37 protein-coding genes (2 of these 37 only partly in view) are annotated in these 57,671 nt (G+C 72.6%); 23 read left to right on the top strand and 14 right to left on the bottom strand.

From position 1 onward, the window contains the following. Both fxsT and ACIQU3_RS05335 read left to right on the top strand, forming a co-directional pair. A protein-coding gene (gene fxsT / locus ACIQU3_RS05340) for an FxSxx-COOH system tetratricopeptide repeat protein (protein ID WP_403923434.1) crosses the window boundary here: on the top strand, positions 1-2,090 show its 3' portion. It extends 1,537 nt beyond the left edge of the window; 2,090 of the gene's 3,627 nt are visible here — the last part of the coding sequence; its start codon lies off the left edge, out of view; its stop codon occupies positions 2,088-2,090. Positions 2,091-2,260: 170 nt separating this feature from the next. Further along, a complete protein-coding gene (locus tag ACIQU3_RS05335) occupies positions 2,261-3,133 on the top strand; it encodes a hypothetical protein (RefSeq protein ID WP_403727389.1) in 873 nt (290 codons plus the stop codon). Here ACIQU3_RS05335 and ACIQU3_RS05330 read toward each other — a convergent pair. The 5 genes from ACIQU3_RS05330 to ACIQU3_RS05310 form a co-directional block, all read right to left on the bottom strand. Then, entirely contained in the window at positions 3,111-5,390 is a 2,280-nt protein-coding gene (locus ACIQU3_RS05330; protein WP_403923432.1) for a hypothetical protein, read from the bottom strand. The genes ACIQU3_RS05335 and ACIQU3_RS05330 overlap by 23 nt on opposite strands. Before the next feature lie 47 nt (positions 5,391-5,437). Then, positions 5,438-6,523, bottom strand: a complete 1,086-nt coding sequence (locus tag ACIQU3_RS05325) for an ATP-binding protein (RefSeq protein WP_403923431.1) — start codon at positions 6,521-6,523, stop codon at positions 5,438-5,440. Continuing rightward, positions 6,520-7,461 (bottom strand): hypothetical protein, encoded by a 942-nt coding sequence (locus ACIQU3_RS05320; RefSeq protein ID WP_403923429.1) that lies wholly within the window; start codon positions 7,459-7,461, stop codon positions 6,520-6,522. Before ACIQU3_RS05320 ends, ACIQU3_RS05325 begins: the two co-directional genes overlap by 4 nt. A 54-nt stretch (positions 7,462-7,515) precedes the next feature. After that, on the bottom strand, positions 7,516-8,769 hold the full coding sequence (locus ACIQU3_RS05315) for a cation:proton antiporter (RefSeq protein WP_403727400.1): 1,254 nt from the start codon (positions 8,767-8,769) through the stop codon (positions 7,516-7,518). Between the two features lie 555 nt (positions 8,770-9,324). Next, on the bottom strand, positions 9,325-10,410 hold the full coding sequence (locus ACIQU3_RS05310; protein WP_403923427.1) for a M12 family metallopeptidase: 1,086 nt from the start codon (positions 10,408-10,410) through the stop codon (positions 9,325-9,327). 99 nt (positions 10,411-10,509) lie between these two features. Here ACIQU3_RS05310 and ACIQU3_RS05305 point away from each other — a divergent pair, with 99 nt between their 5' ends. Then, the gene (locus ACIQU3_RS05305) at positions 10,510-12,237 is read left to right on the top strand and encodes a LuxR C-terminal-related transcriptional regulator (protein ID WP_403923426.1); all 1,728 of its coding nucleotides are present in this window, start codon (positions 10,510-10,512) and stop codon (positions 12,235-12,237) included. A 237-nt stretch (positions 12,238-12,474) separates the two neighbouring features. Here ACIQU3_RS05305 and ACIQU3_RS05300 read toward each other — a convergent pair whose 3' ends face one another. Continuing rightward, positions 12,475-15,081, bottom strand: coding sequence for a CHAT domain-containing protein (locus ACIQU3_RS05300; RefSeq protein ID WP_403923424.1), 2,607 nt, complete (start codon positions 15,079-15,081; stop codon positions 12,475-12,477). 131 nt (positions 15,082-15,212) lie between these two features. On the opposite strand from ACIQU3_RS05300, the gene ACIQU3_RS05295 reads away from it, so the two are divergent. The 3 genes from ACIQU3_RS05295 (at position 15,213) to ACIQU3_RS05285 (ending at position 17,775) form a co-directional block, all read left to right on the top strand. Then, positions 15,213-16,643, top strand: coding sequence for a S8/S53 family peptidase (locus tag ACIQU3_RS05295; protein WP_403923422.1), 1,431 nt, complete (start codon positions 15,213-15,215; stop codon positions 16,641-16,643). Between the two features lie 62 nt (positions 16,644-16,705). Then, positions 16,706-17,281: an RNA polymerase sigma factor gene (locus ACIQU3_RS05290; protein ID WP_403727412.1), complete on the top strand. Its 576-nt coding sequence runs from the start codon at positions 16,706-16,708 to the stop codon at positions 17,279-17,281. Between the two features lie 5 nt (positions 17,282-17,286). Further along, positions 17,287-17,775, top strand: coding sequence for a hypothetical protein (locus ACIQU3_RS05285; RefSeq protein WP_403727416.1), 489 nt, complete (start codon positions 17,287-17,289; stop codon positions 17,773-17,775). Between the two features lie 83 nt (positions 17,776-17,858). Here the strand turns inward: ACIQU3_RS05285 and ACIQU3_RS05280 are convergent, their stop codons facing one another. Continuing rightward, complete coding sequence (locus ACIQU3_RS05280; protein ID WP_403923420.1) at positions 17,859-18,647, bottom strand: N-formylglutamate amidohydrolase; 789 nt, start codon at positions 18,645-18,647, stop codon at positions 17,859-17,861. 188 nt (positions 18,648-18,835) lie between these two features. Continuing rightward, positions 18,836-21,055, bottom strand: coding sequence for an NADP-dependent isocitrate dehydrogenase (locus ACIQU3_RS05275; protein WP_403727420.1), 2,220 nt, complete (start codon positions 21,053-21,055; stop codon positions 18,836-18,838). 187 nt (positions 21,056-21,242) lie between these two features. Here ACIQU3_RS05275 and ACIQU3_RS05270 point away from each other — a divergent pair, with 187 nt between their 5' ends. After that, a complete protein-coding gene (locus ACIQU3_RS05270; RefSeq protein ID WP_403923418.1) occupies positions 21,243-22,787 on the top strand; it encodes a M1 family metallopeptidase in 1,545 nt (514 codons plus the stop codon). 215 nt (positions 22,788-23,002) lie between these two features. Here the strand turns inward: ACIQU3_RS05270 and ACIQU3_RS05265 are convergent, their stop codons facing one another. Both ACIQU3_RS05265 and ACIQU3_RS05260 read right to left on the bottom strand, forming a co-directional pair. Then, positions 23,003-24,100, bottom strand: a complete 1,098-nt coding sequence (locus ACIQU3_RS05265) for a mechanosensitive ion channel family protein (RefSeq protein WP_403727425.1) — start codon at positions 24,098-24,100, stop codon at positions 23,003-23,005. Between the two features lie 240 nt (positions 24,101-24,340). After that, complete coding sequence (locus ACIQU3_RS05260; RefSeq protein WP_403923416.1) at positions 24,341-25,324, bottom strand: YbhN family protein; 984 nt, start codon at positions 25,322-25,324, stop codon at positions 24,341-24,343. Positions 25,325-25,540: 216 nt separating this feature from the next. On the opposite strand from ACIQU3_RS05260, the gene ACIQU3_RS05255 reads away from it, so the two are divergent. The 4 genes from ACIQU3_RS05255 to ACIQU3_RS05240 all read left to right on the top strand — a co-directional run bounded on the left by ACIQU3_RS05255 (position 25,541) and on the right by ACIQU3_RS05240 (position 30,505). Continuing rightward, positions 25,541-27,436, top strand: a complete 1,896-nt coding sequence (locus ACIQU3_RS05255) for an ABC transporter ATP-binding protein (protein ID WP_403923563.1) — start codon at positions 25,541-25,543, stop codon at positions 27,434-27,436. A gap of 74 nt (positions 27,437-27,510) precedes the next feature. Next, on the top strand, positions 27,511-28,083 hold the full coding sequence (locus ACIQU3_RS05250) for a hypothetical protein (protein ID WP_403923414.1): 573 nt from the start codon (positions 27,511-27,513) through the stop codon (positions 28,081-28,083). 95 nt (positions 28,084-28,178) lie between these two features. Continuing rightward, complete coding sequence (locus tag ACIQU3_RS05245) at positions 28,179-29,807, top strand: ATP-binding protein (protein WP_403727431.1); 1,629 nt, start codon at positions 28,179-28,181, stop codon at positions 29,805-29,807. After that, the gene (locus tag ACIQU3_RS05240; protein WP_403727434.1) at positions 29,804-30,505 is read left to right on the top strand and encodes a response regulator; all 702 of its coding nucleotides are present in this window, start codon (positions 29,804-29,806) and stop codon (positions 30,503-30,505) included. The genes ACIQU3_RS05245 and ACIQU3_RS05240 overlap by 4 nt, the downstream gene beginning before the upstream one ends. A 143-nt stretch (positions 30,506-30,648) precedes the next feature. On the opposite strand, the gene ACIQU3_RS05235 is transcribed toward ACIQU3_RS05240, so the two are convergent. Continuing rightward, positions 30,649-31,596 carry a methionyl-tRNA formyltransferase gene (locus tag ACIQU3_RS05235; RefSeq protein WP_403923412.1) on the bottom strand — a complete coding sequence of 316 codons (948 nt, stop codon included), beginning with the start codon at positions 31,594-31,596 and terminating at the stop codon, positions 30,649-30,651. A gap of 260 nt (positions 31,597-31,856) precedes the next feature. Here ACIQU3_RS05235 and ACIQU3_RS05230 point away from each other — a divergent pair, with 260 nt between their 5' ends. From ACIQU3_RS05230 to ACIQU3_RS05195, 8 genes are all read left to right on the top strand, one after another. Continuing rightward, a complete protein-coding gene (locus ACIQU3_RS05230) occupies positions 31,857-33,212 on the top strand; it encodes a lysine N(6)-hydroxylase/L-ornithine N(5)-oxygenase family protein (RefSeq protein ID WP_403923411.1) in 1,356 nt (451 codons plus the stop codon). Positions 33,213-33,384: 172 nt separating this feature from the next. Then, the gene (locus ACIQU3_RS05225) at positions 33,385-34,446 is read left to right on the top strand and encodes a FecCD family ABC transporter permease (protein WP_403923409.1); all 1,062 of its coding nucleotides are present in this window, start codon (positions 33,385-33,387) and stop codon (positions 34,444-34,446) included. Next, positions 34,443-35,504: a FecCD family ABC transporter permease gene (locus ACIQU3_RS05220; protein ID WP_403923407.1), complete on the top strand. Its 1,062-nt coding sequence runs from the start codon at positions 34,443-34,445 to the stop codon at positions 35,502-35,504. The genes ACIQU3_RS05225 and ACIQU3_RS05220 overlap by 4 nt, the downstream gene beginning before the upstream one ends. Before the next feature lie 40 nt (positions 35,505-35,544). Continuing rightward, on the top strand, positions 35,545-36,399 hold the full coding sequence (locus ACIQU3_RS05215) for an ABC transporter ATP-binding protein (protein WP_403727445.1): 855 nt from the start codon (positions 35,545-35,547) through the stop codon (positions 36,397-36,399). A gap of 91 nt (positions 36,400-36,490) precedes the next feature. Continuing rightward, positions 36,491-37,549, top strand: coding sequence for an iron-siderophore ABC transporter substrate-binding protein (locus ACIQU3_RS05210; protein WP_403727447.1), 1,059 nt, complete (start codon positions 36,491-36,493; stop codon positions 37,547-37,549). A gap of 3 nt (positions 37,550-37,552) precedes the next feature. Then, positions 37,553-39,340 (top strand): ABC transporter ATP-binding protein, encoded by a 1,788-nt coding sequence (locus ACIQU3_RS05205; RefSeq protein ID WP_403923405.1) that lies wholly within the window; start codon positions 37,553-37,555, stop codon positions 39,338-39,340. 53 nt (positions 39,341-39,393) lie between these two features. Then, entirely contained in the window at positions 39,394-50,298 is a 10,905-nt protein-coding gene (locus ACIQU3_RS05200; protein ID WP_403923403.1) for an amino acid adenylation domain-containing protein, read from the top strand. Continuing rightward, positions 50,288-51,988: an ABC transporter ATP-binding protein gene (locus ACIQU3_RS05195; RefSeq protein ID WP_403923401.1), complete on the top strand. Its 1,701-nt coding sequence runs from the start codon at positions 50,288-50,290 to the stop codon at positions 51,986-51,988. The genes ACIQU3_RS05200 and ACIQU3_RS05195 overlap by 11 nt, the downstream gene beginning before the upstream one ends. A gap of 199 nt (positions 51,989-52,187) precedes the next feature. On the opposite strand, the gene ACIQU3_RS05190 is transcribed toward ACIQU3_RS05195, so the two are convergent. Further along, positions 52,188-53,294 (bottom strand): alpha/beta hydrolase-fold protein, encoded by a 1,107-nt coding sequence (locus ACIQU3_RS05190; protein WP_403923400.1) that lies wholly within the window; start codon positions 53,292-53,294, stop codon positions 52,188-52,190. Between the two features lie 93 nt (positions 53,295-53,387). Here ACIQU3_RS05190 and ACIQU3_RS05185 point away from each other — a divergent pair, with 93 nt between their 5' ends. The 3 genes from ACIQU3_RS05185 to ACIQU3_RS05175 are packed head-to-tail and all read left to right on the top strand — an operon-like array spanning position 53,388 to position 55,739. Then, on the top strand, positions 53,388-53,600 hold the full coding sequence (locus ACIQU3_RS05185) for an MbtH family protein (protein ID WP_403727459.1): 213 nt from the start codon (positions 53,388-53,390) through the stop codon (positions 53,598-53,600). Positions 53,601-53,607: 7 nt separating this feature from the next. Beyond that, positions 53,608-55,182, top strand: a complete 1,575-nt coding sequence (locus ACIQU3_RS05180) for an amidohydrolase (RefSeq protein WP_403923398.1) — start codon at positions 53,608-53,610, stop codon at positions 55,180-55,182. A gap of 32 nt (positions 55,183-55,214) precedes the next feature. Then, entirely contained in the window at positions 55,215-55,739 is a 525-nt protein-coding gene (locus ACIQU3_RS05175) for a GNAT family N-acetyltransferase (protein ID WP_403727464.1), read from the top strand. Here the strand turns inward: ACIQU3_RS05175 and argB are convergent. Both argB and ACIQU3_RS05165 read right to left on the bottom strand, forming a co-directional pair. After that, positions 55,726-56,508 carry an acetylglutamate kinase gene (argB, locus tag ACIQU3_RS05170; RefSeq protein ID WP_403728258.1) on the bottom strand — a complete coding sequence of 261 codons (783 nt, stop codon included), beginning with the start codon at positions 56,506-56,508 and terminating at the stop codon, positions 55,726-55,728. The two genes, ACIQU3_RS05175 and argB, sit on opposite strands and share 14 nt — an antisense overlap. Before the next feature lie 330 nt (positions 56,509-56,838). Next, positions 56,839-57,411, bottom strand: a complete 573-nt coding sequence (locus ACIQU3_RS05165) for a CGNR zinc finger domain-containing protein (protein WP_403727466.1) — start codon at positions 57,409-57,411, stop codon at positions 56,839-56,841. A gap of 101 nt (positions 57,412-57,512) precedes the next feature. On the opposite strand from ACIQU3_RS05165, the gene ACIQU3_RS05160 reads away from it, so the two are divergent. Beyond that, positions 57,513-57,671 carry the 5' portion of an epoxide hydrolase family protein gene (locus ACIQU3_RS05160; RefSeq protein ID WP_403923396.1) on the top strand. It continues 1,005 nt past the right edge of the window, so 159 of the gene's 1,164 nt are visible here — the first part of the coding sequence; the start codon lies at positions 57,513-57,515; its stop codon lies off the right edge, out of view.

Raw genomic sequence — 57,671 nt, 5'->3', positions numbered from 1 at the left:
CCACGGCAGGCATGGCGGCCTTCTCCCTGCCTCCCATGTCGCCGGCCGAGTGCCGGGCCGTCCTCGGTGAACGGCTCGCGGAGATCGACGAGGAGCAGGCCCAGCGGGTCGGCCAGGTCCTGGGTTTCGTCCCGCTCGCCCTGCGCATCGCCGCCCTGTGCCTCGCCGAACGCGCGGCGGCCCACCGGCGCGACGACAACATGGGCGACCAGGCCGCGGCCCGGGCGGCCGTCGCCCACCTCCTCGCCGAGTACCGCACGGCCCAGCAGGCCCTCCTCGAACAGGACGGCGCCGCCCCGCCGGTGCCGGTCATGGTGCGGGTGGCGCGGCAGACCGTGCTGCACACCCCGGGCGCCGCCGCCTGGCGCGCGGAAAGCCGTACGAGCGACGCCCTGGGCTGGCTGCTGAACGCCGCCTCCCTGCTCACCGGCCGCGGCATGGGCCTGGAACTGCTCCGCTCCCGGCGCATCCTCTCCGAACTCGCCCGTGACGACACCCCCGACGCCGCGCCGGTGCGCCGGATCCCGGTCGACGCGCGGATGCCCGACGAGCACATGGTGAGCGTCGCCCTGTGGGCCCTGTCCCGGGTCGGACTCCTGGAGGTCGACTTCGACCGGCCCGACCAGCCCCTCGGACAGCACCACGCCGTACGCGACGCCGTCCGCACCGCCATGGACCCGGCCGAGCGCGCCCACATCGAGCAGGTGCTGCGCGGCACCCTCGCCGAGTTCACCCCGGACGAGGACCGCGGCCTGAGCGCCGACTGGGCCCGCGAGGTGTACTCCCTGCGTCTGTGGGAGGACCACCGCCCCCGTGTGAAGCGCTCCCTGCTGCGCCACCTCAACGCCCTCAGCCAGCGCGGCGAGACCGCCGACCTCGCCCGTCTGCTCGACATCTCAGAGCGGGCCCAGGCGTCCTGGGCCCCGGCGGACGACGGCGATCCGTCACCTGAGTACCTGCGCCTGCTCAACTTCACCGCACGCGCCCACCGCCTCACCGGCGCCTACGAACCGGCCCGCCGGCTGTCCGAACAGGCCCTGCGCGGCCACCGCCGGCTGCTCGGCCCCCTGCACCCGAGAACGCTGCTGTCCGCCGACTCCTACGGCGCCAACCTGCGTTCCCTCGGCAGGTTCTCCGACGCGCTGTTCCAGGCCCGCCCCGTCCTGGAGGGCCTGACGCTGCTGCTCGGACCGCAGCACGCCGCGACCGTGCAGGTCGAGCACAACCTCGCCTTCACCGAGGCCCTGAGCGGACGGGCCCCCGACGCGCTGGCCCGGCTCCTCGCCCGGTTCCGCAGCCGTCAGGCCGTCGGCGGCGAGGACGATCCGGCCGTCTGGCACGCCGCCGACCTGCTGGCCTGGGTCTACCGCACCCTGGGCCGCGACGCGGAGTCCCAGGACCTGCTGCGGCAGTGGCTGCACCGCCACGGCGACGTCACCACCGGCACCCGCCTGATCATCGAACTGGGGCTGGCCGTCAGCGAACGCCGCATCACCTACAACTCCGCCCGTTCCCACGAGCGGGTCTACGGCTATGAGAAGGCCCTCGAACGGGACCGGCGGGTGCTCGCCGAGACGACCAGCCGGTTCGGTGCCGACGATCTGATCACCCTGCGCTGCCGCTTCAGCCTCGCCGCCGACCTGCACGCCCTGGGCAAGCACGACGAGGCAGAACACGAGGCCCGGCTGTGCGGCAGGGCCGTGGAGAACAGCCTCGGCGCCGGGCACCCCTATGCCGCGCTGGCCGGCGTCCGGCACGCGGTGTACCTGCGGGCCACCGGCGCCGTCGAGGAGGCGGAGGCCACCGGCCGGGCCGCGCTGCACCTCCTGACCGACCGGCTCGGCGACAGCCACGCCTGGGTGTCCGCCGCGGAGAACTCCCTCGCGGCCACCCTCGCCGCGGCCGGGCGGACCGAGGAGGCGACCGGGCTCGCCGAGAGCGCCCTGCGCCGTTTGCGGGACCTGGACATGGGGCATCGCCCCGACGGGCGGCGCGTGGGGGCGCACCACGCCTGGCTCACCTCCCGGGCCTCCGGATCCACCGCACCGGCCCGGGACTTCGACATCGATCTGGAACTGCCCGGCATCTAGGGCCGGCGCCGTCGCCCCGGCGGTTCCCCGACAGAAGGTGGGCGTACGTGGCAGCAGCCCCGCAACCGGAGACCGAGCTCTTCACGGAGTCCCATTGGTCCCCGGAGGGCCACGGCCGAATAACAGCGCTGTGCCAAGGGGCCTTCGCCGGTGTCCACGCGCTGAGGTCCGTGGCCCACTACAGCAACGGCATCATCGACTTCGTGGTCCGCCGGGGTGGCAGCCCGCCGCTGAGCAGCCTGGTCACCGTGGGCGGCGAGGACATCGCGAACGAGGCGCTGCCCGGCAGCCGGCTGCTGCTGTGCACCCAGGACCTGGGCGCGCTGATGCGGCCGCTGGGCACCGGTGAGCTGATGCGTGTCGTGGTGGCCAACGCGCACGGCGGCCTGTGGGGCGGGCGTGTCAAGGCGGGGGAGTACCTGTCCGCGCACACCGACACGCCCGGCGGGATGCCCACCGTGGACGACGCCATGAACTCCCTCGTCTCCGCGATCCGTACCCAGGTGCACCACCTGCCCGACGAACTGCCCGGCGGCGTCACCGACTCCATGGAGCCGCTGCCGGAGGACAAGGGCCGGCTGCGGATCGACTTCGGGACGGCGGCGGCCGGGCACGACGACCCCTCCGAGATGCGGCTGCGGGCCCTGTGGGGCGCCCACGTCAACACCCTCGACCTGCAGTACGCCGCCTACTACCGGGACTGGAAACTCGTCTGCTCGGGCGACGTCTTCGAAAGTCCCGATCTCGGCCCGCGCTTCCTGGAGACCAGCGTGCGCTCACGCCGCACCTCCTACCGCGACCTCGCCCAGAGTCTGCGCGGCCATCTCGCCCGGCTCACCGACGCGTTGCGGCTGGTGGTGGCGCCGCCCGCCGACCGCCTCGTCCTGGACGTCCAGGAGGGCGCCGTGTACGTGGTGTGGCTGTCACCGCGCGACTACGTCCTCGGAGTGACCCTGGACCAGCGGCAGGTCGCCCATGCCGAAACCCGGCTGCGCCTGCTGGCGGACGCCCTGTGCGAGGTCACGGCGCCCGGACGGCGCTGACCAGGTCGCCCCACACCTCGTCGGCGAGTGCCTCCACCGCCCGCGCCACGGTCGGGCGGTGCACCGGGCCCACCCCGCCGAGGGCCTGCACGGGCAGCACCTCGACCGCCGTCTCGTACTGCCGGCAGACCCCGCGCAGCCGCGCCCACTGCTCCTCGCTCGGCACACCGGCCGAGACGGCACGGAACCAGGCGTCGGCTCCCGTACGGAACGTCTCCGTCAACTGCCGCACCAGCGTGGCGCAGCCCAGCGCCGCCAGCTCCGCCGGCCCCGCCCGAAGAGCCGGACCGCCGTCGGCGTCACCGTCCGCCGGGTGTCCGGACAGCCGTTCCACGGACGCGTCCAGCAACGTGAACACCTCCTCGAAGCGTCCCTCGACGGGCTCGGGCAGCGCCGTACGCGCCGGGCCGGACGCCGCCGCGACCAGATCACGCCGGGCCAGATCGCTCACCGTCCGCCGCAACTGCCCCAGCTGGGCACCGTGTTCACCGAGGGCACTGCGCAACTCGGTGGTCAGATCGGCGAGATCGGCCTCCTGACGCAGTTGGGTGAGGCGGGCACGCAGCCGGTCCAGGGCCTGGTTCACGTCCTGCGCGAAGTCACCCGGGCGGTACACCAGGGGCTGTGACCCCAAGGAGCGCGCCAGCCGGTCCCGCATGGTGCGCGACACATGGCCGTTGACCACCAGCAGCACCTCGGCCTGCGCCGGATCGAGGGCGTAGCGCAGGGCCCGGACCCGCGCGGTGATGCGCTCCTCGTCGTCCGCGACGAGCACCGACGGGGTGACCACGATCGCGATGTAGGCGTTGCGGACCGGCTCCAGCCAGTACGCCACCGGCAACGGACCGCCGGCGTCGGAGCTGCGTGCCGGGACCGGGTCGGGCGAGGCGATGCGCCACTGACCCAGCGCCAGCGCGTCGTGGATGGTGGACAGCACCTGGTCGTCGGAGACGTTGTCGTGCAGCTCGCGCACGGCCCGCAGCACGGTCGCGGCACTCACCTCCCGGACCGCGCCGCCGCCGTCCTCGCTCAACTGCCAGGCGTGACGGCAGGTCTTGAGGATCTCCCGCGGCACCCCGCCGGTGAGTTCCTGGAGGACGCCGACCGACTCGGAGCCGAACGGCGCCGGCCACCGCTCGATCGCGTCCGACCCCTCGGACGCCCCCGGCCGGGTGCCCGAACCGACGTACTCGGCGACCAGCCGTCCGGTGAGCTCCGCGCCGAACCGGGTCGGCCACAGCTGCACCACCCGCTCGTGCAGGCTCGGCCGGAACGCGTTCAGGCCACGCGGCGACGTGCAGAACACCAGCAGACCGCCCCGGCTGACATACACGTTCACCAGCCGCTCGAAGGCGTCCACGAACGTACGCCGGGGCTCCTCGGGCCAGTCCAGCACCTTCTCCAGCGAGTCGATCAGCAGGACGTACGGTTTGCCCACCCGGCCGTGCAGGAATCCCTGGACGGCCAGCGCGTCGAAGACCGGGTCGATGCCCGAGACGGCGTCCTTGATGCCGCGTTCCTTCAACTGCTGCGCGGGCTCGTCGCCGCTCAGCCACGCCCACACCATCGAGGTGAACCGCGGGTCCTGGAGCAGGGCGAGCGCGGTGGCGAAGCGCCGGTGCTCCGTCACCTCGCCGAGGGTGACGCGCAGGTCGGCGTGCATCACCTCGGGGTCGTAGCGCAGGGCGGACACCACCTTGTCCGGGTCGAGGACCCGGTCGCGCAGCCCGGTGGCGATGTCGTCGAGGGCGATGTCGCCCAGCGGGATGTCGTCCGGCCGGCCCGGGCGCGTGTCGGAGCTCTGCTCGCCGACCCGCACCGCCGTCACATAGGCGTAGTAGTCCCGGACGAGTTCCTCGAACGCGGCCCGCCCCTCCGGGCTGTCGGCGGGGCCCCGCAGCCGGTCGCGGTACATCCGGCCGAAGTCCTGCGCAGGCTCGTCGACGATCCACAGGGCGGGGCCGTCCGGGCGGGCCAGCGCGTTGCAGACCTCCCGGGCCGCATGGGACTTGCCCAGGCCGAACTCGCCGACCACGGCGATCGCCCGGCCGCGCCGGCCGCCCCGGGGTCGGTCCCGGAGGTAGTCGCGCACCAGGCCCTGGAGATCCTCCAGGATCTGGGTCGGGACATGGGCGTTGCCCGAGTCCGCGGCCTCGACCGGGGCCTCGCCGAGGTCCGCCGACGGGCCGAGACGCACGACCGGCACCAGGGGGAAGGGGTTGCTGTACCAGGTGTCTGCATTGCCTGCTGCGGCCACGATGGCACTCCTTGCGGATCCTGTGAGGGCGCGGTCGGGGGTGGGCGTCAGCCGCCGGAGCGGGGCGGGATCGGGTCACGGAGCAGGGAGGCGCGGCCTGCCCGCCGCCGCTCCCAGTGGGGTCTGAGCGCGTCGGCGTCGATCGGCCAGGGGTGTGGCGCGCTGCGCAGCGCGTCCGCCGCCGAGTGGAACACCGTCCGCAGCTCGCGTACGTCGGACGGTCTCCATTCGGAGTGTGCCGCCACCAGGGAACTCCTGTCCGGTTCGACCAGTCCGCCCGGGCCGCCGTTCGCCGCCCGGGCGCTGTGACTGAACCGCCAGATGTCCTCGGCGTCCAGCTCGCGCAGCGCGAGATGGGTGACCGCCGCCGACCCGTTGAGGGTGGCGGCCACTTCCCTCGCCGTCTCAGCCGCACCGTGACTCACTTCGACGAACAGTACGATCCTGGGGTGCGCGGCGCTCAGGCAGGAGCGCAGAAAGTCGGTTCGGAGGCCGGCGTCGTTCCACCGTATGTGCGGGATCACGGCGAAGAGCAGGGCGTTGTGCTGGTCCAGCAGATCCCTCATGTCGCCGTAGGCCTGGTACGGATCCTCTTCCTCGACGATCGAACGGACGCGCTCCTCGGGGAACGCGTGCCGCAACAGCCTCTTCGCGATCTCCTTGCGTATGCGGGTGTTGATCAGTTCGACCGGTGCGAACGACCCGTCGGGTCCGACGCTGATGCGGTGGCCGTCGTTCATCAGGCCCGCGGTCGGCACGAACACGGCGAGCGGGTCGCCCGCTTCGGCCGCCCCCTTCGCCACGCGTTGCCGTGCTTCGTGGAAGCACCGGTGGATGAGGCTGGTCTTGCCCATGCCGGGGAGTCCGCTGACGATCACCACACGGCCGTCTCCGGAGCCCCCGTCGAGGAGTTCGTCGAGCGTGGGCCAGCGCGCGAGGAAGCGTTTGAGCTGCTCGCCCGAGTGATCCACGTCCACCCATTGGTCCATGTGGTCGGGCTGTTTCCACGGCACCAGGGGATGGTCGGCGCTGAACGTCGCGTGGGCGCCGGCTTCCGGATCACCGTTCGTCGGGCCGTTCGAGCCGTACGGTTTGCGCACTCCGTAGGGGTTGGCCCAGTCGGAGCTGGTCATGCGTGAGGTCCTCCGGCGCCGGTGGGACGGTCGCTGCCGCGTGTTCCGGGCAGCCACCACAGGGGCGCCGGGCGTCGTAGATCCGCCACCTCGCGGGTCCGCAGGTCCAGGGTCGTGCGCACGGCGTCCGCCTCGCTCTTTCTCTGGCGCGGCAGCAGGAGTTGACCCTCCCGGCTGCTCGGCAGTCGGTCCGTCAAGGGCAGGGAATCGGCCAGCCGCCGGGCCGCCTCGCGGCGCTGAGCGGGGCCGGGCACCTGGGCGAGGAGAGCGGTGAGCGTCTCCCGGGCCCGTAACGCCTCGGCGTGGTCCGTCTCGGGATCCTGCTCGTATGCCGAGAGATACAGCCATGCGATCCTCCGGAATTCCTGTACGGCCGCCGCCAGTTGCCGGTCGCGCGTGCGCCGCTCCGCCGAGATCCGTTCCGTCGCCTGTCCGATCAGAGTGAGGGCCGCGCCGGCCGCCAGCAGGTACACCCCGTCGAGGAAACCGCTCAGGCCGCCGGAGCCGCCCTTGTCCGCGGACGCCCCCGGCGGGTCGCCCGCCGCGGCCATGACCGCGTCGCAGACTCGCTCGAAGTCACTCTTGTGCTTGTCGGCCCAGTCGTCGAGCGACATCACGCCGCCTTCGGAACCGGGCACCCGGACGGCGGCCGGACCGGCCGGGCCCGACGGGCGCCGCACCACGCCCAGTCGTAACGCGGCCTGCCTGAGCTCGTCACGGTGGTCGTCGGCCAGGCAGTACACGAGACGCACGTCGCTGCTGCCGCCGTCGGCCACGGCCTGACCGGCGCCGGCGGGGAGGAGCAGCAGGGCGCCGAGCAGGACGGGCCGCCAGCGACGGGCGGGGGAGGGACGCAGGACACCGTACCCGCGCCCGCCGCGGTGGACACGTCCGCGGCGGCGGGGGCGCCCCCCGTCGCTTCCTCCCCGCTCAGCCATCCGGCCTCCCGTTCTCCTGGCCGCGACCCGTCCGGACGCCGCACACCCCTGCGGCTATGCGGAGGACCGCAGTCCGTCGGTCGTGGCCGGTGCCCCGCCCGGCGTGCCGTCGGCGGGGTCCGGATGCCGGGGGAGACGCTGGTTCCCGGCCGCGGGTTGCCGCTTCTTTCCGGCCCGGTGGCGCGACCAGCAACCGAACCCGATCCGGGCCCCGTAGTGCAGCAGATTGACCGTCACCACGGCCGGTGCGACCACACCGACCGTCTTCGGGAAGTCGCGTTCGAGGGTGAGGGCGAGCAGCACGGCCGTGAGTCCGTTCTGCTGACCGATTCCCAGCAGGATGCGGTCCCTCGCGGACAGGCCGCGGACGAAGAGCGGCATCAGCAGCACGGCCACCACCGCCTGTGCGAGGAATGCCGAACCCCCCAGCAGCAGACCGGGCTTGAACGCCACCCCCTGGGCGACGAACAGCCCCAGCAGGGCGGTGGCGAGCAGGAAGGCACTGGTGACCGCCCGTGCGAGCGGGCGGGCGAACACCGGTGTGCGCAGGAACAGTCCGGCCACCGCGACGGCCAGCATGAGCATGTTCGCGGCGGCGAGCCCCAGCATGACCACGACCACAAGGACGGCGAGCGGCGTCACCGGGCGCCTGGGACGCACGGGCTCCCGGTCCGTCCGGCGGTCCGGCCGCAGCCTGGCGCACGCCCACCACGCCAGCAGGGCTCCGACCACCAGCAGCCCGTTCAGCACCAGTCCGAGGGCGTATCCCTGTGCCCCGCCCCCCACCACCGCGGGCGTGCCCGTGTGGCCCGAGGCCGTGTAGGCGTACCCGGCGGCGTACAGCGTCAGCAGCACTGTCATCGGATCGTCGAAGGCCGCCCATGCCGTGAGCAGGGAGCGGGCGCGTTGTGACATGTGCCCGTCCTCGTTGAGGGCGGCCACCGACAACGGGTCGATCTGTGCGACGACGATGCCGAGGACCAGGTACTGCGGGCGGTCGAAGGCCCAGACCATCACGGCCGAGATCATCGCCGCCTTGAGGACGACCCCCAGCGTGACGGCCGCCACCACGCCCCGCAGGTCGCGCCGGAGATCGGCGAGATCGATGCCGTACGTGCTGCCGTACAGCCCCACGGCGAGCAGCAGCCCCGTGGCGACGACGTACCCGGTGGTGCCGACGAGGCGTGTCGGGTCCGCCGCCAGGCCGACCGACGTCCCCAGGACCAGCGCGCCCAGCGCTCCGAGCAGTACGGCCGGAACCGCCGGCAGCCTCCGCGGCCGGCCTCGGTCGGGTCGTGACCTCTCCACCTGCTCCCCCCATCCCCCGGTGGTACGCCGTGAGCGTAGTCGGGCCGTAGGCACCTCGTGCGCTTATCGATACGGACGTGCAACCGCGAGAGCAATCAAGCTTAGATGTGAGCACCCGGACGGCGTAACACCATTGCCAGCCGTTCCCTTCCACGATGCCCGGTGGCGACGGCTGCTGAACGCTCTTCACCCCTGGGGTGGATCCACGGCGCCCCGGCCGGTGCGCCCCGCGTCCGCCCGGCCGCCCTCGGCGGGTCCCCGGAGGGCACCGCGTCCGTCGGGCGTGCGCCCCCGGACCCGGCCGGACATCGGCGTGCGGGTGCGGACGTCGGCGCACGCGCCCGGCAAACCGCACCCGGCGTGCGCGAGCTTCCCCCGGCACCTGGCGCGCGAGCCGGCCCCCCGGCACAGGCGTGCGAGCCGGTCCCCCCGGCACACGGTCCCCCCGTGCACATGGCGTGGTCGAGGACGTCACCCACCCCCATGGGCGACGTCCTCGACCGCTCCCCCGGTGCCGGACTGTGGTTCAGGTGCCCGCGTCGTGGATCCGTGCCGTCACCAGCACATCACCGCCGTCCCGCCGCAACCCCAGGCGGAGTACAGACGTACGCGGACGACGTAGCGGCGGCCCTTGACGAGCCGGGCGCGGATCGTGGCGTTGTGCGGCGTCCCCCCGTCGTCCCGGCCGGCGAGATAGCGGGGCTCCCCGTCCCGCTCCTCGAAGACCACGACGACGGCGTCGCAGTCGCCGAAGGTGCCCAGCGTGTAGGTGCGGCTCTCCGGCGGGTCGAGCACGAAGTCCGCCTGCTCGCCCGGGCCGAGCCCGAGCGGCGCGGAACGGAACGGCACCAGCGCGGGCGAACCCTGCGGATGCGCCGGCGGATACCAGCGGAGCACGGCCTCCTTGTCGGCGGCGGACAGGGTGCCGGGCGGGTTCAAGCCACCGCGGTACTGCTCCGGTTCCAGGATCAGCCCCGAGGGGAAGGGGAACCCCATGATCGACTGAGGGTCCCAGACCGGGGTGTCGACCTCGTCGGGTCCGAGCTTGCGCAGGATGTTGTAGTGGGTCCGCTCCCGGCTCCAGTGGTGGGGCGGGCCCGCCAGTTCGGCGTACACCGCCTCGTCGTCCCAGTGGATGCCGGCGAACGGGCTCTGGTGCGCGTGCAGCAGGCCGAGCGCGTGCCCGATCTGGTGCAGGGCCGTCGCGCGCTCCCCGGACGCGGTCAGGTCCCAGCCGAAGTTCATGGTGCGCTCGTGCCGCCCGGCCCGCAGCGCCTCCCGGCCCACCGCCGACCAGGAGCCGTCACCGGCCTGGAAGCCGATGCGCAGTTCGGCCTCCGAGCGGTCGGCGACCTCGGCGAAGGAGATCCCGATGCCGAGGTCCTGCCACTCCCGGAAGCAGTCACGCACCACGTCCCGCTGCTCCTCGGCACCGGCCCACGACACCCGTCGCGTCATCCCCCTCCCCGGCACGGGGATGACGGACGCGTCGGAGTCGCCGCCGAAGAACCAGTAGTGCAGGACGGTGCCGTTGACCCACTTCCGCCGCCCGCCCGCGAGCGCGCCCAGCCGCTCGGCCGCCGGCCCCGGTGCGAAGGCGGGCGCCGGCGCCTGTGCCAGCGAGCAGTAGCGTGCGGTCATGGGCCACAGCCTGCCGTGCGGCCCGTCCCCGGCGCCTGAGTCGGAGGCTACTCAAGTCGCCCTGTATCAAAGGTGAGTAGTGGCGCTCATGTCTGTGTGATGACTTACGAGAGGGACGCGACGACGCTGGAGCTGCCCTGGCCGTTCACCGGCCGGGAGGACGAACTGGAGCTGGTCCGCCGGTCCCTGACCGGCGCACGGCACGGCATCGTGGTGACGGGCCCGGCGGGCAGCGGCAAGACCCGCCTGGTCACCGAGGCGATCCGCGGCACCGACTGCGCCCGGGCGGCCGGCACCCCTGAGAGCCGGACCACTCCCTTCGCGGCGTTCGCCCATCTGCTGCCCGAGCCGATCACGCTGCACCGCGCGGTCCGGTCGCTGTCGGGCGTGCGCACCCTGCTGGTGGACGACGCGCACCTCCTCGACGACGCCTCCGCCTCCCTGGTCCACCAGCTCGCCGTGCACGGGCGCACCCGGCTGCTGGTCGTCACCACGGACGGCCACCGCGTGCCCGGCGCGATCTCCCGGCTGTGGACCGGTGAACTCCTGCCGCGCCTCGCACTGGAGCCGCTGCCCGAGGAGGAGACCGGCTCCCTGCTCACGACGGGTGCCGGCCCCCTCGACGCGCTCACCGCGAACCGGCTGCGCCGTCTGAGCCAGGGCGACCTGCGACTGCTGCGTGACCTGCTGGTGGCGGTGCGCGGGCTGCTGACCCCCGTCCCCGGCTCCGGAGAACGGGCGTGGCGGGGCCCGGTCCCGCTGACCCCGGCCGTCCGCGAGCGTGCCGTTCCCGTCCTCGGCCGGACCTGCCCTCTGGAGCGCGAGACCCTCGACCGGCTCGCCTTTGCCGAACCCCTGCCGCCGGACCAGGACGACCTGGATCTCGGGGTCCTCGAAACCCTGGAGTCCGACGGCCTGATCGAGGTCGACGACCGGGGCGCCGTCCGTCTCGCCCATCCCCTGTACGGGCCGGTGCTGCGGGCCGCCGCGGGCCGGCTGCGGGCACGTCGGCTGGCGAGGACGCCGGACGCCTGCGCCGTCGCCCTCGACGCCGAGTCGGCCGCCCTGGCCCGCCGCATCGCCCGGGCCGACGTTCGGGATACGGCCACGCCGGTGGGGGAGTGGCTGGTGGCCGAGGGCGGCCCGGTGCCGGCCCCGTACGCCGCGGTGCGCGCCCGGTTCGCCCGGCTGCGCGGGGAGGTACGGGAGGCGGCGGCCTGGGCGCGGGAAGGCTTGCGGGACGATCCCGCCGACGCGTCCTGCCGGGCGGAACTCGGCCTGGCCGTCGCGGCGGTGGACAGCCCCGGCGGCCCCGGCCTGGATCCGGAAGTCCTCACCGACCCCTACGACGCCGTACGCCTCGGTGCCCCCGGGAAGGCAGGCGACCGGCTCGGCGGCGTCTTCGCCCGCCACGCCGACGCGCTCAGCCGCGCCGACGGACCGCAACTCGATGAGGTGGCCGGGGAACTGGAGCGGCGGGGCTTCCTGCTGTTCGCCGCCGAGGCCCACGCCCAGGCCGTGCGCGCCCACCGCGATCCGCGCGCCGCCCGGCACTCGCGTACCCGGGCCGTCGCGCTGGCCCGGCGCTGCCAGGGCGCCCGGACGCCCGCACTGTCCGGACTGGTCCTCGGCGAACTCACCGCCAGACAGCGGCAGATCGTCACCCTGGCGGCATCCGGCCTGACCAACCGGCAGATCGCCGAGCGTCTCACCCTGTCCGTCCGCACCGTCGGCAACCACCTGTACAGCGCCTACACCCGGCTCGGAGCCAGCGACCGCGGCGCCCTGCCGCGGCTGGACCGGACACCGGAGGCCCAGCCGGCCTGAGCCGGAACCGGACAGCCGATGTGCTCGGGCACCAGGACACGGCCGGCTGAACCGGCGCCGCGGTGCCTGAGCCGGCGTCGCGACAGCCGATGCGCCCCGACGCCAGGGCAACCGGCCTGAACCGGCGCCAGGGCAACCGGCCTGAACCGGCGCCAGGGCAACCGGCCCGGCCCGGCGCCAGGGCAACCGGCCCGGACCGGCAGCAGGACAGGCGGCCTGACCCGCACAGGGGACGGGTCAGGCCGCCCCGAACGCGGCGAACGCCCAGCCCGTGGCCTGGTGCAGCGCATCGCCCGGCAGCGCGGCCCGGGCGTCGCGCAGCGCCTCCGCCAGGGACAGACCTGCGTCGAGGCCCTTGTGCAGCGCGAGCATCAGCGGCACCACCGCCGCGTCGTTCACGGGCGCGCTGCACGCCACCACCCCGGCCGTGCCCAGCGGCAGCAACGCCGTGACCAGGCCCAGCAGTTCGTCGGCGCCGACAGAGGCGAGCCGGGCGGTGTCGCAGCAGGACAGGATGATCCGGTAGGGACTGCGGTCCAGCCGCTCGAAGTCGTGCACGACGATCGGCCCGTCCGCCATCCGCAGGGACGAGAACAGCGGGCTGTCCGCACGGAACGTGCCGTGCGCCGCGATGTGCGCCAGCGCCGCCCCGTCCAGCTCCTCCAGCACCCGGTGCACCCGCGCCCGGTCCTCCTCCAAAACCGTCGCACAGCTGTACCGGCCGGCCAGTTCGGGCACCTCGGCACCGCCCGTCGCCAGGCCGGGGCCGCGCACCAGCACATGGCAGCCGTCCGGCGGCGGCGCGGTCTCCCGGGCCCGCAGCCAGCTGCCCGCCGACGGCGACACGCTGAGCACCCGCTCCCGCAGCGACGGCAGCAGCGCCCACGGCACCCGGTGCAGCCGTCCCGGCGGCACGATCACCACCGGCCCGCGGCCCAGCTGCGCCGCGGCCGGTCCGAGCAGCAGTTCCTCCAGCCGGCGCCCCGCCGCCTCCACGACCGGAAGCCGTGCCTCGGCCCCGGGGTGCGCCAGCCGCCGCAGGCCCGCCTGCACGTGCTCGGCCTCGGTCTCCGCCTCTTCGAGCAGCCCGGCCCCGAACCGACGCACCCGCCCCCGCCCGCACAGCAGCACCTGCACCCGACCGTCGACGACGGCGAGCTCCACCAGCGTGATCTCGTCGCCCAGTCGTTCCAGCAACCGGCCGACGTCGAACCGGTCCCCACCCCCGGGCGCCTCGCCCCGCATGTGCAGCGTCCGGGAGCGGATCTCCCGCTCCAGGCGCCGTTGTTCGCGCTCCAGCGCCACGACCGGCCGGCCGTCCATCCGGGCCGCCTCCGCGCGCGAGGCGATCTCCCGGAAGGCCGTCATGCCGCTGAGCAGCTCCGGGTCCGCGGGCGGCCGAGTCGGCGGCGCGGACAGCACGGTGGCCCGCCAGCGCTCGCTCCACACCAGCAGCCGCCGCGGTCCGCCGGAGACCAGACTGACCCGTTGCGCCAACGCCGCCAACTCCGCGCCCTGTTCGGTGGCACGCGCCCGGAGTTCGGAGGCGCCCAGGGTCATCCGGTGGTCGTCCAGCACGTCCAGGCCCCGCCGGCACGCCTCCAGCACACCCCGGGACGATCCGGCGGCCCGGGCCCGCAACGCCTGCGCCGCCCAGCCCGTCAACCGCGCCAGCGGCGGACCGCTGCGCCGGCTGCGCGCCGCCACGGCCAAGTGCCGCTCCGCGTCCGCGGTCCAGCCCAGGTCCAGCGCGATCCGGCCCGCCAGCAGCGACGCCTCCGGCGCGGCCGGGGATCCGAAGGACGCCAGCTTCCCCGCCACCGCCGCCGCGTCGGCGACCAGCCGGCCCGAGCCGCGCCCGGCCGCGTGCCGTGCCTCGGTCAGCACCAGCCGGGCGTGCGTCTCCCACCAGGTGCGCCGCTGCCCGGCGAACAGCCGCACCGCGAGGGCCGCGCGGACTATGGCCGTGTGCGGATCGCCCGCGAGCCGGGCCGCCCGCGCCGCGGCCAGCAGCAGCTCCGCCTTTCGGGTGGACTGCCCGCCGATCCCGTCCAGCCTCCCGGTCGCCGCGTCCGCCTCGGCCAGCGCCTCCGGCGCCAGACCGGCCGCCATCAGCACCTCGCAGCGCCGGATGTCCAGCATGAACGTCGGCGTGCCGAGCCGGGCGTACCGCTCCTCCGCCTCGTCCAGCAGCCGCAGCGCCGCCGGCACGTCACCCGACCGGAAGGCGGCCAGGCCCCGGCTCTCCACCGCGTCGGCCTTGTCGTGCTCCTGGCCGGTGGTGTCCCACAGCGCCTCGGCCGCGCTGAAGTCCGCCTCCGCCCGCTCCACCGCACCCAGCGCCAGATGCACGGTGGCCCGCAGGGTCAGCGCCCGCGCCGTCCAGATCACGTCGTCCGCCTGCCGCAGCACGGGCACCGCCCGGCGCACGTCCTCCAGCGCCTCGCGATGGTGACCGAGCACCCACCACACGTATGCCCGCCGGTACAGCACCCGCGCCCTGGTGTGCCCGCCGCCCCGTGCCACCCCCCGCTCGAACGCGGCCAGGCCGTCCCGGGTGCGGCCCGCGTGCACCAGCGCCACACCCAGCGTGGCCAGCACGTCCGCCTCCCGGTCGGCCGAGTCGGCCCGCGCCGCGTATTCCCGGGCCCGCCGCAGATGGTGCAGCGCGAGCCGCAGGTCGCCGAAGTCCCGCTGCCAGATTCCGATCACCTGATGGGCCACGGAGGCGTCCAGCGGGGAAGGACCGGCGTCGAGCAGCGCCCGGGCCCTCGCGAGAGCCTCGCCCGGGTCGGCGAACACCATCGGCAGCAGTTCGGTCACCGAGTCGCTTCCCGCTGTCACTCCTCGGATGGTAGTGGTCCCGGAGCACGCCCCACAGGTGTGGAGCTGTATCAAGGGACGGCTCGGCGGCTCTTGTTGACGACCGCTCAGCGCCACCGGACGACGCCGTCGCACCAACGGGAGGACCCGCCATGGCACCTCAGCGATTCCACGAGCAGTTCGACCACATCCAGCGCTCGATGCCGGACGTCCCCCTGGCGATGGGCCCGGACGACTCTGCGGAGTTCATGTACGAGAAGGGCGTGGTCCTCGTCCGTGACGGCGAGGAGGCCCGGGTCGTCGAGGACACGGTGCGGGCCCACTTCACGGCGGCACCCGACCTCGACCAGGAGCAGGTCCGGCGCGCGGGCCCGCAGACCAACCGCAGCGGCATCACCCGCATCCGGGTCGGCGACCCGGGCGAGGGCGGCCGGGACGGCGACCGTGCCGTCGCCCACGCCCTGCGCTCGGTACGGGAACACGAGTCCCGGACCGGCCGCCGGATGGTCGCCCGCAACCACGTGGTGCACATCGCCGTCAACGCCTGCCCCGGTGACGAACCCGTCCCCGCTCCGCTCAGCGAGCCGCCCAATCCGGCAGCGGCCGACACCCCCCACGACCCGGACACCGCCGTCGCCGTCCTCGTCGTCGACACCGGCCTCACGCACGACTACCGCTCCTGCGGCCTGCTGGCCCACACGGGCGGCGACGCCCAGGTGCGGGAGTGCGACGACCAGGGGGTCCTCCAGCAGTACGTCGGCCACGGCACGTTCATCGCCGGGCTCGTGGCGGCCGTGGCGCCCAACACCGACATCACCGTGCGCGGCACCCTCAACGACGCGGGTGCCATCCTGGAGTCGGAGTTCGGCGAGAGGCTCTTCGAGGCCGTGGACGCGGGCGGCTGGCCCGACGTTCTCAGCCTCTCCGCCGGCACTGCCAACGGCCGCACCGACGGCCTGCTGGGCGTCGAGAACTTCATGCGGGAACTGCGCGAGCAGCGCACCCTGCTGGTCGCCGCCGCCGGCAACAACGCCGGCGCCATGCCCTTCTGGCCCGCCGCCTACGCCGATCTGCCCGGCTGGGAGGACTCCGTGCTGTCGGTCGGCGCCCTGCGCAGCGACGGCGAGTTCGGCGCCTGCTTCACCAACCACGGCCCCTGGGTGAAGGTCTACGCCCCCGGCGAGCGCCTCACCAGCGCCCTCACCGGCTTCGACTCCCCGGTCCCGTACATCTACCAGCACTCCACCTACGACGCCTGCCGCTACGGCTTCTCCTACGGCTGCACGTGCAGCCACCCCCGTCACAGCGGCGTGCTGAGCGACGAGGGTGTCGCCGCCAAGCCGGACCAGGTGATGTTCGAGGGGTACGCGCAGTGGAGCGGCACCTCCTTCGCCACCCCGGTGACCGCGGGCCTGGTCGCCGCCCACATGACGGCGCACAAGGAGACCGACCCGCGGGCGGCCCGGCAGCAGCTCCTGCACACCAACACGGAGTTCGCGGAAGTGCGCGGAGCGCACGTTCCGGCGCTTCGTCCGCCCACCTGGCGCCCGGTCCCCGTCGTGCGCCTCGGCACCGGACTGTGACGGCCGAAGCCGCCCCCTGCACGGCGTACGATGACGTGCCGTACTCGAGGGGTGGGGCTGCCGTGGACCGTACTGATGCCGGCGCGCTCGTCCAGGCGGCCGCCGACGGCGACGCGGCGGCCTGGAAGGCGCTCGTGGAAGGGCTGAGCCCCCTGGTGTGGTCCGTCGTCCGGGCCCACAGGCTCTCCGACGCCGACGCCCACGAGGTGTACCAGACGGCGTGGTTCCGCTTCGCCCAGCACCTCGGGCGCATCCGCGAGCCCGGCAAGGCCGGGGCGTGGCTGGCGAGCACCGCGCGCCACGAGTGCCTGAAGGTCATCCGCAGTGCGCAGCGACTGACCCTGACGGACGACCCGCGGATGCTGGACCGGGTCAGCGAGGACGGCACGCCGGAACAGTCGCTGCTCGACTCCGAGGAGGCCGCCGCACAGAGCGAACGCGTCCGGCGGCTGTGGCAGGAGTTCGAGGAACTGGGCGAGCGTTGCAGGCAGTTGCTGCGCGTGCTGATGGCCACGCCGCCGCCCAGCTACCACGACGTGTCCGCCGCGCTGGGGATCGCGGTGGGCAGCATCGGGCCGCTGCGCCAGCGCTGCCTCAGGCGCCTGCGGGCCCGGCTCGAGGCACGGGGGGCGGTGTGAGCGGCATGAACGGTATGAACGGCGACGACCTTTTCGGCGAAGGGGACTTCGACGACCGGGAGTTCGACGACGATGTGCTGGAGGAGGAGCTGCGGCGGGCGGCCGCCGTCCTCGACCCGGTTCCGGCGGTGCTCCAGCAGATCGCGGTCGACGCCTACGCGCTGCACGACCTGGACACGCGCGTGGCCGAGCTGACCTTCGACTCGCTGGTCGACGCCCTCCCGGTCAGGGGTGCCGCCGACCTTCCCCGGATGCTGACCTTCCGGGTGGGTGAGGTGACCGTGGACGTCGAGGTGACGGAGCGGGGGCTGATGGGGCAGGTGCTGCCGCCGCAGCCGGCCCGGATCGAGGTCCTCGGCGGCCCGCGGCCCGGCTCCCCGCTCACGGCCGACGACCTGGGCCGCTTCACCACCGACGTACCGCTGTCCGGCCCGTTCGCCCTGCGGCTGCGGACCGGCGGGGACGTGGTGGTGACGGAGTGGCTGCGGGCCTGACCGCGGTGCGGTGGTCACGGATCACCGTCGGGCGGTTCAGCGGGACACGGCCGTGAGGTGATCACGGATCACCGTCGGGGGGTTCAGCGGGACACGGCGTCCACCAGTGCGGCCAGTGCCCCGCCGAGCCGCTCCAGCCCGGGCCCGGCGGGGCCGCCCGGCTCGGTCATGTAGGTGTCCCGGCGGATCTCGACCATGAGGGCGCTCACCTCGGGCCGCTTCCCGTAGAACTCCAGGGGGACGTAGGTCCCGCTGAACGGGGTGTCGAGTTCCGTCTCCCCGAACGCCTCCCGGGCGGCGTCCAGCAGCGCGGGAGGGGTGTGGAAGGAGTCGGTGCCGAGACAGACCGCCGGGCGGGGCCCCTCCCCGTGCAGCTCGTAAGGCAGCCTCCGGCTGGGGTAGGAGTGCACGTCGACGATCACGGCCCGTCCGGTGGCTTCCAGCCGGTCCGCCACGGCCCGTGTCATCGCCCGCGCGTACGGCTCGAAGTACCGCTCGACGAGCGGCCCGGCATCGACGCCGTCGGGCCGCAGCACCCCGCCGTGCGTGGTCCGCGTGTAGACCGCCCCCATCCCGACGGCCAGCATCTCCTCCCGCTCGTCCGGGAACCGTTCCGGATCGACGACCAGCCGCGACAGCCGGTTGACGAATCGCCACGGTGTGACGGCGGCCAGGCCGGCCGCCGTCTCGGCGATCTCCGCGGTGTGCGCGTCGGTGATGTGGTCGAGCTCCCGCCCCAGCTCCTCGTCGCCGAGCACGATCCGCTGCCGCACGGCGTCCGGTATCTCCCGCGCGGAGTGCGGCACATGGAGGATCACGGGCGACCGTCCGGCTCCGGGCAGCAGCTGAAAGGCGTGCGGGGCGTCGGTCACGGGGCGGCTCCAGGGGCGTCGTCGGTTGCGTGGGCAAGATCAAAGTGCCGGTCGGGCTGCCTGAACACAGGGCTGAAGCGCGCTGCGCTGACGTGCCGGGGCGGTCGGTCAAGGGCGGACACGGCTCCGCCCCGGCCGGGCGCTGTGCCGGCCGGGGCGGAGCCAGTGGGCCGAAGGGGCCCGTTGCGTCAGCTCAGGGACGCCAGGGCCTCGTTCCACGTGGTGGACGGGCGCATGGCCTGCGCGGCCTTCGCCGGGTCGGGCTGGTAGTAGCCACCGATGTCGACCGGCTTGCCCTGGGCGCCGACCAGCTCGTCGACGATCTTCTGCTCGTTCGCGGCGAGCGTCTCGGCGAGCGGCGCGAAGGCCTTCGCCAGGTCCGCGTCGTCGGTCTGCCCGGCCAGCTCCTGCGCCCAGTACAGGGACAGGTAGAAGTGGCTGCCGCGGTTGTCGATGCCGCCGACGCGACGGGTCGGGGACTTGTCCTCGTTGAGGAAGGTCGCCGTGGCGCGGTCGAGGGTGTCGGCCAGCACCTGGGCGCGGGCGTTGCCCGTCACCTTGGCGTACTGCTCCAGGGACGGCACCAGGGCGAAGAACTCACCCAGGGAGTCCCAGCGCAGGTAGTTCTCCTTGACCAGCTGCTGCACGTGCTTCGGCGCCGAGCCGCCCGCACCCGTCTCGAACAGGCCGCCGCCCGCCATCAGCGGGACGACCGACAGCATCTTGGCGCTGGTGCCCAGCTCCAGGATCGGGAACAGGTCGGTCAGGTAGTCCCGCAGGACGTTGCCGGTGACCGAGATCGTGTTCTCGCCGCGGCGGATGCGCTCCACGGACAGCTTCGTCGCCTCGACCGGGTTGAGGATCCGGATGTCCAGGCCCTCGGTGTCGTGCTCGGCGAGGTAGGTGTTGACCTTGGCGATCAGGTTGGCGTCGTGCGCGCGGGTCTCGTCCAGCCAGAACACCGCCGGGTCGCCGGTGGCGCGGGCGCGGGTGACGGCCAGCTTCACCCAGTCCTTGATCGGCGCGTCCTTGGTCTGGCAGGCGCGGAAGATGTCGCCGGCCGAGACCGTCTGCTCGATGAGCGCGGTGCCGTTGCCGTCGACCAGGCGGACGGTGCCCGTGGTGGGGATCTCGAACGTCTTGTCGTGGCTGCCGTACTCCTCGGCCTTCTGCGCCATGAGGCCGACGTTCGGCACGGTGCCCATGGTCGACGGGTCGAAGGCGCCGTTGGTCCGGCAGTCCTCGATCACGGCCTGGTAGACGCCCGCGTAGGAGGAGTCCGGCAGGACCGCGAGGGTGTCGTGCTCCTGGCCGTCCGGGCCCCACATGTGGCCGGAGGTGCGGATCATGGCCGGCATGGAGGCGTCCACGATGACGTCCGAGGGGACGTGCAGGTTGGTGATGCCCTTGTCGGAGTCGACCATCGCGAGCTCCGGGCCCTCGGCGAGCTCGGCGTCGAAGGAGGCCTTGATCTCGGCGCCCTCCGGCAGGGCGTCCAGGCCCTTCCAGATGCCGCCCAGACCGTCGTTCGGGGTCAGGCCGGCCGCGGCGAGCTTGTCGCCGTACTGCGCGAACGTCTTCGGGAAGAAGGCGCGCACCACGTGGCCGAAGACGATCGGGTCGGAGACCTTCATCATCGTCGCCTTCAGGTGCACCGAGAACAGCACGCCCTCGGCCTTGGCGCGGGCGACCTGCGCGGTCAGGAACTCGCGCAGCGCGGCGACCCGCATCACGGAGGCGTCGACCACCTCACCGGCGAGCACCGGTACGGACTCGCGCAGCACGGTGGTGGTGCCGTCGTCGCCGACGAGCTCGATGCGCAGCGCGCCGTCCTCGGCGATGACGACCGACTTCTCGGTGGAGCGGAAGTCGTTCTGGCCCATGGTCGCCACGTTGGTCTTGGACTCGGAGGTCCAGGCGCCCATGCGGTGCGGGTGGGACTTGGCGTAGTTCTTGACCGAGGCGGGGGCGCGCCGGTCGGAGTTGCCCTCACGCAGGACCGGGTTCACGGCGGAGCCCTTGACCTTGTCGTAGCGGGCGCGGATCTCACGCTCCTCGTCGGTCTTCGGGTCGTCCGGGTAGTCCGGCAGCGCGTAGCCCTGGCCCTGCAGCTCGGCCACGGCGGCCTTGAGCTGCGGGATGGACGCCGAGATGTTCGGCAGCTTGATGATGTTGGCGGCGGGCGTCTTGGCCAGCTCGCCGAGCTCCGCGAGGGCGTCCGGGATGCGCTGGTCCTCGGTCAGGTACTCCGGGAACACGGCGATGATGCGTCCGGCCAGCGAGATGTCGCGGGTCTCCACGGGGACACCCGCCTGCGATGCGTACGCCCGGACCACCGGCAGGAAGGAATACGTCGCCAGGGCGGGGGCCTCGTCAGTGTGCGTATAGATGATGGTCGAGTCAGTCACCGGGTGCTCCGCTCCACGTCTGCAACATTGCTCGACATCAAGATATCTCGTGATCGCCCTCGTCTCGACAGGGGTCCGCGACCGGTTTCGTGCAACCGATCGCCCCCTTCGCATGTCCTGGAGAGAGATCACTCACTCCAAGCCACGGCCGGACCTGACCACCCGGCCGTCCGAGCGAAAGCGGACCATGAGATATCGCACCAGAGTGACGGCCCCCGCGGCCGCCCTGATCGGCACCGCTGCGGCACTCACCACGGGGATCCCCGCCCAGGCCGCCCCCGGGACCGGCGCCACCCCCGGCGCCGAGACCCTCGGCGACTCCGTCTACCCCGCCCTCGGCAACGGCGGATACCGCGTCTCGGCCTACCACCTCGACTTCGCCTACGACGCCACGACCAAGCTCGTCGAAGCCACCGCGACCCTGACCGTCTGCACCACCCAGGCCCTGAGCCGCTTCTCCCTGGACGCGCGCGGCCTGGACATACGTTCCGTCCGGGTCGGCGGGCGCACGGCCTCCTTCGAGCAGGTGGCCGAGAAGCTGCGGATCACCCCCGCCCGGCAGCTCGCGGCGAAGGCCCGGGTCAAGGTCGAGGTGGCCTACGGCGCCGATCCGCGCCGGGCCCCGGCGCCCACCGGCGGGTGGGTGCCCACCCCCGACGGGTTCGCCGTGTGCTGCCAGCCTGACCTGGCGCACACCGTCTTCCCCTGCAACGACCACCCCTCCGACAAGGCCGACTTCACCTTCCGGATCACCGTCCCCGACGGGCTGCGGGGCGTCGCGAGCGGCACACTGGTGCGCACCGAGCAACTGTCCGGCGGCCTGACCGCGTACACGTATCGCTCCCGTTCGCCGATCGCCACCGAGGTGGTGCAGATCACCGTCGGCGACTACGTCATCAAGGACCGGCAGGGTCCGCACGGCCTGCCGCTGCGCGACGTCGTCCCCGTCGCCCGGGCCACCGCCCTGGAACCGGCCCTGGCGCTCACCCCGGGCCTGGTGGCGTGGGTCGAGCAGCGGCTCGGTGCGTACCCCTTCGAGACGTACGGGCTGCTGCCCTGCAACAACGACGCCTCGAACGCCTTCGACTTCACCGGCCTGGAGACCCAGACCCTCACGCTCTACAAGCCGAACTACCTCCTCCAGGAGGAGAGCAAGATCGGCTCGCACATGATGCACGAGCTGGTCCACTCCTACTTCGGCAACAGCGTCAGCCCCGCCGGCTGGGCCGACCTGTGGCTGAACGAGGGCCACGCCGACTTCTACGGCCTGCTGTACCGCTACGAGCGCGGCTGGGCCGATTCGCTTGGCATGACCACGCTGGAAGCGCGCATGAAGTACACCTACGCGCTGGGTGACCAGTGGCGTCGCGACTCCGGGCCGGTGGCGGCGCCCAACGCGGCCAACCTCTTCGACAGCCAGCGCTACGTGGGCGGCGTGCTCGTGCTCTACGCGCTGCGGCAGCAGGTCGGTGAGGAGGCCTTCACGGCCCTGGAGCGCACGTTCCTGGAGCGGTACCGCGACTCCACCGCCTCCACCGAGGACTACATCACCGTCGCCTCGGAGGTCTCCGGGCAGGACCTCGGCGGCTTCCTGCGGGACTGGCTGTACGGCACGAAGACGCCGCGGATGCCGGGGCACCCGGACTGGACCGTGACGCCGGTGAAGGCGTCCGTCGCGGCGCCGCGCGACCGGAGGGACACCCGCCACCACGAGAACTCCGCGACGCTTTGACGAGCGGGCGCGCCCCGGCCGGGGCGCGCCCGCCCCGGCGGGGGTGGCGTGTTTCTCCGGGCGGCCCGCCCCGGCGGGGGCGGTGTGTTCCGGCCGGGCGGCGCGTCCCGGTCGAGCCCGTACCGGCCGTGGGTCCGTGCCTCGGCCGAAGGCGCCTCTCAGGTGCGCCGTCGCCGCTCAGCCGCACACGCGCGGCTCAGTCGCGCCGTCGCACCTCAGTCGAGCCGGGCGGAGCTCAGACCGCCCGGCTCCATCTCCCCGGTCCGCTGCTGGGGGATGACGACCCCGCCCTGCTGGAGCGCCACCGTGCGCGCCGGGGCGGGGATGCGGATGCCCTCCGCTCGGTAGCGCTTGTGCAGGCGCTTGATGAACTCGTGCTTGATCCGGTACTGGTCGCTGAACTCGCCGACGCCCAGGATGACCGTGAAGCCGATGCGGGAGTCGCCGAAGGTGTGGAACCGGATGATCGGCTCGTGGTCCGGCACGGCGCCGTCGACCTCGGTCATCGTCTCGGCGATGACCTCGTTGGTCACGCGCTCCACCTGCTCCAGGTCGCTGTCGTAGGCCACCCCGACCTGCACCAGGACGGTGAGCTGCTCCTCGGGACGCATGAAGTTGGTCATGTTCGCCTGTGCGAGCTGACCGTTGGGGAGCACGATGAGGTTGTTGGACAGGTTGCGGATCGTCGTCTGCCGCCAGTTGATGTCCTCGACGTAGCCCTCCTCGCCACTGCTGAGCTTGATGTAGTCACCGGGCTGCACGGTCTTGGAGGCGAGGATGTGGATGCCCGCGAAGAGGTTGGCGAGGGTGTCCTGAAGCGCCAGCGCGACCGCCAGACCGCCGACACCGAGGGCGGTGAGCAGCGGGGCTATGGAGATGCCCAGGGTCTGGAGCACCACCAGGAAGCCGATCGCCAGGACCAGGATCCGGGTGATGTTGACGAAGATCGTGGCCGATCCGGCGACCCCGGAGCGGGACTGGGTGACCGTGCGCACCAGCCCCGTCACGACCCGCGCCACCGACACGGTCGCCACGAAGATCAGCAGCACGGTGAGCACCTGGTTGGTGGTGTGCTGCACCGTCCGGGTCAGCGGCAGCACCGCCGCCGCGCCCGCCACACCGCCCACGACCGCAGCCCAGGGCACCACGGCCCGCAGCGCGTGCACGATCACGTCGTCCCCGCTCCAGCGGGTGCGGTCGGCGTGCCGCCCCAGCCAGCGCAGCAGGACGCGCAGCGCGAACGCCGCCAGCAGGCCCGAGCCGAGGGCGATGCCGGCGAACAGCAGATCGTCCACGGTCAGTGCCCGGTTCACCGGTCACCTCCGGGGCGGAGAGCTGCCGCGAACACCGTCACCGGCGGCCGGATGTGAAATCTCGTCACGTCGTCACCTGCTCGTCTTCCGGGATGTCAGAAGGTGCCCGACCACCCTGACCTGCGGTGGGCACGATCGTTCATCCTGCCGTATCCCGCACGGGGTTCCGTACCGGAGACGGGGGGCAGGGGAGGGTGAGTTACTGCACATGACAGACTGTCACGCTCGGTGTCGCCCGGGTCAGATCACCTTCAGCCGCACCAGCGCCGCCAGCGTCAGCGCCCCCGGCACCAGCGGCAGCCAGACGGTGATGACCCGGAACGCCAGGACCACGGCGGTGGCCACCGCCGCCGGGCCGCCCGCCGCGACCAGCGCCACCACCAGCGCCGCCTCGACCGAGCCGATGCCGCCCGGTGTGGGCACCAGAGCGACAGCGACCGTCGCCGCCAGGTAGGCCACCGCCATGTGCGCGGCCGGTACGTCCAGCCCCAGCGCCCGTCCCACCAGTACCAGTACGGACGCCTGCAAGGCCGGGAAGGCGAAGGAGCCGCCCCACAGCGCGAGGGCCCGGGCGGGCCGGGCGTGCACCGAGCGCGCCTCACCGAGCGCCGTCCGCAGGAAGGACACCAGGGCCGAACGCAGCCGCCGTACCAGGATGAGCGCGGTCGCGGCGATCACCAGCACCACCGCGACGCCGGCCAGCAGCGGCCCGAACGCCGTCTCCGGCACCAGCGTTCCCAGGCGCAGCGCGTCCGGGAACGCCACGAGCAGGGCGCCCAGCAGCAGCACCCGGCCGGCGCTCTCGGCGAGCAGATACAGGCCGAGAGCCGCCGAGGAGCGGGCGAGCGGCAGCCCGCACACCGTCATGAACCGCAGATTGACCGCGCTCGCACCCAGCCCGGTCGGCAGCAGGTGGTTGGCCGCGCCGGCCGCGAACTGCGTGGCCAGCAGCCGCCGTCGGGGCAGCCGTTCGACGACCGCACCCTGCCGGGTGCAGGCGGCGGCGACCCAGGTCAGGCAGGTCGCGCCGACCGCCGCCAGCAGCCAGGGCCACTCGGCGGTGCCCAGATGCGCGAAACCGTCGGCCAGCACCGACCGGTGCCGCACCGCGACCACGGCGACGAGCAGGAGCGGGAGCAGACACAGAACCTGCCGCAGACGGCGGACCGGGACGCGACGGGGGAGTCGTCCCGGGCGGAGTTCGGGGAGTTGTACCGCTGTCACGTCTCCAGAGGCTGTCCAGGCCGTGCCAACTGCGGGTTGCGGGAGCGGGGACCGGGGATTGCGCGCGGGAAGCGGCTGGGTGGGGAGCGTCATCGGGGCCTTTGCACGAAGGGGCGGGGAAGAGGGGGATCGGGCTGATTGTGCGGGATGTCGGGGCAATGCGCGAGCTCCCTTGACCTCAATGTTGCTTGAGGTTCTACGGTCGCCTCCATGAGCATGGAGACCACAGCGTGGACACAGCTGCACGGCGTGATCAACGCCGAACAGGAGCGCCGCCCCTTCGCGTTGGCGACCCTGCGCCGCATCGGCGCCTTCGCCCGCCCGCACCGGCGCCGCATCGCCCTCTTCGTCCTGCTGGGCGTGGGCACCGCCCTGCTGGCCGTGGCGACACCGGTCCTGGCCGGGTGGGTCGTGGACACGATCGTGTCGGACGGGGACGAGGGCAGGGTCGTACGTCTCGCCCTGCTCATCGCGCTGATCGCGGTGGCGGAGGCGGCCCTGGGCATCCTCGGCCGGAGACTGTCGGCCACCCTCGGGGAGCATCTGATCCTCGATCTGCGGACCGCCGTCTTCGACCATGTGCAGCGCATGCCGGTCGCGTTCTTCACACGCACACGTACGGGCGCCCTCGTCTCCCGGCTCAACAACGACGTCATCGGCGCCCAGCGCGCGTTCAGCACCACCCTCTCCGGAGTGGTCGGCAACGTCGTCACCCTGCTGCTCACCCTCGCCGTGATGCTCACGCTGTCCTGGCAGATCACGCTGCTGGCGCTGGTGCTGCTGCCGGTGTTCGTGATCCCGGCCCGCCGCATGGGCAGCCGTATGGCCCGGATGCAGCGGGAGGCGGCGACGCTGAACGCCGCGATGGGCACCCGTATGACCGAGCGGTTCTCCGCCCCCGGCGCCACCCTCGTCAAACTGTTCGGGCGACCGGAGGAGGAGTCGCGGGAGTTCGCCGAACGGGCCCGCAGGGTCGCGGACATCGGGATCCGCTCGGCGACCGCGCAGGCGGCCTTCATCACCGCGCTCACCCTGGTCTCGGCCCTCGCCCTGGCCCTGGTCTACGGCCTCGGCGGCTGGTTCGCCCTGCGCGGCGCCCTGGAACCCGGCGCGGTCGTGTCGCTCGCCCTGCTCCTGACCCGGCTCTACGCGCCGCTGACGGCGCTCGCGGGGGCACGCGTCGAGGTGATGAGCGCGCTGGTCAGCTTCGAGCGGGTCTTCGAGGTGCTCGACCTCAGGCCCCTCATCGAGGAGAAGGCGGACGCGCGTGCGGTGCCCGACGGGCCCGTCGCGGTCGAGTTCGAGAACGTCCGCTTCGGCTACCCCGCAGCCGACAAGGTCTCCCTCGCCTCCCTGGAGGAGGTCGCGTCCCTGGACGGCCGGGGCGGCGACGAGGTGCTGCACGGCCTGTCCTTCCGCGCCGAACCCGGCCGGACCGTGGCGCTCGTCGGATCGTCCGGCGCGGGCAAGTCGACCATCGCGCAGCTGATGCCGCGCCTGTACGACACCGACGAGGGGGCGGTGCGCATCGGCGGCGTCGACGTCCGCGACCTCACGGCCCGGTCGCTGCGGCAGACCCTGGGCATGGTCACCCAGGACGGCCACCTCTTCCACGACACCGTCCGCGCCAACCTCTTGCTCGCCCGCCCCGAGGCCACCGAGAGCGACCTGTGGGACGCCCTGCGCCGGGCCCGCCTCGACGAGCTCGTACGGTCCCTGCCCGACGGCCTGGACACCGTCGTCGGTGAGCGCGGCTACCGCCTGTCCGGCGGTGAACGCCAGCGCATGACCATCGCCCGGCTGCTGCTGGCCCGCCAGCGCGTGGTCATCCTGGACGAGGCCACCGCGCATCTCGACAACACCTCCGAGGCCGCCGTCCAGGAAGCCCTCACCGAAGCGCTCGAAGGCCGTACGGCCGTCGTGATCGCCCACCGGCTCTCCACCGTCCGGGCGGCCGACCAGATCCTGGTCGTCGAGGCCGGGCGGATCGTGGAACGGGGCACGCACGAGGAACTCCTGGCGGCCGGGCGGCGGTACGCCGAGCTGTACCGCACCCAGTTCGCGGAACCGGCCGAGGGGACGCGCGGCGAGGCGGTGGCGGAGGCCGTGTGAGGCGTGAACGCCTGCCCGGACCTGTGCGTACTCCTGTCGAACACCTGCCGAAAGACCGCACCCGGAGAGGCGACGTGTCCCAGCAGCAACCGCCCGCACGATCCACTCGCAGCACCCCGTCCCGCACCCGTGGGCCGCGCGCACTCGCGGCGGCCGGTGCCCTGGCCGTCCTGCCCCTGGTCACGGCCTGCGGCGGCGGTGACGCCGGCACGGGCGCCGACGGCGGCGGCAAGGCGACGCCGAGCGTGACCGCCGCTCCGGCCGCCGGAGTCGTCGCACCGGCCAAGGTGGAGGTGATCGCCGGGCTGACCGGCTGCAAGGCGAAGATCCGCATCGACGCCGACGAACTGCGCCAGGGCCTGTGCCACACCAAGGAGGCCGACTACCTCATCACCACCTTCCCCGAGGAGAAGCTCAAGGAGACCTGGCTGGAGGAGGCCCGCGTCTACGGAGGCAAGTACCTCGTCGGTACGCGCTGGGTGGTCAGCGTGAAACCGGCGCTGCTGGAGTCCTTCCGCGCGAAGCTCGGCGGCACGATCAGGGAGCTGCGGGGCATCGGCCCCGAACCCGGCGGGACGCCGAGGGGCATCGGCCCCGAACCCGGCGGGACGTCGAGCGGCATCGGCCCCGAGCCGGGCGGGCGGTGACGGCTCTCTTTCGATTTCGGCTGGTGGACGTCATGATGGTGCGGCTCGGCACATGAGCCGCCCTCTCCCCGGCGGCATCGCAGATTGAGTTCGTCGTGGTCGCCACCTTTCGTCGCCACTCGCTCGCGGGCGAGATGCTGGTGCTCCAGCTCGCCATCGTCGTGGTGGTGCTGCTGGCCGTCGCCGCGGTCTCCCTCGCCCAGTCCCAGGCCACCTTCAACCGCGTCGAAGGACGACGGGTGGGCGCGCTCGCCGAGCAACTGGCCGCCAACCCCCTGGTGCGCAGCCAGCTGGTGCTCCCCGCGCCGGGTGAGGCGCTCGCCCCACTGGTGCTCGCCACCCAGGCACAGTCGGGGGTGACGTCGGTGACGGTGGCCGACGGGAAGGGGCGGATCGTCAGCTCCACGAACCCCACGGTCGTCGGGGAGCGGCTGCGGCTCGGGCCGGGCACGGACCGCGGGCGTGGCTGGTCCGGGCAGTTCACGCTGGACGGCAACCGCGAACTGGCCGCGCAGGTGCCCGTCCTCGGGGCGAGTGAGGAGAACCTGGGCCGGATCCTCGGCACGGTGATGATCGGTGAGGCCGATCCGACGGTGTGGCAGCGGCTCAGCGGGGCCTCCTCCTACCTGCTCGCGTATCTGGGCGTCGCCAGCGGGCTCGGTGTGGCCGGCTCCTGGCTGCTCGCACGGCGGGTGAAGCGGCAGACCCTCGGGCTGGAACCGGGCGAGATCGCCGGGCTCGCCGAGCACCGGGAGGCGATGCTCTACGGCATCGCCGAGGGCGTGATAGCCCTGGACCCGCAGCACCGGCTCACCCTCGTCAACGACATGGGCCGCCGTCTGCTCGACCTGCCCGAGGACTGCGTCGGCCAGAGCCTGGAAGGCCTCGGCGTCGACGGGCGGCTGCGTGACGTGCTGTCCGGCACCGCGGCCGGCGAGCGCGACGAGGTCGTCGTACGCCACGGCCGGGTCCTGGTGATGAACCGGATGACCGTCACCAAGGACGGCCGGCCCCTCGGTTCGGTCACCACACTGCGCGACCGCACCGAACTGGCGCGGCTGGAACGGGAGATCGGCTCCTTCCGCAGCTCCTCGGAGCTGCTGCGCGCGCAGGCGCACGAGTTCGCCAACCAGCTGCACACCATCTCCGGTCTGATCCAGATCGGGGAGCAGGACGAAGTCGTCGCCTACATCCGTGCGCTGAGTCGGCACCGCCAGTCCCTCGACGTCACCCTCAGCCGCCGTGTCCGGGACACCGCGGTCGCCGCGCTGCTGATGGCGAAGGCCTCCCTCGCCGCCGAACGGAAGGTCAGCCTGCGCATCTCGGACGACACCGCCCTGGAGCGGCTGACCCCCGAGGACGCCGCCGACGTGGCGACCGTGGTCGGCAACCTCGTGGACAACGCCGTCGACGCCGCCGCCGCACGCGAGGACGCCTGGGTCGAGGTGGCGCTGCGGCAGGACGCCTCCAGCGTGGAGATCGCGGTCCGCGACTCGGGGCCGGGCGTGGCACCGGAACTGGCCCGCGAGGTCTTCTCCCACGGTTTCACGACCAAGGCCGCCCGGGAGGGCGAACGCGGCATCGGACTGGCCCTGACCAAGCTGGTCTGCGAACGGCACGGGGGAGAGATCTCGGTGTGCAACACCCCTGACGGGGCCGTGTTCACCGCGCGGATGACGGTCAGCCACCTCGCGGGCACGGTGGCGGAAGGAGCGGCCCCATGACCGATACCGGCGGCAAGGCGGGCGCGATCGACGTCCTCGTGGTCGACGACGACTTCATGGTGGCCCGGGTCCACCGCGCGTTCGTCGAACGCGTCGAGCCGTTCCGCGTGGTCGGCACGGCCCACACGGGCAAACAGGCCATCGAGGCGGTCGACGCACTGCGCCCCGACCTCGTCCTGCTGGACCTGTACCTCCCCGACCTCTTCGGGCTCGACGTCATCCCCCTGCTGCGCACCGCCGGGCACGACTGCGACGTCATGGTCATCAGCGCGGCGACGGAGGCCGGGACGGTACGCGGCGCCGTCCGCCGCGGCGTGGTCGACTACCTTCTGAAACCCTTCGACTTCGAGGACCTGCGGCTCCGCCTGGAGCGCTACGCCGTGCAGCGGGGCAGGCTGCTCACGACCGTGGTGCGCGGCCAGGCGGACGTGGACCGCGTCCTGGCCGGCGCGTTCGGTCCGGCACCGGCCCCCACCCTGCCCAAGGGCATGAGCGTGGAGACCGCGGAACTCGTCGAGCGGGCCCTGCGCGCGGCGGAGGGCACCCTGTCCGCCAGCGAGTGCGCCGCCGTCACCGGCGTGTCCCGGGTGAGTGCCCGGCGTTACCTGGAGTACTTCCACGGCATCGGCAGTGCGGAGGTGTCCCTGCGCTACGGCGCCGCCGGCCGGCCCGAACGGCGTTACGCATGGCGGTCCTGAGCCGTCACACGCAACCCGGCCGCGGGCCCCTCTCCTCGTGGTGGGCGTGCAGCGGCACAAGGGCACACGATCGCCGCCGCGCGGACGGCCGTCCGCGCGGCGGCGACGCAGGCCGGCCCCGGGACCGTACCGGGGCCGGCGGGTCAGGGGCGGGTGGTGAGGTAGCCGCCCATGGAGGTGAAGTACTCGGTCGCGGGCAGCTCCCGGCCGTCCTCGGTGCGCACGCGGGTGATGGCGAGGCCGTGGTTGCGCCCCGTGCGGGCGTCGGCGCCCGCGACGATCACCACGCCCTCGCCCTCGCGGTAGAAGATCCGGCCGGGCGTGCCGCCGTAGCGGCCCTCGGAGACGAACGAGGCCAGGACCTCCAGCCGCCTGCCCCGGTGGAAGGTGTAGGCGCTCGGGTACGGCTCGGACTGGGCGCGCACCAGGCGCTCCAGGTCCTCGGCGGGCCAACTCCAGTCGATGCGGCTGTCCTCGTCGGCACGCTTGTGGAAGAAGGACGCCTGGGAGCGGTCCTGCCGGGCGAACTCGGTCTGTCCGGAGGCGATCAGGCCGAGCGCGCCGATGGTGACGGGGGCGATGAGGCCGACGGTCTTGTGGAAGAGGTCGGTCGCGGTGTCGGTCGGGCCGACCGGCACCGCCTCCTGCCGGACGATGTCACCGGCGTCGAGTTCGTCGTTCATCATGTGCGCCGTGACGCCGACTTCCGGCTCGCCGTTGATGAGCGCCCAGATCAGCGGGGAGAACCCGGCGTACTTCGGCAGCAGTGAGTCGTGCACGTTCAGCGTGCCGTGGCGCGGCAGCCCGAAGATGCGCGGGGGGATCCAGGTGCGCCAGTTGTTGGCCACGATGATGTCCGGGTCGGCCTCCTTGAGGCGCTCGAACAGCTCGTCGTCGTCAGGGCGGTTGCGGATCAGCACCGGGACGCCGTGCTCCTCGGCGAGGTCGGCGACCGAGTCGCTCCAGATCTTCTCGTAGGCGTGGTCGCTCTTGGGGTGGGTCACCACCAGCACCACGTCGTGCTCGGACTCCAGGAGGGCTTGCAGGGTGCGATGCCCCCAGGTCTGGTAACCGAACATGACGACCCGCATGGGGTTCCTCCTCAGAGCGCGGTGGTGGCCGACGCAAGTAAAGCAAGGCTTACCTTAGTGTGCAACGGCCTTGCGGAATCGATCAGTTGGCCGAGCGTGTCCCTGAGGGGCGTCCGTTTTGCCCTGTCGACACCTTCATCGGTTTAGCTTAGGCTCACCTAAGTTCGTTGGCGTGCCGCGTCGTCGGCATACCCGCATCCTCTTCCCTCCTCTTCCCTCCACACCTGACACGCGCGGCTGCCCCGCACGATGGGAGTGACATGTCGCAGGTTCTTCCTGATGACGCATCACCGGTCCACGACCTGATCGGTATCGGCTTCGGGCCGTCGAATGTGGCCATGGCGATCGCGCTCCGCGAGCACAACGCCCGCGCCGGCAGGCAGGAGGCCGTCACCGCTCACTTCTTCGAGCAGCAGCCCCGCTTCGGCTGGCACCGCGGCATGCTCATCGACGACGCCACCATGCAGGTCTCCTTCCTCAAGGACCTGGTGACGCTGCGCAACCCGGCCAGCGAGTACAGCTTCCTCTGCTACCTGCAGAGCAAGGGACGGCTCATCGACTTCATCAACCACAAGAACCTGTTCCCGCTGCGCGTGGAGTTCCACGACTACTTCGAGTGGGCCGCGGCGCAGGTCGACGACATGGTCTCCTACGGCCACGAGGTCGTCGGTGTCGCGCCCGTGACCCAGGACGGCGTGGTCGACCACTTGGAGGTGACCGTCCGGTCGGGCGGCGGCCTCGAGATCCACCGGGCCCGCAACCTCGTCATCGGCACCGGCCTGCGCCCCCTCATGCCCGAGGGTGTGGAGCGCGGCGAACGCGTCTGGCACAACTCCGAACTGCTCGCGAAGGTCGATGAGTTGGAGGGCACTTCACCCTCGCGGTTCGTCGTCGTGGGCGCCGGGCAGAGCGCCGCCGAGAACGTCGCCTACCTGCACCGGCGCTTCCCCCGGGCCGAGGTCTGCGCCGTCTTCTCCCGGTACGGCTACAGCCCCGCCGACGACAGCGGCTTCGCCAACCGGATCTTCGACCCGCAGGCCGTCGACGAGTACTTCGCCGCGCCCGAGGACGTCAAGCGCCGGCTGATGGACTACCACGGCAACACCAACTACTCCGTGGTGGACATCGACCTGATCGACGACCTCTACCGGCAGTCGTACCAGGAGAAGGTGCTGGGCACCGAGCGGCTGCGATTCCTCAACGTCTCGCGGCTCACCGGCGTCAAGGAGTCGCCGTCGGGCGTCCGCGCCACGGTCACCTCCCTCGTCACCGGCGAGGACACCGACCTGGACGCGGACGTCGTGGTTCTCGCGACCGGCTACAGCCCCGTCGATCCCACGAGCCTGCTCGGCGAGGTCGCCGACCACTGTCTGCGCGACGACGAGGGCCGCGTCCGCGTCGAGCGCGACTGGCGCATCGCCACGGACCCGTCCCTGCGCTGCGGCATCTACCTCCAGGGCGGCACCGAGCACACGCACGGCATCACCTCGTCGCTGCTGTCCAACACCGCCGTCCGGGTGGGCGAGATCCTTGACTCCCTCCTCGGCGGCGGGACCCGGCCCACCGCGGACCGGAGGCACACCCTCGCCGACGGCACGGGCAGCGCCGCCCGCTAGGCGTTCCGCCGGGAGGCCGGGAGGCCGGGACGGCCGGACGGTCCCGGCGCACCAGGGGCACCGATCGGCCACGGCGCCGTCTTGGCCGCTCGCGCGGTTCCCCGCCCCCTTCGGGTGTCACAGGAACCGATCCGTCAACTCGCCCACCGCGCAAGGGATAACGTACGTCGACATGGGCACGACTGCTGCAGTGGAGCGCCCCCCGGCCAGGGGCTCGACCCCGGTCCGCCGGCGACGGGCCCTGGGTCTGGCCACCCTTCTGGCGTTCCTCGTGATCGCCGCCGTGCTGTCGCTCGCCGTCGGCGCACGGGCGTTGAGCCCCGCCGAGGTGTGGCACGGCCTGTTCGGCGCCCCCGACCCCGACCGGCGGCTCACGGAGATCAGGCTCATCGTCGAGACCGTACGGGTGCCCCGCACGGTCCTCGGGGTCGTGGCGGGCCTCGCCCTCGGCGTCGGCGGGGCGCTGATCCAGGGGTTCACGCGCAACCCGATCGCCGACACCGGACTGCTGGGCGTGAACGCGGGCGCCTCGTTCGCGGTCGTGGTGGCGGTCTCCGTGTTCGGGCTCGGCGATCCGTTCCAGTACGTCTGGTTCGCGTTCGCCGGGGCCGCCGTCGCCGGTGTCGTGGTCTTCGGACTGGCGAGCATCGGACGCGGGGCGGGCAACCCCCTGACCCTGGCCCTGGCCGGCCAGGGCGTCACGGTGTTCCTCGCGGCGATGACCACCGCTGTCGCACTGTCGGACCAGGCCGCGCTGAACGCCCTGCGGTTCTGGAACGCGGGTTCCCTCGCCGGTGTCGGATTCGACGTCATCCGGCCCGTGACCCTGTTCATCGGCGCCGGGCTGGTGCTGGCCCTCACCACGCTGCCGTCCCTCAATCTGCTCAACCTGGGGGACGACGTGGCCAGGGGACTGGGCGTGAACATCGCGCTGAGCCGGACCGTCGGCATCACCGCCGTGACCCTGCTGGCGGGCGCCGCGACGGCCGCGTGCGGCCCCATCGCCTTCCTCGGCCTGATGGTCGCCCACGTGGCCCGGTACCTCACCGGGCCGGACTACCGCTGGCTCGTGCCGTACGCGGGGCTGCTCGGGGCCGTCGTGCTGCTGCTCTGCGACATGGTCGGCCGACTGGTGGTGCGGCCGGGCGAGTTGGACGCCGGCGTCCTCGTGGCGCTGCTCGGCGCCCCCTTCTTCGCGGTGCTCGTATGGCGCGGAAAGTTCAGGAAAGCATGAACGGGACCGAGGTGAAGGCGTCCCTGCCGCCGGGCGTGCGGCTCGGCCGGATGTCGTTCGTCTGGCGGCCCTGGCCCCTGTGCGTCACCCTGCTGCTCGCGGCGGCGACGTTCCTGGTGTTCTGCGTGTCCATCGGCGTCGGGGACTTTCCGATCGGTCTCCCGCAGGTCATCGCCACGCTCTTCGGACGGGGCGAGCAGGTCGACGAGTTCGTCATCATGGACCTGCGGATGCCGCGTGCCCTGGCCGGAGTCGTCGTGGGCGTCGCGCTCGGCGTGTCCGGGGCGATCACGCAGTCCATCGCGCGCAACCCGCTGGCCAGCCCGGACGTCCTCGGGATCACCTCGGGCGCCAGCGCTGTCGCGGTGTTCCTGGTGACCGTCTCGGGCGGGACCGCCGCGGCGATCGTCGACTCCGTGGGCCTGTCTGTCGCGGCGCTCGCGGGCGGGCTCGGCACCGGCCTGCTGGTGTACTTCCTGGCGTGGCGGCGCGGCGTCGACGGCTTCCGGCTCATCCTCATCGGCATCTCGGTGAGCGCCGTGATGGAGGCCGTCACGACCTGGCTGCTGGTCACGGCCGACATCAGGGACGTCGCCCGGGCCCAGGCGTGGCTGGTCGGCTCACTGGAGGACCGCGGCTGGGGCGAGGTCTGGACGGCCCTGTGGTGCGGACTGGCCCTGTTGGTGGTCGTGTCCTGCGTCGCCTTCCAGTTCAGGCCGCTGCACTTCGGCGACGAGGTCGCCGCGGGCCTGGGCGTCCGGTACGCGCGGGTGCGGGCGGCGCTGTTGCTCTGCGCGGTGCTGCTGGCCGGGGTGGCGGTGAGCGCGGCGGGTCCTGTCCCGTTCGTCGCCCTGATGGCACCGCAGGTGGCGATGCGTCTGGCGCGTTGCCCCACACCGCCGCTGGCGGCTTCGGGCCTGACGGGTGCGTTGCTGCTGACCGGCTCGGACCTCGTCGCGCGCACGGCGTTGCCGGTCTCGCTCCCGGTCGGCGTGGTCACCGCCGCGACGGGCGGGCCCTTCCTCGTCTACCTGCTGGTGCGGGCGAACCTGCGGTAGATGTACGAGAGTCAGTTGAACCCGAGCAAGGGGGGGATCCGTGGTCGCACAGTCCGTCACCGAGGCCGCGGCCGACGGCATTTCGCGGCTGGCAGCCCGAGGTGTCACGGTCGGCTACGGCGGCCGGGTCGTCATCGACGAGCTCGACGTGGCGATACCTCCCGGTGTGATCACCACGATCATCGGCCCCAACGGCTGCGGGAAGTCGACTCTGTTGAAGACGCTGTCGCGGCTGCTCAAGCCGGCCAGGGGAGCGGTCGTCCTGGACGGCGAGGACATCGGTCGTCTCAGGACGCGGGACGTGGCGAAGAAGCTCGGCCTGCTGCCGCAGACACCGGTCGCGCCGGAGGGGCTGACGGTGGCCGACCTGGTCGCCAGGGGCCGCCATCCGCACCAGAGCTGGCTGCGGCAGTGGTCGTCCGACGACGCCGACGTGGTGGAGCGTGCCCTGGCCATGACCGGCGTCTCCGACCTCGCCGACCGTCCGGTCGACGCCCTGTCCGGCGGGCAGCGCCAGCGCGTCTGGATCTCGATGACGCTGGCTCAGGGCACCGATCTGCTGCTGCTGGACGAGCCGACGACCTATCTGGACCTGGCGCACGCCCTCGACGTCCTGGATCTGGTGGACGACCTGCACGAGTCGGGCTGCACCGTCGTCATGGTGCTGCACGACCTCAACCTGGCCACCCGCTACAGCGACAACCTCGTGGTGATGCGAGAGGGCTCGATCCTGGCGCAGGGGCATCCACGTGACGTCATCACTGCCGAACTACTGCACGAGGCCTTCGGGTTGCGCGCCCGGGTGATCGACGACCCGGTCGGCGACCGGCCGCTGATCGTGCCGATCGGGCGCACCCACGTACAGCCGGGACACGTCCCGGCGCAGGAGATTTAGTAAGGCTAGGCTAACCTCATTATCGCGCGGTAAGGTTTGGCTGCCCTTAGGTAAGGGTGCAGTGAACTGGCGCGACAGCAAGGGGATGTTGATGCTCCTCCATCGAACGACGCCCGGGAAGCCATGGCGGCGGCTGACGGCGGCACTGTCCGCGGCCGCCCTCGGCGTCGGTCTCCTCGCGGGATGCGGTTCCGGCTCGGCGGACACGGCGGACGGCAAGGGTGGGAACACTCAGGCCGCGGCCGCCGGCGACTTCCCCGTCACCGTGGAGCACGCGTTCGGATCCACCACCGTCGAGAAGGCGCCGCAGCGGGTCGTCTCCGTCGGCTACACCGACGACCAGACCGTCCTGGCCTTCGGCATCAAGCCCGTCGGCATGGTCGACCAGTACCCGAACCCACCCGGCAAGAGCCCCGACATCAACACCCAGTGGCCGTGGGTCAAGGACAAGTGGGGCGGCACCAGGCCCGAGGTCGTCATGAAGAACGGCGACTCCGGCCCCAACTACGAGAAGATCGCGGCCCTCCGGCCCGACCTGATCGTCGCGGTGTACTCCGAGATCGACAAGGCCGCCTACGACAAGCTCTCCAGGATCGCCCCCACGGTGGCCCGCACCAAGGGCGAGAAGGAGCCCTTCAGCGCCCCCTGGCAGGACAACGCCCTGCACATCGCCAAGGCACTCGGCAAGGCCGGCGAAGGCCAGAGGATGGTCGACGACATCCAGGGTCAGCTGGACACCGCCAAGAAGGAACACCCCGAGCTCGGCAAGGAGACCGCGGTCGCGCTGTCCTGGTACAAGGACTCGGTGGCGCCCTTCACCTCCACCGACGTGCGCGGCCGGCTCGTCACGGGCATCGGCTACAAGTACCAGACCCGGATCGACGAGATCGCGGGTGGCAGCTTCTACACGACGCTCTCGCCCGAGCGTGTCGACCTGGTCGACGTGGACCACATCTTCGTCATCAACGACAAGGCCGACACCGAGGCGCTCAAGAAGTTCAAACTGTTCGCCAACCTCGACGCGGTCAAGAAGGGCAACGTGTCCTACCTGCTCGACAGCGAGGGACCCGCGGTCGGCGCGGCCATCTCCCAGGGCACCCTGCTCTCCATGCCGTACGCCGTCGACGAGCTCGTCAAGTCGGTCGAGTAGGGAGTGAGCGCCACCGACACGCGCGTCGCCCCGGCGGCCCTGCGTACGACAACCGGCCGCGAGGCCGCCCGATGGGTCGCGGGCCACTGCCGCGCGATGCCCGGCCTGACCGTCGCGACCGCGCTCACCACGGTCGCGGGGGCGGCGCTCCAAGTGCTCCCGGTGCTCCTCCTCGGCCGGGTGGTCGACGCGGTCGTCGGGGGCGAGGACCGTTCCGTCCTGGTCACGATCGGAGTGCTCATCGGTGCCGCCGCGCTGCTCGGCGCGGCGGCCACCGCGGTGTCGACCTACCTGATCGGACGGCTCGGCGCCGATCTGCTCGCGCGGCTGCGGGAAGGCGCCGTACGGGCGGTGCTCGGCATGCCGAGCGCGCGGATCGAGCAGGTCGGCCGGGGAGACGTGCTCTCCCGGGTCGGCGACGACGTGGCCGTCATCTCCAAGGGCATCCGCACCGCCGTCCCCACGGTGTTCTCGGCCGGTGTGCTCGTCGTCATCGCGACCCTGGGCATGTTCGGACTGGACTGGCGGCTCGGACTCGCCGGCGCGGGCGCGCTGCCCGCGTACGCGCTGGCCCTGCGCTGGTACCTGCCCCGGTCCGCCCCGCTCTACCGCAGACAGCGTGTCGCCCAGGCCGACCGCGCCCAGGCGTTCATCAGCGGTCTGAACGGCATCGACACGGTCCGGGCCTACCGTCTGGAGGGCGCCTTCCGCGAGAAGGTCACCGCCGAGTCCTGGCGGGTGCGTGACCTCGGTATCGAGGTGTTCCGGTTCTTCGGCCGGTTCGTCGGCCGGGAGAACCGCGCCGAGTTCATCGGCCTCGTCCTGATCCTCGTGGTCGGGTACGCGCTGCTGGAGGCGGACGCGGCCAGTCTGGGTGAGGTGTCGGCGGCCCCGCTGCTGTTCCACCGGCTGTTCACGCCGCTCGGCGCCATCATGTTCACCTTCGACGAGGCACAGAAGTCCGGCGCGAGCCTGACCCGGCTGGTGGGCGTACTGGGGGAGTCCGCCGAGGAGCGGCTGGTCGGCGACGAGTCCGTGCCGGCGTCGCACGCGGGGGCCTGCCCGGTGACGGTCGAGGGGCTGACGTTCCGCTACCCGGGCGCCGAGGATCCGGTGCTGAGGGACGTGGACCTGACGATCCCCGCCGGCGGCTCGCTCGCCCTGGTGGGCGCCACGGGCGCGGGCAAGACGACGCTCGCCGCGCTGATCGCCGGCATCGGCACCCCCGAGGCCGGCTCGGTGCGCATCGGCACGACCGATCTGGCCGACCTCGACGAGGCGGGGGCGCGTGCCCTGGTCAGCATCCTGACGCAGGAGACACACGTGTTCTCCGGCCCGCTCGCCGACGATCTGCGGCTCTCCGCCCCGGGGGCGACCGACGCCGAACTGATGGACGCCCTGCGCACCGTCGGGGCCGAGGGCTGGGTCTCCGCCTTCCCCGACGGTCTGAACACACCGGTCGGTGAGGGGGGTGAGCGCCTGGACGTCACCAAGGTCGCCCAGATCGCCCTGGCGCGGCTGGTGCTGGGGCGGGCGCCGGTGGTGGTGCTCGACGAGTCGACCGCGGAGGCCGGCAGCGAGGGGGCCGCCGAGCTGGAGCGGGCCGTGCTGGCCGCGTGCGCGGGGCGGACGACGCTGTTCGTGGCGCACCGGCTGACCCAGGCGATGGCGGCGGACCGGATCGCCGTGCTCGACGCCGGACGGGTCGTGGAGCAGGGGACGCACGAGGAACTGGTGGCTCTGGGCGGCCGGTACGCGCGACTGTGGCGGGCCTGGCGAGAAGGTAGTTAGGCAACCCTTATTTAGGTTAGCCTAACTCCACATTCTGGAAGGGACGCTGAGTCTTGATGGAACCGCACGCTCGTCTCGCCCTGCTCTCCCCCACACGCCTGGCCGATGTGCGCCGGCGGATCGGCGACCACCCCGACAGGACCATCACCCGGGCCTGCGCCATCGGCCTGGCGTACTGGGCGACGGGCAACAGCCCCGAAGGCATCGACCTCACGCCCGGCACGCTCTTCGCCGACGTCCTCGCCTGGGCCGGCAACGGCGGTACGCCGCCCGGCGGCTGGGACGTCACCCCGGACGGGCGAGGCATCACCGTCCCCGACGGAATCACCCCGGAGGACGCGCAGGCAGCCCTGGACGACCTGGCCGACTTCCCCGACCGGCCGCTCGGCACCATCGGCCCCTGCGGCGTGGCGGACAGACTCCGGGTCCTGGCCGAGTGGAACGACAACCGGGCCGACCGGGACCGCCCCACCCTCGTGGACATGTTCCTCCGGCAGGCGAGCGCACGACCGGACGCCGTGGCGGTCGTCGACGAGCACCGGTCGCTGACCTACCACCAAGTAGCGCAGCTCTCCAGCCAGTTGGCGCACCACCTGCTCGGGCGCGGGCTCGGCTCCGAACAGGTCGTCGGCATCTCCCTGACCCGCTCCGCCGACATGGTCGTCGGGCTGCTCGCCGTGCTCCAGGCCGGGTGCGCCTTCGTACCGCTCGATCCGCAGTGGCCCGCGGCGCGCCGTACCGTCGTCATCGAGGACGCCCGGGTCATCGTGCAGCTGAACGCCTCGGGCGAGCACGACCCGGCCGAACCGGACGCCGTGGCCGTCGACCTCGGCGACTGGCGGTACGACGGGTACCCGAAGGACGGGACCGGCGTCACCGTCCTCGGCGACGCACTGGCCTACGTGATCTTCACATCCGGTTCGACCGGGCGGCCCAAGGGCGCGATGATCCGGCACGAGGCGATCAGCGAGCGCCTGCTGTGGCAGGTGAACGAGATCCTCGGCTTCGGCACCGACGACGCCTCCCTGTTCAAGGCGCCGCTGTCCTTCGACATCTCCATCAACGAGATCTTCCTGCCGCTCGTCTCGGGCGGCCGGCTCGTCGTACTGCGGCCCGGCGGGGAACGCGACCCGCACCACCTGCTGAGCGTCATCGCCGAACAGCGCGTCACCTTCACGTACCTGGTGTCGTCCATGCTGGACGTGCTGCTGGAGATGGCCGGCGACTCCGGTCGCCTGGACAGCCTGCGGCACGTGTGGTGCGGCGGGGAAGTGCTCACCCCCGAGCTGTACGAGCGGTTCCGCACCAAGCTCGACGACATCCCCATGTACCACGGCTACGGCCCCGCCGAGACCACCATCGGCGTCTCCCACGTCATCTACCGGGGCGCAGCGGAACGCCTGTCGACGTCCATCGGAAAGGCCAACCCCAACACCCAGCTCTACGTCCTGGACGACGAACTGCGCCCGGTCCCGGTCGGCGTCGGCGGCGAACTCTACGTCGGCGGCTTCCTCCTGGGCCGCGGCTATGTCAACGCCCCGGGCCTGACCGCCTCCCGCTTCGTCGCCAACCCTTTCGCGAACGACGGCTCCCGCCTCTACCGCACCGGCGACCTGGCCCGCTACGCCCCCGACGGGTCGCTGGACTTCCTCGGACGCGCCGACAACCAGATCAAGATCCGCGGCATGCGGCTGGAGATCGAGGACGTCGAGGCCGGCCTCGCCGAACACCCCCGGGTCCGGCACACCTGCGTCGTCGCCAGGAAGAACGCGGCCGGCGGCACCTACCTCATCGGCTACGTCATCCCGGCCGCCGGCAGCGAGGACCTGCGGGCCGACGAGGTCAAGACATGGGCGGGCGCGCACATGGTCGAGTACATGGTGCCCGCCCACGTCGTGGTGCTGGAGGAGTTTCCGCTCACCGCCAACGGCAAGCTCGACCGGAACGCCCTGCCCGAACCCACCATCGGGACGGGCGCGCTCGTCCGCCCCGCCACCGATGACGAACGGGCCGTGAGCGCCGCGGTCGCACAGGTGCTGCGCCTCGAAGAAGTCGGCGTCGACCAGGACTTCTTCCAGCTCGGCGGCGACAGCATCCTGGCGATCTCCCTGCTGAGCGCGCTGCGCGAACAGGGCCTGCACGTCACGGCACGGCAGATCTTCACCCACGGCACCGTGGGCGCGCTGGCCGCCGTCGCTAGCCGCGAGGACACCGCCCCCGTGGACCACGCCGACGTCGCCACCGGCACCGTCGTGGGCTCACCCGTCGTGCAGTGGCTCGGCGAGACCACGGACGCCGTCGACGGCTTCGTCCAGTCGGTCGTCCTGAACACCCCCGCCGAGCTGACCGGCGACGCCCTCGACGCGATCCTCACCGCCCTCCTCACCCGGCACGACATGCTCCGCGCCAAGCTGGTGCGCGGCAGCCGCTGGAGCTTCGACATCCCCGGGCCGGACCGGGCCGAGCCCAACTGGCAGCGCAGCGACCGGCCGCTCGAGGAGTGCGTCGCCCTCGCCACCGCCGGGCTGAACCCCGATGAGGGCGTCATGCTCCGGGCCGTGTGGCGCCCCGCGGCACGCCAGCTCGTCCTCGTCGCCCACCACGTGGTCGTCGACGGTGTCTCCTGGCGCGTCCTCATGGAGGACCTGGCCACCGCCTGGCGCCGGTTCACCTCCGGTGAGCCCGTCGAACTCCCCCCGGTGGGCACGTCGTTCCGACGGTGGACGCAACTGCTGGAACGCGCCGCCTTCGACGCCGACAGCTCGTACTACCGGCGCCCCCTGCCCGGCGACGACCTGCCACTGGCGCACCGCGCCCTGTCCGCCACGGACACCGTCGCCCACGAACGCCTGCGGACCGTCACGGTCGGCCCCGGCACCACCGCCGCGCTGCTGGGTGAGATCCCCGCGAAGTTCCACGCCGGCGTCAACGACGTCCTGCTCACCGCCCTCGCCGTCGCCCTCGCACGCCGGCGCCGTGACCTCGGCCAGGACCAGACCTTCGCGCACATCGAACTCGAGGGCCACGGCCGCGAGGGGCGGTTCGTGGCGGGCCCGGCCGGCTTCGAACCCGAACTGTCCCGGACGGTAGGCTGGTTCACCACCCTCTTCCCGGTCACGGTTGACCCGGGCACGGCGGCCGACCTCACCACCCCCGAGTACCTGACCGCCGCCCTCAAGAGGGTCAAGGAGGACCTCGCCCGGGTCCCGGACAACGGCGTCTCCTACGGCGCCCTGCGCTACCTCACCCACAGCGAGTTCGACGCCCCCGCACCCCAGGTGCTCTTCAACTACCTCGGCCGCTTCGCCGCCGGCGCGCCCGGCGACTGGCAACTCGCCGGCACCACCGGCCAGCTGGGCGAGAAGCGTGACCCGCGCATGCGCCTGCCCCGCGCGCTGGAGTTCAACGCGATCGCCGAACCCGCCGCCTCCGGCGCCTATGAGCTGGTCACCACCATCTCCTGGCCCGACGGCCTGTTCACCGACGCCGACATCACCGCACTCGGCGACTACTTCCTGACGGCCCTGACCGGTCTCGCCGCGCTCGACCAGGGCGGCCACTCGCCCAGTGACTTCCCCCTCGTCCCGCTCGCACAGTCCGACGTGGACGCCCTGGACGGCCCGGAGCTGCGGGACATCCTCCCGCTGACCCCGCTCCAGGAAGGCCTCTACTTCCACTCGGTTTTCGACGACGACTCGGCCGGCGCCTATGTGGAGCAGCAACTGCTCACCCTCGAGGGGGAGGTGGACGCCGACCGGCTCGCGACGGCCGCGACCCGGCTGCTCACCCTGTTCCCCAACCTGGCCGCCCGCTTCACGGCTCTCGCCGACGGCCGCGTGGTCTCCGTCCTGGAGCACGGCGCCGAAGCCCCCTTCAGCACGCTGGACCGCCCCGCCATCACCGACGAGGAGATACGCGACCTCGCCGAACGGGACCGCCGCACCGGCTTCGACCTGGCCACCGGCCCCCTCATGCGGTACACGCTCGTCCGCGCCGGCTCCGGCCGGAGCGTCCTGGTCCAGACCGTGCACCACATCATCGCCGACGGCTGGTCCGTGCCCCCGATGCTCCGCGCGCTGCTCGCCGAGTACCACGCCCCGGGCAGCGTCCACCCGGTCGGCGGCTTCGCCGACTACGTGCACTGGCTCGCCGGACGCGACGCCGACGAGAGCGACCGCGTCTGGCGCGCGGAACTCGCCGGACTGCCCGGCCCCTCACTGGTGGCCGAAGGACACACGCCCTCGGACCGGTTCGCCGACTTCGCCGTGGAACCGGAGGCCGACATCGACGCCGCCGCCCGCGAGGCCGGCGTGCCGCTGAGCGTCGCCGTGCACAGCGCCTGGGCCGTCACCCTGGGCGGCATCCTCCAGAACCGGGACGTCGTCTTCGGCTCCACGGTCTCCGGCCGCGACGCCGAGGTCCCCGGCATCGGCGACATGGTGGGCCTCTTCATCAACACCGTGCCCGTACGCGCCCGCTGGGCCCCCGGCACCACCGCGGACGACCTGCTCACCACCGTACGCGACCATCAGAGCGCCGTCCTGCCGCACCAGCACGTCTCCCTGGCGCGCATCGGCCGCCTGGCAGGCTCCGGCCCGCTCTTCGACACGCTCGTGGTGTTCGACGTGGCCACCGACGTGACCTCGCTCCGGCGCCCCGGTGACACACTGGCCATCACGGACCTCACCAACGAAGGCGCCCCGCACTACCCGCTCACGCTCGTGGTCGAACGCGCCCCCGACGGCCGCCCGCGCTTCAACCTGGTCCACGACGGCGAACTGCTCGGCGAGCCGACCGCCCGGGGCATCCTGCACACCTTCACCCGGACCCTGACCGCCCTGCTCACCCGCCCGGACGCCCGGATCGACGACCTGACGCCCGAGGGCGAGCGGCGGCCCGCGCCGGTCACCCCGACCACCCTGGGCGCCCTGTTCGACACTGCCGCCCGCCGCGACCCTGCCGCGACGGCCGTCACCCAGTGCGCCCTCGACGGCACCACCCGGTCCCTGACCTACGGCGAGCTGTCCGACGCGAAGCACGACCTGGCCGCCGTCCTGCGCGCGGCCGGAGTCGGCCCGGGCAAGCGGGTCGCCGTGGCCGTCCCGCGCTCCCTGGAACAGGTCGTCGCCCTGGTCGCGATCGTCGCCGCGGGCGGCGCGTACGTCCCACTCGACCCGGCCTATCCGGACGAGCGGCTGGAATACGTCCTCGGTGACGCGGCCCCGCAGGTCGTCCTCGTGGACCGCGACCAGCGCGACCGCTTCACGGACATCCTGGACCGGGCGGGCGTGCCGGCCCGGGTGCTGGTCCAGGGCGAGGAGCCCCCGGCCGCCCGCGCGGAGCCCCTCTCCGAGCCCGACTGGCACAGCCCCGCCTACGTCATCTACACCTCCGGGTCCACGGGCCGCCCCAAGGGCGTCGTGGTCCCGCACTCCAGCGTGGTGTCGCTGCTGGCGAACACCCGGCCGGACATGGAATTCGGCCCGCGGGACGTCTGGGTCCAGTTCCACTCCTTCTCCTTCGACTTCGCCGTCTGGGAGCTGTGGGGCGCGCTGGCGCACGGCGGTGAGCTGCTGGTGCCCGAGTACGGGCTGACGCGCTCCCCGGTCGACTTCCACCGCCTGGTCCGCGAGCGCGGTGTGACGGTGCTCAACCAGACCCCGTCCGCCTTCTACCAGTTCATCGAGGCCGACCGGCTCGCCGGCGAACCGCTGCCCGCACTGCGCCGGATCATCTTCGGCGGCGAGGCACTGGACCTCGCACGGCTGCGCGGCTGGGTGGAACGGCACGGCACGACCGCCCCCGAGCTGGTCAACATGTACGGCATCACCGAGACCACCGTCCACGTCACCCACCGGGTGCTCACCGGCGAGGACTTCGCCCCCGGCGACGACGTCAGCCCCATCGGCGGCCCGATCCCCGGCCTGGTCACCTACCTCCTCGACGACCGGCTCCGCCCGGTGCCGCCGGGCCGTGAGGGCGCCATCTACGTCGCCGGCGACCAGGTGTCGCTCGGCTACCTGGCCAGGCCCGGGCTCACGGCGGGCCGCTTCGTGGCCGATCCGTTCGCGGCCGACGGCTCCCGCATGTACCACACGGGCGACCTCGCCGTCCGCACCCTCGACGGCGAACTCGTCTTCACCGGCCGCGCCGACGACCAGGTGCAACTCAAGGGCTTCCGCATCGAGCTGGGCGAGGTGGAGTCCACGATCCGGGAACTCGACGGCGTGACCGACGTGGCGGTGACGGTGGCGGACACCGGCGACCACCTGGTCGCGCATGTGGTGGGCGACGCACCGTCCGACCTGACGGCCCGTCTGTCGTCGAGTTTGCCCGTCCACATGCTTCCGGGCCAGATCCTGACGATCGATGCCCTACCGCTGACGATCAACGGCAAGCTCGACCGGAAGGCCCTGGCCGAGCGCCCCTTCAGGGGCGCGGGGAACTGCGCGACAAGCCACAACGCACCCGCAGACGAAAGCTCCGCGGCAGCCGCACTCACCAAGATCTTCACCGAGACGCTGCCCGGCGCTTCCGTGGACGCCGACACCGACTTCTTCCGCGCCGGAGGCGACAGCATCATCGCCATCACGGTCGTGAACAGGGCCCGAACCCTCGGCCTGCCCATCGCCCCCAGGGACGTCTTCCTGCTCAAGACCCCCCGTGCCCTGGCCCAACACCTGGGCGCCAACACACCCCAGACCACTCAGGCACCCACCCACCGCGAGGACGGCCCCCTCACCCCCACCCCGATCATCCTCCGCCAACGCGAACTCGGCGGCTCCCTCACCCGCTTCGCCCAGGCCAGGACACTCCAGGCCCCTGACGGCACCGCATACGCCGACGCCGTACGCGCCGCGAACACCGTCGTCGCCACGCACCCGGCCCTCCGGCTGCGTCTCGACACCCCGCACGGCGTCTGGACCCTCCGCACCGAACCCGCCCGCGAGACGACGGTCGCACGCCCGGACACCACCGACGCGACAGCCGTCGCGAACGAGGCCGCCGGACGACTCGACCCCGAGTCGGGGGAAGTGATCGCGTTCGCGTGGCTGGAGTCGAGCCGGACCCTCGTCGTCACCGTGCACCATCTCGCCATCGACGCGGTCTCCTGGCTGATCCTGCTCGACGACCTGGCCACGGCCCTGCGCGGCGAGCCCCTCGCCCCGCCGACCACTCCGTACGCCGAGTACGCCGAAGCCCTGACGCTCCGGGCGACCCAGGACCTCGACGACCTCGACCGCTGGGTCACCTCTCTCCAGGCGCCCGAACTGCTGCCGGCCACGGGGACGTTGCGCAGGACGACAGTGGTAATCGCCCCGGACGTGAGCGAGAGCGTCACCCGCACCGCCCCCGCCGCACTCGGCGTCGGCCTCACCGAATTGCTGTGCGGCGCCCTGCGCACCGCACTGACCCGGATCCAGCCGTCGCCCACCGACCTGGCGATCGACCTGGAGCGCCACGGCCGGGTCCCGGTCGTCGAACAGCACGACTACACCCGTACGGTCGGCTGGTTCACCGCCGTCGCACCCGTACGGCTCACTCCGCACACCGACCCCGTCGCGGCCGCGCGCGAGCTCGTCGAGCGCCAGCCGGACGAGGACGGGCACACGGCCTACGGCCGGCTCAGGTACCTCAACCCGCAGACGGCCCCGCTGCTCACGGCCCGGCCGCAGGTGCTGTTCAACTACCTCGGCCGCGGCAGCGAGTCACAGACCCTGCACCTCACCGGAGGCGACCAGGGAAGCCCCTACGCCGTCGAGGTCAACGCATGGACCGACGAGGCCACCGGGAGCCTGCTCGCCGAGTTCGTCCTCGCCGAGGGCGTCCCCGACGAGCTCACCGAGCACTGGCGCGACGCGCTCCGGCACCTCGCGGACGCCGCGACGACGGCCGAGCGCACCGCCCCGGTCACCCCGCTCCAGCGCGGGTTGTTCTTCCAGGCCCAGATGGCGGGCTCGGCCGGACACTACGTCGCACAGAACTGGTTCACCTTCGACCGGCGTCTGGACACCGGCACACTGGCCGAGGCCATGGCCCATGTGATCGCACGGCACCCGGTCGTCGGGGCCGGCTTCGGCACCGACGACGACGGCAACCCGGTGCAGCTCCTCAAGGCGGGCCGCAAGGTCGACGTCCGTACCATCGCCCTGGCGACGGACGCGGAGGTCGACGCCCTGCGCGCCCGGGACCGTGACACGGGCTTCGACCCGGCTGAGCCGCCGCTGATCCGGCTGACCGTCGTGCACCTGCCCGGCGACCGGGACGGCCTGCTGCTCAGCTACCACCTGCTCCTATGGGACGGCTGGTCCCGGGAGATCGTGCTGCGGGACCTCTTCGACGCCTACCGTGCCGTCCTGGCGGGCGAGCCCGTCGATCCGGCCCCGGCCACGCCGAGCTTCGAGGAGCACGCCCGCGCGCTCGCCGCCAAGGACCCGGCGGTGTCGGAGCGCTTCTGGGCCGACCACCTGGCCGGTCTCCCCGGACCCACCCTGCTCGCCGGACCGGCTCCGTCGTTCTCGGACGACCTGCCGAAGGCCCTCGTGCACACCCTGTCCGCCGAGCAGTCCTCGCTCGTCCGGGAAGCGGCCCGGACGCACGGCGTGACCCTCAACTCGGTGCTGACCGGCGCGTTCGGCCTGCTGCTCGGCGCGCACACCGGCCGTAGCGACGCCGTGTTCGGCGTGACCGTCTCCGGCCGTGACGGCGAGGGGCTGGACGGCATCGTCGGCGTGCTGCTCAACACCGTGCCGATGTGGGCCCGGGCCCGCCCGGACGACACGGTCCGCGCCTACCTGTCGGCCGTCCAGGCGGCCCGGGTCGAGGCGATGGAGCACGAGCACCTCGGACTCGGCGAGATCCAGCGGGCCAGCGGGCACGACACCCTGTTCGACAACCTGTTCGTGCTCCAGAACTTCCTGGACATGGACGCGTTCGCCGAGATGAACGCCCGGCACGGCATCACCTCGGTCAAGGCCGACGACTCCACGCACTACCCCTTCACCTGGGTCGTCACCCCCGGCGACCGGCTCACGGTCAAGCTGGAGTACCGCGACGGTGACACGGGCAACGCCCGCCGTCTCCTGGACGACTACCTGAGCGTGCTGGAGGACGTGGCCCGGGCGACCGGGCCGGTCGGCGCGCTGCCGGGCCTCGGACCGGTGCCCGAACCGGGCGAGCGCACCGACGTCGGCACGGACACCGTCGTCGACCGCTTCGACCAGGCGGCGGACCGCGACCCGCAGCGGGTGGCACTCGTCGCCCACGGCTCGACCATGACGTTCGCCGAACTCCGTGACCGCAGCCGGGCTCTGGCGGGGGTGCTCGCCGCGCGTGGCATCGGCCCGGAGCGAACCGTGGGCCTCGCGATCCCGCGCTCCCTCGACTGGATCGCGGCGCTGTTCGCCGTCCTGCGGGTCGGTGCCGCCTACGTACCGCTGGAACTCGACCACCCGGACGAGCGGATCGCCGCCATCGTCGAGGACGCCGGGCCGGACCTGATCCTCACCGTGAGCGCCGTGGCGTCACGGCTGACCGGCGAACTGATCGAACTCGACCGGCCGCTCCCGGACGCCGAGCCGTACCGGACGTTCGCGCCGGACGACCCGGACCGGCTGCGCCACCCCGCGTACACGATCTACACCTCCGGCTCCACCGGGAAGCCCAAGGGCGTGGTGACCGAGTACGCCGGTCTCACCAACATGCTGATCAACCACCAGCGCCGGATCTTCGAGCCGGTGCTGGCCGAGCAGGGCAACCGGGTCTTCCGGATCGCCCACACCGTGTCGTTCGCGTTCGACATGTCGTGGGAGGAGCTGCTGTGGCTCGCCGACGGCCATGAAGTGCACATCTGCGACGAGGAGTTGCGCCGGGACGCGCCCCGGCTGACGGAGTACTGCCTGGAGCACGGGATCGACGTGGTCAACGTGACCCCGACCTACGCGCAGCAACTGGTGGCCGAGGGCCTGCTGGACGACCCGGCACGGCGGCCCGCGCTGGTGCTGCTGGGCGGCGAGGCCGTCACCCCGTCGCTGTGGCAGCGGCTCGCCGGGACCGAGGGCACGGTCGGCTACAACCTGTACGGGCCCACCGAGTACACCATCAACACCCTGGGCGTGGGCACCTTCGACTGCGCGGATCCGGTGGTGGGCGTCGCCATCGACAACACGGACGTGTACGTCCTCGACCCCTGGCTCAGACCGCTTCCTGACGGTGTGCCCGGTGAGCTGTACGTGTCCGGCATCGGCATCGCGCGCGGCTACCTGGGACAGCCGGGCCAGACCGCGCACCGCTTCGTCGCCTGCCCGTTCGGTGAGCCCGGCACGCGCATGTACCGCACCGGCGACCTGGTGGTCCGCCGGCCTGACGGCAATCTGATGTACCTGGGCCGCACCGACCAGCAGGTCAAGATCCGCGGCCACCGCGTCGAACTCGGCGAGGTGGAGGCCGTGTTCGCGGCGCACCCGGCGGTGCGGTTCGTCGCCGCGGTCGCCCAGCCCGACCCCCAGGTGGACGGCGCCCACCGGCTGGCCGCCTACCTGGTCCTGGACGGCGCGGACCTGGCGGCCGTCGCCGCCGAAGTGGGTGCCGGACTGCCGGACTTCCTGCGGCCCACGCACTACGCGCAGGTCGACGGCATCCCGCTGACGGTGAACGGGAAGGTCGACACCAAAGCCCTGCCCGAGGCCAAGCCGCTGGGCGCGCTGACCACGGCGGGGGAGCGGGGCCCCGAGACCGAGACCGAGACCGTGGTGTGCGAGTACTTCGCCGAGGCACTGGATCTGGACGACGACGAGGTGAGCGCGGTGAGCGACTTCGTGTCCCTGGGCGGACACTCCATGCTGGCGGTACGGCTGATCGGACTGCTGCGCCGCGAGTACGGTCCTGTGATCACCATCCGCGATCTGTTCACCCTGCGAACCCCGGAAGCGATTGCCCGCCACCTCGATGACAACTGACACGCAGCGGCCCCGCCGAGGGTCCGCCATCCTCCGGACCGCCCTGCGCCGCAACCTCGGCGCCATGGCCTGGGGCACCCTCCTCATGGGCCTCTACCAGGCCGGGGAGACGGCCTTCCCCATCGCGCTCGGCCTGATCGTCGAGCACACGATGCGGGACGGCCGCAGCCTCCAGGCGCTCGCCCTGTCGATCGCCGCGCTGGCGGTGATCATCACGACGGTGTCGCTGTCGTGGCGGTTCGGCATGCGGATCCTGCAGAAGGCCAACACGACCGAGGCGCACCGCTGGCGGGTGAAGGTCGCCGCCTGCGGCCTTCAGCCCGTGGCCCGGGACGTCGACCTCAAGTCCGGCGAAGTGCTGACCATCGCCACCGAGGACGCCGACCAGACCGCCGACATCATCGAGGTGGTGCCGCTGCTGATCAGCTCGCTGGTGGCGGTGCTGGTCGCGGCGGTCGCCCTGGGCCTGGCGGACGTCCGGCTCGGCCTGCTGGTGATCGTGGGCACCGTGGCGATCCTGTCGGTCCTCAGCGTGATGTCCAAGCGGATCGGCAGCAGCACCCAGGAGCAGCAGGCCCGGGTGGCGCGGGCGGGCGCGAAGGTCGCGGACCTGATCACCGGCCTGCGCCCGCTGCACGGCTTCGGCGGCAACCATGCGGCGTTCCGGTCCTACCGGCAGGTCAGCACCGAGGCGAGGCACCAGTCGATCACCGTCGCCAAGGTCAACGGCGTCTACGCGGGCACCGCGCTGGCCCTCAACGCGGTCCTCGCCGGCGCCGTGACCCTGACGGCCGGCCTGCTGGCGTTCGAGGGCCGCATCACCATCGGCGAGCTGGTCATGGCCGTGGGACTGGCGCAGTTCATCATGGAACCGCTCAAGCTGTTCTCGGAGATGCCCAAGTACGTGATGATCGCGCGGGCCTCGGCCGAGCGGATGGCGCTGGTGCTGTCGGCCCCGCCCGTCATGACGCCGGGCTCCGAACGCCCCGCCCCGGGCGGTGACCTGGAGCTCGACTGCATCCGCCACGGCACCCTCACCGACCTGAAGTTCCAGGTGAAGGCGGGCGAGTTCGTCGCCATCGCCGCCTACCGGCCCCGCGCCGCCGCCGACCTGGCGGCCGTGCTGGCGGTGCGGGTCCCACCCGCCGCGTACGAGGGCACGGTCCGGATCAGCGGCCGCGAACTGGCGGATCTGTCCGTCGAGGCGGTCCGCGAGCACATGCTGGTCAACCCGTACGACGGGGAGGTCTTCGCGGGCACCCTCCGCACGAACATCGACCCGTCGGGCACCAGCCGTACCGTCCCCGAAGCCGTCGAGGCATCCCTGCTGACCGATGTCGTCGCCCTGCACCGCGAGGGCCTCGACTACGGCGTCCGCGACCGGGGCGCCAACCTCTCGGGAGGCCAGCGCCAGCGACTCTCCCTGGCCCGAGCCCTGGCCGCCGACACGGACGTCCTCGTCCTGCACGATCCGACGACGGCCGTTGACGCGGTCACCGAGCAGCTCATCGCCCGCAACGTGGCGAAGCTGCGCCGGGGCCGCACCACGATCGTCATCACCAGCAGCCCGGCGTTCCTGGACGCCGCGGACCGCGTCCTGGTCCTGGCCGACGGCACGATCACGGCGGACGACACCCACCGCAATCTGCTGGCGACCGACGAGGCCTACTGCCTGGCGGTCGCACGGTGACGCTTCCAAGGGCCCGTGGGAAACGCCGCCAGGGGCGCGGGGAACTGCGCGCCCCGCCCGGGCGTACCCGCACTCGACAAGGGCGCCACACGCGAAGCGCAGGGCCCAAGTGCGACTTGTCATGGGCCCGGAGGAGAGGCCTCAAGGGGCGCGGGGAACTGCGCGCCCCGCCCCGGCGTACCCGCACACCACAACGGCGCTACGCGCGAAGCGCCCAGCCGACATCCCTGAGCAGCGCATGACGCCACCCCGCCCGGTCATGCTCCGACGCGGACCGGGACACCCGCACGGCCGCACCCGCCTGCTCGGCCAAGCTCTCCACCAGGCCGCAGTGGGGCAGCATCCGCGTCTCGTGTTCCCCCACGTCGAACGCGACGCGCAACCCTGACAGATCAGCACCCTCCCGCAGCCGGTCGGCGATCGCGCCACCGACCGGCCCACCCAGTGGATCGGACGACGTCGAAGCATCCCGCGTCCACCAGAACGACCCCGACTGGCAGGCGACCCGCGACACCAGCCCGGGGAACTCCAGCGCCGCGTACACCGCACTCAGCCCGCCGAGACTCTGCCCGGCGACCACCAGCCGCTCCGGGTCGGCCGGCACCTCCGACTCCGCCACCAGCGGCAGCAGTTCGTCGCGCACGGCCTCCCACAGCTCGGGCCGGCACGTGAACTCGGCAGCCCGGTCCTTCGCCGGCAGGAACACCAGCGTGACCGGCGGCAGCTCACCCGCCGCCACGGCCGAGTCGAACGCGGTCACGGCCGGATGCAGATACAGCCAGTCGTCCCCGTCGAGCAGCAGCACCACCGGTCCGCCACCCCCCGCCGGATGGATCCGCACCGTACGCCGCCCACCCAGCCGCTCACTCGCCCAGCGGAGCCGTGCCCGCGGCACGGGCAGCACCGCATCGGCTCCGAGGAGGGGCCAGTGCGGCTGCTCCGGGGCGTCCGGGGTCGCCGCGACGGACCGGTCACCGCCCGCGCCGTCCGGGTTGAACGGATCGGCATACGACGCCTCTCCCGCGACGAACCGGTACGTCACCCGCAGCCGCGCGGGCAGGCGCACCTCGGCGTACCAGCAGTCCGAGCAGGCCCAGCGCCGCAGCGGCACCGGCTCCGACCAGCTCTCGAACTCGACGGTGACCGGCGACGGGCCGCGCCACAGGAACAGCGTCCGCCAGCCGCCCGCACCGTCCGGCACCGACGCGGGCGCTCCCACCCCGGCCCAGAATCCGTTCGTGCCGGGCGTCCCGGACCACCCGAACCCGGTGAACACGTCCTCCCCGCCGGCCGCGGCCACGTGCATGAACGTCTCCTTGTGAGAGGGAAGGGCCAAAGGCTAGGCTCCGTCAATTAGGCGAGCCTAACCTAATCTTGGCCCTCCGAGGAGGCAGTACGCATGAGCACCAACCCCTTCGACGACAACGAAGGCCGTTTCCTGGTCCTGGTGAACGACGAGGGCCAGCACTCCCTCTGGCCGTCCTTCGCCGACGTGCCCGGGGGGTGGACGATCGCCTTCGCCGAGAACACCCGCGAGGCCTGCCTGGAGTACGTCGAGACCCACTGGACGGACCTGCGCCCCCGGTCCCTTGCCACGGCCCAGGACGCCTGATCCGCCGATGCTGTGCACCAGGCTGACCAATGCCCGTTTCCTCACCATGGATCCGGGCCATCCGGTCGCGCACGACCTGGGCATATGGCAGGGCCGGATCGCAGGCCTGGACGAGGCCGCGACCTCCCTGCCCGCCCGGGAGGTCGTCGACCTCCAGGGCGCCACGGTGCTGCCGGGGTTCATCGACGCCCATGTCCACCTCGCCTGGACGGGGTACAAGCAGAACACCCCGAACATCGCCGGCCTGACCCGCGTCGACGACGTGCTCGCCGTCGTGGCCGAGGCCGTCGCCCACACCCGCGCACCCGGCGACTGGGTGAGCATCGCCGGCTACGACCAGCGGGCGCTGGGCCGCCACCTGACGGCCCCCGACCTGGACCGGGTCAGTGCGGGACGCAAGCTCTACCTGCTCCACGACTCCGGCCACGGCTGCGTGGTCAACACCCCGGTGCTGGACCTGCTGCCCACCGGCACCCCGCACGACAACGGCTTCCTCGCCGAGCGGGCCATGGGCGCCGCCCGCGCCCTGCGGCTTCCGTACTCCCAGGAGGACCTGGCCGAGGCCATCGGCCGCGCGGCCCGCACCTGCCTCGCCGAAGGCGTCACCGCCTGCGCCGAAGCGGGTATCGGCGGCGCTCTCTTCGGCCACAGTCCCGTCGAACTCGGCGCGTACCAACTCGCCCGCGACAAGGACCTGTTGCCGCTGCGCGTACAGCTCATGGTGTCGGCAGACCGGCTGCGCCCGGTCGCCGCGCACCGAGCCGACGGCATCCCGCGCGCCCTCGACCTCGGCCTGCGCACCGGGTTCGGCGACGACCGGCTCCGCGTGGGCGCGCTGAAGATCTGGACCGACGGCGGAATGATGGCCCGTACGGCCGCACTCACCAGCCCCTACGAAGGGCTCGACCACGCCGGGCAGCTGCAGGACGACCCTGAGGTCCTCACGCAGCTGATCGTGGACGGGCACCTGGGCGGCTGGCAGCTCGCCGTGCACGCGATCGGTGACCGGGCGGCCGACCTCGCCCTGGACGCGATCGAGCGCGCCCGGCGTCTGCGGCCCCGCCCCGATGCACGCCACCGCATCGAACACGCCGGGCTGATCCGCCCCGACCAGCTGCCGCGCCTCGCGCGACTCGGTGTCAGCGCGGTCGTCCAGCCCGCCTTCCTGCGGTACTTCGGCGACGACTACGCCTCGGTCATGGGTGCGGAGAGGGCGCCCTGGATGTACCGGGGCAGGGCCTTCCTGGACCACGGCATCCCCCTGGTCGGCAGCTCCGACCGGCCGGTCGCCGACGGATCGCCCCTGCGCGCCGTCCAGTTCATGGTCGAACGTGCTTCCGCCTCCGGGCGGCTCATCGGTCCGGGCGAGGCCGTCACCGTCGACGAGGCCCTGCACGCGTACACCGTGGCCGGCGCCCACGCCTGCCACTGGGAGGACCGTCTGGGCAGCCTCACCCCGGGCAAACTCGCCGACCTGGTCGTCCTCGCCGACGACCCCCGGCGGGTCGACACCTCGCGCATCGGCGACATCGAGGTCGTTCAGGCGTACCTGGACGGCCGCCCGGTCCGTCCGCGCGGCTGACCCCCGGTCCGACACCTGAGGGAAGGAACCCCTTGTCCACGGCCATGCCGCGCCCCGCCGCGCTGCCGCACGCCCGTGTCGCACCGGCACCCCCCGTGCGCACCGCCCGTCCGGACGAGGCCGCCGCCCTGGCCGCCCTGTCCGGCCCCTTCGTACGCTCGGGCGCGCTGCGCGACCGCCCCGTCTCCCTCTACACCGCCCGGGCGGCCGACTTCCTGGTGCTCGAAGCCGCCGACGGCACAGTCGACGGCTGCGTGGGCCTGCGCGCGTATCCCGGGGGCGCGGGACGCGGCGCATGCGAACGCCCGGGCGTCGTCTACAACTTCTGCGTGGCGGAGCACCGGCAGGGGAGCGGGGCGGGAGCGAGTCTCTTACGCGCCGTGCTGGCCACCGCACGGGCCCACTCGCTCGACGCCCTGTTCACGGCGACCACCACGAGTGCCGGACTGTTCCTGCGCTACGGGTTCACGCGCACGACGGCTCGTCAGGCGCCGCGCACCTGGGCGGAGTCCCTCGATCCGCGGCGCGGTGCGCAGGTCCTGATCAGGACGTGGTGACCACGTCGGGCACCACCGTGGTACCCGGTCCCGTCCCGGTGAGCGCACTGCGCAGCACCGCGTGCGGCACACGCCCGTCCACCACGTGCGCCGCGCGCACCCCGCCGCGGACGGCCCGCAGACAGCCCTCCATCTTCGGCACCATCCCGCCGGCCAGCCCGGGCAGCAGACCGTCCAGGGCACGGGCCGTCAGCCGGCCGATCACCTCGGTGCTGCGCGGCCAGTCCGCGTACAGCCCCGCCACGTCGGTCAGCATCACCAGCCGCTCGGCGCCGAGGGCCACGGCGAGGGCCGCGGCCGCCAGGTCCGCGTTCACGTTGTAGACCTGTCCGTCCGCGCCGCGTGCGACGGGGGAGACGACGGGAATGTGCCCCTGTTCCACCAGGGCGCGCACCATGGCCGGATTGACGTCCACCACGTCACCGACGAGACCGATGTCCACCGCCCTGCCGTCCACCCGGGCCGTCCGCCGCACGGCGGTCATCGTGTGCGCGTCCTCCCCCGTGAGACCCACCGCGTAGGGGCCGTGGGCGTTGATGTGACCGACCAGCTCCCGCTGGACGCGCCCCGTCAGCACCATGCGCACCACGTCCATGGTTTCGGGTGTGGTCACCCGCAGCCCCGCCTCGAAGCGGCTCTCCAGGCCGAGCCGGTCCAGCATCGCGCTGATCTGCGGCCCGCCGCCGTGCACGACGACCGGACGCAGGCCCGCGTGCCACAGCTCCACGACGTCCCGGGCGAAGGTCAGTTGGAGATCCGCGTCCACCATGGCGTTGCCGCCGAACTTCACGACGACGACCTGTCCCCGTCGCTCCTCGGGAGAGAGAAGTGCCGGGGCGGACGGATCCCCTTCTCGGGGGGCGGTCACGGTCACGCGGTCACTCCGTTTCACGGCGGGGCCGGGCAGGCCCGGGCCAGGGACCTCAATTTAGCTTAGGCTTACCTCAGTTGGCGGTTGGGCGCGGGATCTTGGCGCAAAAGCATCCGTGGTGCGGAGAGTGCCGCCAATCCTGCTCGAGGACGGGTGCAGCAGGCTCGGCCCCGAAGTGCCTCCGCACGCCTTCGTGGCCGCGCCACCGCGCTCCCCGCCCACTGCCGACTACTTCGCCGACCCGGCCCTCTTGTGTTTGTCGGCGTAGCGTGCCTTCTTCTGGCGGTTGCCGCACGTATTCATTTCGCACCACTTGCGGGTACGGCTCTGACTGGTGTCGAAGAAGGCGGCACGGCAGGTCGGCGACGCGCACAAGGCCAGCTTTCCGTCCCGTTCGCCTGCGAGGATGCTGATCGCGTCGGCCGCGATGACGCTCAGGGCGTCCTCCACGGGGGAAGCCGAGCCGAGTCGCCATTCCCGCTTGTTCCCGGGCGTCAGGACGGCCGCGGCCCGGCCCGCGGTGCTTCGGTCGTTGATGACTCGGACAGCGGACACGGGGAGGGGGTCCCGGACCGCGGCCGCCGACAGGGCGGCGTGGATCGATTCCCTCAGTTCCCGGGCGAGTTCGAGCTGCGCGGTGGTGCAGGACTCCACCGCGAGGCCGTTCACCGCGAGCCAGTCGACGAGTCGCTGCGGCGTGGGAACGCGTTCCACGGCGTCGCCGCACCGCTCCGTGAGGGTCGCCGTGAAGCTGGTCGCCAGCACCTTGCCGAGACGGAAGTCCGGGAACCGGGCATGCATGGAACCACCTTAGCTGGTTGCGTGCCGCCGCCAGAACTTGTTAGAACCGTCTTAGCCGGTTCGCGACATCCCGGCCGGCCCCGCGACGACCAGGAGGTCCCATGTCCGGCGACGTGCACGCATGTGAAATCCGCGCATCCGACGCCGACCTCGAAGACCTGCGCGCGCGACTGGCCGCGGCGCGGCTGCCGGAAGCCGAGACGGTCGCCCGCGCGGCGCCCGGCCGTCGCCGATGGGCGCAGGGTGTTCCTCTGGCCGAT

The organism is Streptomyces sp. NPDC101110 (assembly GCF_044759525.1).
GTDB lineage: Bacteria > Actinomycetota > Actinomycetes > Streptomycetales > Streptomycetaceae > Streptomyces.
The sequence above is the reverse complement of the archived record's forward strand: the minus strand, read 5'-3'. Positions and strand labels throughout refer to the sequence as shown.

Coding starts and splice junctions, on each gene's coding strand:
- ACIQU3_RS05325 (WP_403923431.1), bottom strand. CDS start 6,523: ATGACCAGCTCCGACTGGGCCAACCCCTACGGAGTGCGCAAACCGTAC.
- ACIQU3_RS05320 (WP_403923429.1), bottom strand. CDS start 7,461: ATGGCTGAGCGGGGAGGAAGCGACGGGGGGCGCCCCCGCCGCCGCGGA.
- ACIQU3_RS05310 (WP_403923427.1), bottom strand. CDS start 10,410: ATGACCGCACGCTACTGCTCGCTGGCACAGGCGCCGGCGCCCGCCTTC.
- ACIQU3_RS05305 (WP_403923426.1), top strand. CDS start 10,510: ATGACTTACGAGAGGGACGCGACGACGCTGGAGCTGCCCTGGCCGTTC.
- ACIQU3_RS05295 (WP_403923422.1), top strand. CDS start 15,213: ATGGCACCTCAGCGATTCCACGAGCAGTTCGACCACATCCAGCGCTCG.
- ACIQU3_RS05285 (WP_403727416.1), top strand. CDS start 17,287: ATGAACGGTATGAACGGCGACGACCTTTTCGGCGAAGGGGACTTCGAC.
- ACIQU3_RS05270 (WP_403923418.1), top strand. CDS start 21,243: ATGAGATATCGCACCAGAGTGACGGCCCCCGCGGCCGCCCTGATCGGC.
- ACIQU3_RS05255 (WP_403923563.1), top strand. CDS start 25,541: ATGGAGACCACAGCGTGGACACAGCTGCACGGCGTGATCAACGCCGAA.
- ACIQU3_RS05240 (WP_403727434.1), top strand. CDS start 29,804: ATGACCGATACCGGCGGCAAGGCGGGCGCGATCGACGTCCTCGTGGTC.
- ACIQU3_RS05235 (WP_403923412.1), bottom strand. CDS start 31,596: ATGCGGGTCGTCATGTTCGGTTACCAGACCTGGGGGCATCGCACCCTG.
- ACIQU3_RS05230 (WP_403923411.1), top strand. CDS start 31,857: ATGTCGCAGGTTCTTCCTGATGACGCATCACCGGTCCACGACCTGATC.
- ACIQU3_RS05225 (WP_403923409.1), top strand. CDS start 33,385: ATGGGCACGACTGCTGCAGTGGAGCGCCCCCCGGCCAGGGGCTCGACC.
- ACIQU3_RS05220 (WP_403923407.1), top strand. CDS start 34,443: ATGAACGGGACCGAGGTGAAGGCGTCCCTGCCGCCGGGCGTGCGGCTC.
- ACIQU3_RS05210 (WP_403727447.1), top strand. CDS start 36,491: ATGCTCCTCCATCGAACGACGCCCGGGAAGCCATGGCGGCGGCTGACG.
- ACIQU3_RS05195 (WP_403923401.1), top strand. CDS start 50,288: ATGACAACTGACACGCAGCGGCCCCGCCGAGGGTCCGCCATCCTCCGG.
- ACIQU3_RS05190 (WP_403923400.1), bottom strand. CDS start 53,294: ATGCACGTGGCCGCGGCCGGCGGGGAGGACGTGTTCACCGGGTTCGGG.
- ACIQU3_RS05185 (WP_403727459.1), top strand. CDS start 53,388: ATGAGCACCAACCCCTTCGACGACAACGAAGGCCGTTTCCTGGTCCTG.
- ACIQU3_RS05180 (WP_403923398.1), top strand. CDS start 53,608: ATGCTGTGCACCAGGCTGACCAATGCCCGTTTCCTCACCATGGATCCG.
- argB (WP_403728258.1), bottom strand. CDS start 56,508: ATGGTGGACGCGGATCTCCAACTGACCTTCGCCCGGGACGTCGTGGAG.
- ACIQU3_RS05165 (WP_403727466.1), bottom strand. CDS start 57,411: ATGCATGCCCGGTTCCCGGACTTCCGTCTCGGCAAGGTGCTGGCGACC.